The organism is Streptomyces sp. NPDC045899 (genome assembly GCF_056431485.1).
The window spans coordinates 55,086-110,265 of the sequence record NZ_JBWKKP010000004.1; the positions used below are offsets into that span (position 1 = coordinate 55,086).

56 protein-coding genes (2 of these 56 only partly in view) are annotated in these 55,180 nt (G+C 72.0%); 33 read left to right on the forward strand and 23 right to left on the reverse strand.

Annotated features, from left to right (window positions below):
- The 8 genes from AC07FT_RS07115 to AC07FT_RS07150 all read left to right on the forward strand — a co-directional run.
- Positions 1–1,115: the 3' portion of a PP2C family protein-serine/threonine phosphatase gene (locus AC07FT_RS07115; protein WP_479174636.1), read on the forward strand. 109 nt of this gene lie to the left of the window's left edge; 1,115 of the gene's 1,224 nt are visible here — the last part of the coding sequence; the start codon falls outside the window, past its left edge; the stop codon is at positions 1,113–1,115.
- A 258-nt stretch (positions 1,116–1,373) separates the two neighbouring features.
- Positions 1,374–3,302, forward strand: coding sequence for a molecular chaperone DnaK (gene dnaK, locus AC07FT_RS07120; RefSeq protein WP_479174638.1), 1,929 nt, complete (start codon positions 1,374–1,376; stop codon positions 3,300–3,302).
- A gap of 11 nt (positions 3,303–3,313) precedes the next feature.
- Positions 3,314–3,901, forward strand: coding sequence for a nucleotide exchange factor GrpE (locus AC07FT_RS07125; protein ID WP_479174640.1), 588 nt, complete (start codon positions 3,314–3,316; stop codon positions 3,899–3,901).
- Between the two features lie 6 nt (positions 3,902–3,907).
- Positions 3,908–4,870 (forward strand): DnaJ C-terminal domain-containing protein, encoded by a 963-nt coding sequence (locus AC07FT_RS07130; RefSeq protein ID WP_479174641.1) that lies wholly within the window; start codon positions 3,908–3,910, stop codon positions 4,868–4,870.
- Positions 4,867–5,238 (forward strand): chaperone modulator CbpM, encoded by a 372-nt coding sequence (locus AC07FT_RS07135; RefSeq protein WP_479174643.1) that lies wholly within the window; start codon positions 4,867–4,869, stop codon positions 5,236–5,238. Before AC07FT_RS07130 ends, AC07FT_RS07135 begins: the two co-directional genes overlap by 4 nt.
- A complete protein-coding gene (clpB, locus tag AC07FT_RS07140) occupies positions 5,229–7,868 on the forward strand; it encodes an ATP-dependent chaperone ClpB (protein ID WP_479174644.1) in 2,640 nt (879 codons plus the stop codon). The genes AC07FT_RS07135 and clpB overlap by 10 nt, the downstream gene beginning before the upstream one ends.
- Positions 7,869–7,910: 42 nt before the next feature.
- Positions 7,911–8,174 carry a UBP-type zinc finger domain-containing protein gene (locus tag AC07FT_RS07145; RefSeq protein WP_254750755.1) on the forward strand — a complete coding sequence of 88 codons (264 nt, stop codon included), beginning with the start codon at positions 7,911–7,913 and terminating at the stop codon, positions 8,172–8,174.
- A 102-nt stretch (positions 8,175–8,276) separates the two neighbouring features.
- Positions 8,277–8,432 carry a DUF6131 family protein gene (locus AC07FT_RS07150; RefSeq protein ID WP_254750753.1) on the forward strand — a complete coding sequence of 52 codons (156 nt, stop codon included), beginning with the start codon at positions 8,277–8,279 and terminating at the stop codon, positions 8,430–8,432.
- A 57-nt stretch (positions 8,433–8,489) separates the two neighbouring features.
- Here AC07FT_RS07150 and AC07FT_RS07155 read toward each other — a convergent pair whose 3' ends face one another.
- Positions 8,490–9,152, reverse strand: a complete 663-nt coding sequence (locus tag AC07FT_RS07155; RefSeq protein ID WP_479174647.1) for a GntR family transcriptional regulator — start codon at positions 9,150–9,152, stop codon at positions 8,490–8,492.
- A gap of 102 nt (positions 9,153–9,254) precedes the next feature.
- Between AC07FT_RS07155 and glyA the strand changes: the two genes are divergently transcribed.
- From glyA to AC07FT_RS07190, 7 genes are read left to right on the forward strand one after another with little or no spacing between them, the layout of a single operon-like run.
- The gene (glyA, locus tag AC07FT_RS07160; protein ID WP_479174648.1) at positions 9,255–10,571 is read left to right on the forward strand and encodes a serine hydroxymethyltransferase; all 1,317 of its coding nucleotides are present in this window, start codon (positions 9,255–9,257) and stop codon (positions 10,569–10,571) included.
- A gap of 2 nt (positions 10,572–10,573) precedes the next feature.
- A complete protein-coding gene (locus AC07FT_RS07165) occupies positions 10,574–11,815 on the forward strand; it encodes a sarcosine oxidase subunit beta family protein (RefSeq protein ID WP_479175188.1) in 1,242 nt (413 codons plus the stop codon).
- 24 nt (positions 11,816–11,839) lie between these two features.
- On the forward strand, positions 11,840–12,187 hold the full coding sequence (locus AC07FT_RS07170) for a sarcosine oxidase subunit delta (RefSeq protein ID WP_374215386.1): 348 nt from the start codon (positions 11,840–11,842) through the stop codon (positions 12,185–12,187).
- Positions 12,184–15,045, forward strand: a complete 2,862-nt coding sequence (locus tag AC07FT_RS07175) for a 2Fe-2S iron-sulfur cluster-binding protein (RefSeq protein ID WP_479174651.1) — start codon at positions 12,184–12,186, stop codon at positions 15,043–15,045. The genes AC07FT_RS07170 and AC07FT_RS07175 overlap by 4 nt, the downstream gene beginning before the upstream one ends.
- The gene (locus AC07FT_RS07180; protein ID WP_479174653.1) at positions 15,035–15,625 is read left to right on the forward strand and encodes a sarcosine oxidase subunit gamma; all 591 of its coding nucleotides are present in this window, start codon (positions 15,035–15,037) and stop codon (positions 15,623–15,625) included. Before AC07FT_RS07175 ends, AC07FT_RS07180 begins: the two co-directional genes overlap by 11 nt.
- Positions 15,622–16,476 (forward strand): formyltetrahydrofolate deformylase, encoded by an 855-nt coding sequence (gene purU, locus AC07FT_RS07185; protein ID WP_479174655.1) that lies wholly within the window; start codon positions 15,622–15,624, stop codon positions 16,474–16,476. Before AC07FT_RS07180 ends, purU begins: the two co-directional genes overlap by 4 nt.
- Positions 16,477–16,498: 22 nt before the next feature.
- Positions 16,499–16,942, forward strand: coding sequence for a contact-dependent growth inhibition system immunity protein (locus tag AC07FT_RS07190; protein ID WP_479174657.1), 444 nt, complete (start codon positions 16,499–16,501; stop codon positions 16,940–16,942).
- A 25-nt stretch (positions 16,943–16,967) separates the two neighbouring features.
- Here the strand turns inward: AC07FT_RS07190 and AC07FT_RS07195 are convergent, their stop codons facing one another.
- Entirely contained in the window at positions 16,968–17,909 is a 942-nt protein-coding gene (locus AC07FT_RS07195; protein ID WP_479174658.1) for an ADP-ribosylglycohydrolase family protein, read from the reverse strand.
- An 83-nt stretch (positions 17,910–17,992) separates the two neighbouring features.
- Here AC07FT_RS07195 and AC07FT_RS07200 point away from each other — a divergent pair, with 83 nt between their 5' ends.
- Together AC07FT_RS07200 and AC07FT_RS07205 are read left to right on the forward strand one after the other, a co-directional pair.
- Positions 17,993–18,427 (forward strand): MarR family winged helix-turn-helix transcriptional regulator, encoded by a 435-nt coding sequence (locus AC07FT_RS07200; protein WP_479174659.1) that lies wholly within the window; start codon positions 17,993–17,995, stop codon positions 18,425–18,427.
- Complete coding sequence (locus AC07FT_RS07205) at positions 18,424–18,912, forward strand: hypothetical protein (protein WP_479174661.1); 489 nt, start codon at positions 18,424–18,426, stop codon at positions 18,910–18,912. The genes AC07FT_RS07200 and AC07FT_RS07205 overlap by 4 nt, the downstream gene beginning before the upstream one ends.
- Here AC07FT_RS07205 and AC07FT_RS07210 read toward each other — a convergent pair.
- Both AC07FT_RS07210 and AC07FT_RS07215 read right to left on the reverse strand, forming a co-directional pair.
- A complete protein-coding gene (locus tag AC07FT_RS07210; protein WP_479174663.1) occupies positions 18,833–19,582 on the reverse strand; it encodes a B3/B4 domain-containing protein in 750 nt (249 codons plus the stop codon). The two genes, AC07FT_RS07205 and AC07FT_RS07210, sit on opposite strands and share 80 nt — an antisense overlap.
- A gap of 8 nt (positions 19,583–19,590) precedes the next feature.
- On the reverse strand, positions 19,591–20,202 hold the full coding sequence (locus AC07FT_RS07215) for a LysE family translocator (protein ID WP_479174665.1): 612 nt from the start codon (positions 20,200–20,202) through the stop codon (positions 19,591–19,593).
- Between the two features lie 29 nt (positions 20,203–20,231).
- Here AC07FT_RS07215 and pdxR point away from each other — a divergent pair, with 29 nt between their 5' ends.
- The 3 genes from pdxR (at position 20,232) to AC07FT_RS07230 (ending at position 22,846) form a co-directional block, all read left to right on the forward strand.
- Positions 20,232–21,731 (forward strand): MocR-like pyridoxine biosynthesis transcription factor PdxR, encoded by a 1,500-nt coding sequence (gene pdxR, locus AC07FT_RS07220; protein WP_479174667.1) that lies wholly within the window; start codon positions 20,232–20,234, stop codon positions 21,729–21,731.
- A 78-nt stretch (positions 21,732–21,809) separates the two neighbouring features.
- Positions 21,810–22,304: a protein-tyrosine phosphatase family protein gene (locus AC07FT_RS07225; RefSeq protein ID WP_479174669.1), complete on the forward strand. Its 495-nt coding sequence runs from the start codon at positions 21,810–21,812 to the stop codon at positions 22,302–22,304.
- 35 nt (positions 22,305–22,339) lie between these two features.
- A complete protein-coding gene (locus tag AC07FT_RS07230; protein WP_479174671.1) occupies positions 22,340–22,846 on the forward strand; it encodes a tetratricopeptide repeat protein in 507 nt (168 codons plus the stop codon).
- Between the two features lie 20 nt (positions 22,847–22,866).
- Here the strand turns inward: AC07FT_RS07230 and AC07FT_RS07235 are convergent, their stop codons facing one another.
- Positions 22,867–23,295 (reverse strand): nuclear transport factor 2 family protein, encoded by a 429-nt coding sequence (locus tag AC07FT_RS07235; protein ID WP_471200535.1) that lies wholly within the window; start codon positions 23,293–23,295, stop codon positions 22,867–22,869.
- A 50-nt stretch (positions 23,296–23,345) separates the two neighbouring features.
- Here AC07FT_RS07235 and AC07FT_RS07240 point away from each other — a divergent pair, with 50 nt between their 5' ends.
- Positions 23,346–23,828 (forward strand): MarR family winged helix-turn-helix transcriptional regulator, encoded by a 483-nt coding sequence (locus AC07FT_RS07240; protein WP_479174673.1) that lies wholly within the window; start codon positions 23,346–23,348, stop codon positions 23,826–23,828.
- Positions 23,829–23,893: 65 nt separating this feature from the next.
- On the opposite strand, the gene AC07FT_RS07245 is transcribed toward AC07FT_RS07240, so the two are convergent.
- A complete protein-coding gene (locus AC07FT_RS07245) occupies positions 23,894–24,955 on the reverse strand; it encodes an enoyl-CoA hydratase/isomerase family protein (RefSeq protein WP_479175189.1) in 1,062 nt (353 codons plus the stop codon).
- 172 nt (positions 24,956–25,127) lie between these two features.
- Here AC07FT_RS07245 and AC07FT_RS07250 point away from each other — a divergent pair, with 172 nt between their 5' ends.
- Positions 25,128–25,577, forward strand: a complete 450-nt coding sequence (locus AC07FT_RS07250; RefSeq protein ID WP_479174675.1) for a 2-thiouracil desulfurase family protein — start codon at positions 25,128–25,130, stop codon at positions 25,575–25,577.
- Positions 25,578–25,662: 85 nt separating this feature from the next.
- Here the strand turns inward: AC07FT_RS07250 and AC07FT_RS07255 are convergent, their stop codons facing one another.
- Entirely contained in the window at positions 25,663–25,962 is a 300-nt protein-coding gene (locus tag AC07FT_RS07255) for a cytochrome P450 (RefSeq protein WP_479174677.1), read from the reverse strand.
- A gap of 21 nt (positions 25,963–25,983) precedes the next feature.
- Here AC07FT_RS07255 and AC07FT_RS07260 point away from each other — a divergent pair, with 21 nt between their 5' ends.
- The 4 genes from AC07FT_RS07260 to AC07FT_RS07275 all read left to right on the forward strand — a co-directional run bounded on the left by AC07FT_RS07260 (position 25,984) and on the right by AC07FT_RS07275 (position 29,799).
- Positions 25,984–26,307 (forward strand): helix-turn-helix domain-containing protein, encoded by a 324-nt coding sequence (locus tag AC07FT_RS07260; RefSeq protein WP_479174679.1) that lies wholly within the window; start codon positions 25,984–25,986, stop codon positions 26,305–26,307.
- A gap of 432 nt (positions 26,308–26,739) precedes the next feature.
- On the forward strand, positions 26,740–27,180 hold the full coding sequence (gene melC1 / locus AC07FT_RS07265) for an apotyrosinase chaperone MelC1 (RefSeq protein ID WP_479174681.1): 441 nt from the start codon (positions 26,740–26,742) through the stop codon (positions 27,178–27,180).
- Between the two features lie 46 nt (positions 27,181–27,226).
- Positions 27,227–28,045 carry a tyrosinase MelC2 gene (melC2, locus tag AC07FT_RS07270; protein ID WP_479174683.1) on the forward strand — a complete coding sequence of 273 codons (819 nt, stop codon included), beginning with the start codon at positions 27,227–27,229 and terminating at the stop codon, positions 28,043–28,045.
- Between the two features lie 122 nt (positions 28,046–28,167).
- Positions 28,168–29,799: an APC family permease gene (locus tag AC07FT_RS07275; RefSeq protein WP_479174685.1), complete on the forward strand. Its 1,632-nt coding sequence runs from the start codon at positions 28,168–28,170 to the stop codon at positions 29,797–29,799.
- A 22-nt stretch (positions 29,800–29,821) separates the two neighbouring features.
- Here AC07FT_RS07275 and AC07FT_RS07280 read toward each other — a convergent pair whose 3' ends face one another.
- A complete protein-coding gene (locus tag AC07FT_RS07280; RefSeq protein ID WP_479174687.1) occupies positions 29,822–30,268 on the reverse strand; it encodes a MarR family winged helix-turn-helix transcriptional regulator in 447 nt (148 codons plus the stop codon).
- Between the two features lie 115 nt (positions 30,269–30,383).
- Here AC07FT_RS07280 and AC07FT_RS07285 point away from each other — a divergent pair, with 115 nt between their 5' ends.
- Complete coding sequence (locus AC07FT_RS07285; RefSeq protein ID WP_479174689.1) at positions 30,384–30,797, forward strand: DUF1398 family protein; 414 nt, start codon at positions 30,384–30,386, stop codon at positions 30,795–30,797.
- A 20-nt stretch (positions 30,798–30,817) separates the two neighbouring features.
- On the opposite strand, the gene AC07FT_RS07290 is transcribed toward AC07FT_RS07285, so the two are convergent.
- From AC07FT_RS07290 to AC07FT_RS07305, 4 genes are all read right to left on the reverse strand, one after another.
- Entirely contained in the window at positions 30,818–31,861 is a 1,044-nt protein-coding gene (locus AC07FT_RS07290; RefSeq protein ID WP_479174691.1) for a hypothetical protein, read from the reverse strand.
- 308 nt (positions 31,862–32,169) lie between these two features.
- Complete coding sequence (locus AC07FT_RS07295; RefSeq protein ID WP_402073245.1) at positions 32,170–32,676, reverse strand: DUF6624 domain-containing protein; 507 nt, start codon at positions 32,674–32,676, stop codon at positions 32,170–32,172.
- A gap of 120 nt (positions 32,677–32,796) precedes the next feature.
- A protein-coding gene (locus tag AC07FT_RS07300) for an IS5 family transposase (RefSeq protein ID WP_479175191.1) occupies positions 32,797–33,677 on the reverse strand; the annotation gives its coding sequence in 2 pieces (ribosomal slippage) (positions 32,797–33,317 and positions 33,317–33,677; 882 coding nt in all).
- 167 nt (positions 33,678–33,844) lie between these two features.
- On the reverse strand, positions 33,845–34,684 hold the full coding sequence (locus tag AC07FT_RS07305; RefSeq protein ID WP_479174693.1) for a hypothetical protein: 840 nt from the start codon (positions 34,682–34,684) through the stop codon (positions 33,845–33,847).
- Positions 34,685–35,340: 656 nt separating this feature from the next.
- Here AC07FT_RS07305 and AC07FT_RS07310 point away from each other — a divergent pair.
- A complete protein-coding gene (locus AC07FT_RS07310) occupies positions 35,341–36,672 on the forward strand; it encodes a phosphatase PAP2 family protein (RefSeq protein ID WP_479175193.1) in 1,332 nt (443 codons plus the stop codon).
- A gap of 77 nt (positions 36,673–36,749) precedes the next feature.
- Here AC07FT_RS07310 and AC07FT_RS07315 read toward each other — a convergent pair whose 3' ends face one another.
- From AC07FT_RS07315 to AC07FT_RS07335, 5 genes are all read right to left on the reverse strand, one after another.
- Entirely contained in the window at positions 36,750–37,364 is a 615-nt protein-coding gene (locus AC07FT_RS07315; RefSeq protein ID WP_479174695.1) for a hypothetical protein, read from the reverse strand.
- 91 nt (positions 37,365–37,455) lie between these two features.
- Positions 37,456–38,061 (reverse strand): hypothetical protein, encoded by a 606-nt coding sequence (locus AC07FT_RS07320; protein ID WP_479174697.1) that lies wholly within the window; start codon positions 38,059–38,061, stop codon positions 37,456–37,458.
- A 72-nt stretch (positions 38,062–38,133) separates the two neighbouring features.
- Complete coding sequence (locus tag AC07FT_RS07325) at positions 38,134–38,745, reverse strand: hypothetical protein (RefSeq protein ID WP_479174699.1); 612 nt, start codon at positions 38,743–38,745, stop codon at positions 38,134–38,136.
- Positions 38,746–39,044: 299 nt separating this feature from the next.
- Positions 39,045–40,004, reverse strand: a complete 960-nt coding sequence (locus tag AC07FT_RS07330; RefSeq protein WP_479174701.1) for a transketolase C-terminal domain-containing protein — start codon at positions 40,002–40,004, stop codon at positions 39,045–39,047.
- The gene (locus AC07FT_RS07335) at positions 39,998–40,984 is read right to left on the reverse strand and encodes a thiamine pyrophosphate-dependent enzyme (RefSeq protein ID WP_479174702.1); all 987 of its coding nucleotides are present in this window, start codon (positions 40,982–40,984) and stop codon (positions 39,998–40,000) included. The genes AC07FT_RS07330 and AC07FT_RS07335 overlap by 7 nt, the downstream gene beginning before the upstream one ends.
- A gap of 251 nt (positions 40,985–41,235) precedes the next feature.
- Between AC07FT_RS07335 and AC07FT_RS07340 the strand changes: the two genes are divergently transcribed.
- On the forward strand, positions 41,236–42,399 hold the full coding sequence (locus AC07FT_RS07340; protein ID WP_479174704.1) for an ROK family protein: 1,164 nt from the start codon (positions 41,236–41,238) through the stop codon (positions 42,397–42,399).
- Between the two features lie 180 nt (positions 42,400–42,579).
- Positions 42,580–43,929, forward strand: a complete 1,350-nt coding sequence (locus AC07FT_RS07345) for a diacylglycerol/lipid kinase family protein (RefSeq protein WP_479174706.1) — start codon at positions 42,580–42,582, stop codon at positions 43,927–43,929.
- A 64-nt stretch (positions 43,930–43,993) separates the two neighbouring features.
- On the opposite strand, the gene AC07FT_RS07350 is transcribed toward AC07FT_RS07345, so the two are convergent.
- Both AC07FT_RS07350 and AC07FT_RS07355 read right to left on the reverse strand, forming a co-directional pair.
- A complete protein-coding gene (locus AC07FT_RS07350; protein WP_479174708.1) occupies positions 43,994–44,974 on the reverse strand; it encodes an ADP-ribosylation family protein in 981 nt (326 codons plus the stop codon).
- Positions 44,975–45,083: 109 nt separating this feature from the next.
- Positions 45,084–46,118 (reverse strand): aldo/keto reductase, encoded by a 1,035-nt coding sequence (locus tag AC07FT_RS07355; RefSeq protein WP_479174710.1) that lies wholly within the window; start codon positions 46,116–46,118, stop codon positions 45,084–45,086.
- Between the two features lie 148 nt (positions 46,119–46,266).
- Between AC07FT_RS07355 and AC07FT_RS07360 the strand changes: the two genes are divergently transcribed.
- Together AC07FT_RS07360 and AC07FT_RS07365 are read left to right on the forward strand one after the other, a co-directional pair.
- On the forward strand, positions 46,267–47,148 hold the full coding sequence (locus AC07FT_RS07360; RefSeq protein WP_432009907.1) for a LysR family transcriptional regulator: 882 nt from the start codon (positions 46,267–46,269) through the stop codon (positions 47,146–47,148).
- 122 nt (positions 47,149–47,270) lie between these two features.
- Positions 47,271–47,750, forward strand: coding sequence for a hypothetical protein (locus AC07FT_RS07365; RefSeq protein WP_479174712.1), 480 nt, complete (start codon positions 47,271–47,273; stop codon positions 47,748–47,750).
- 33 nt (positions 47,751–47,783) lie between these two features.
- On the opposite strand, the gene AC07FT_RS07370 is transcribed toward AC07FT_RS07365, so the two are convergent.
- The 4 genes from AC07FT_RS07370 to AC07FT_RS07385 all read right to left on the reverse strand — a co-directional run bounded on the left by AC07FT_RS07370 (position 47,784) and on the right by AC07FT_RS07385 (position 53,926).
- Complete coding sequence (locus AC07FT_RS07370) at positions 47,784–50,015, reverse strand: ATP-binding SpoIIE family protein phosphatase (protein ID WP_479174714.1); 2,232 nt, start codon at positions 50,013–50,015, stop codon at positions 47,784–47,786.
- Between the two features lie 85 nt (positions 50,016–50,100).
- On the reverse strand, positions 50,101–50,640 hold the full coding sequence (locus AC07FT_RS07375) for a (2Fe-2S)-binding protein (RefSeq protein ID WP_479174716.1): 540 nt from the start codon (positions 50,638–50,640) through the stop codon (positions 50,101–50,103).
- Positions 50,637–51,536: an FAD binding domain-containing protein gene (locus AC07FT_RS07380; protein WP_479174718.1), complete on the reverse strand. Its 900-nt coding sequence runs from the start codon at positions 51,534–51,536 to the stop codon at positions 50,637–50,639. Before AC07FT_RS07380 ends, AC07FT_RS07375 begins: the two co-directional genes overlap by 4 nt.
- The gene (locus tag AC07FT_RS07385) at positions 51,533–53,926 is read right to left on the reverse strand and encodes a xanthine dehydrogenase family protein molybdopterin-binding subunit (protein WP_479174720.1); all 2,394 of its coding nucleotides are present in this window, start codon (positions 53,924–53,926) and stop codon (positions 51,533–51,535) included. The genes AC07FT_RS07380 and AC07FT_RS07385 overlap by 4 nt, the downstream gene beginning before the upstream one ends.
- Positions 53,927–54,249: 323 nt before the next feature.
- Here AC07FT_RS07385 and AC07FT_RS07390 point away from each other — a divergent pair, with 323 nt between their 5' ends.
- Positions 54,250–55,180, forward strand: partial view of a DUF6194 family protein gene (locus tag AC07FT_RS07390; RefSeq protein ID WP_479174722.1) — the 5' portion only. It continues 32 nt past the right edge of the window; only the first 931 of its 963 coding nucleotides appear in the window; it begins with the start codon at positions 54,250–54,252; its stop codon lies off the right edge, out of view.

The window sequence follows — 55,180 nt, forward strand, 5'->3', positions numbered from 1 at the left end:
CGGAGCTGCCGGAGGTCCTGGACCGCTACGCCGGGGCCATGGGCATGGGCCGCGCGGTCGTCTACCTCACCGACCTCCAGCAGCGGCGGCTGCTGCCGCTGGCCGAGGGCGAACCGGGTCTCGACGTCGACGCCTCGCTCGCGGGCTGGGCCTATCGCACCGACGCGCTGCGGGTCGAGGCCGCCGACACCGGCGGACTGCTGGTGTGGCTGCCGCTGGTGGACGGCGCCGAGCGGCTGGGCGTGCTGTGTCTGCGAATGGACACCCTGGACGGGCTGCGGCTGTGGCGCTGCCGGGCACTGGCCTCGCTGCTGGCCCCCATCGTCACGTCCAAGCGCGCCTGCATCGACACCTTCGCCCAGCGCACCCGGACCCGCCCCATGCAACTGCACACCGAGATGCTGCGGGCGTTCCTCCCGCCGCGGTCGATCGGCACCGGCCGGGTGGTGTCCACCGCGGCCCTGGAGCCCGCGTACGAGCTGGGCGGTGACGCCTACGACCACTCCTTCACCGAGGACGTGCTGCACGCCACCATCCTCGACGCCATGGGCCATGACCTGGCCTCCGGGCTCACCACCTCGGTGGCCATGGCGGGCTGCCGCAACGCCCGGCGCACCGGCGCCGATCTGGCCGAGCTCGTCGCCACCGTGGACAAGGCGCTCGCGCGATGGCTCCCGGACCAGTTCTGCACGGGCATCTTCACCCGGCTCCATATGCGCACCGGAGTGCTCCGCTGGGCCAACTGCGGTCATCCGCCACCACTGCTCATCCGCCGCCACCGGCTGCTGGACCATGCCCTGGAGCGCACCGCCGAGCCGCCGCTCGGCCTGCCCGTCGGGCTCGCGGGGGAGACCCGGCACGTGTACGAGACGAGCCTGGAACCCGGTGACCGCTTCCTGCTCTACACCGACGGGGTGGTGGAATCGCGTGACGAGACGGGGGAGCCGTTCGGCCTGGAGCGCTTCGCCGACTACATCATCCGCTCCACCGCCGCCGGGCAGAACGCCACCGAGGTGCTGCGGCTGCTCATCCACGCCGTCCTGGAGCACCAGCACGACGAACTCACCGACGACGCCACGATCCTGATGGTCGAATGGCATCCGCCCGGTGGCTGACGATCACGCCACACGTGCTCAGAGTGCCGAGTCGCACACAGTCCGTGGCCGGTGCCCGGGGTGTGGCGCCGTACCCGCCCCGCGCCCGGCCGTATGCCCCGGGAGGAGCAGCGCGGTGCCGAGATTCGACCCCGCAGGCGCAGGCGCACCGCCCCCGGACCTTGCGACGGTGAACGCGTAGGTCTTTCACCCGGCCCCGCCCGGATTTCCTCACCTGCGCCGGGGCGGGTGTCCGCCGGTGCCTCGGAAGGAGTGGCCATGGCCAAGGCAGTCGGAATCGACCTGGGCACCACCAACTCGGTGATCGCCGTGTGGGAGGGCGGTGAGGCCGCGGTCGTTCCCAACTCCGAGGGCAGCCGCACCACCCCCTCCGTCGTGGCGTTCACCGACGGTGGCGAGCGCCTGGTGGGCCAGCTGGCCCGGCGCCAGGCGATCCTCAATCCCAAGGGCACCATCTACTCGGCCAAGCGGTTCATCGGCCGGATGTACGACGAGATCCCCGACGAGGCCAGGGCGGTCGCCTATGACGTCGTCGAGGGCGAGGGCGGTGTCGCGCGCTTCAAGGTGGGCGGCAAGCTCTACGCGCCCGAGGAGATCAGCGCCCTGGTGCTGCGCAAACTGGCCGACGACGCCGGGAAGCAACTGGGCGAGCGTGTGACCGAGGCGGTCATCACCGTCCCCGCGTACTTCAACGACGCCCAGCGCACCGCCACCAAGGACGCGGGACGGATCGCCGGTCTCGAGGTGCTGCGGATCATCAACGAGCCCACCGCCGCCGCCCTCGCCTACGGCATGGACAAGAAGGAACACGAGACGGTGCTCGTCTTCGACCTCGGTGGCGGCACCTTCGACGTGTCCGTCCTCGACGTCGGGGACGGAGTGGTGGAGGTGCGCTCCACCGCGGGCGACAGCCACCTGGGCGGCGATGACTTCGACCGCCGTCTGGTGGACCACCTCGCCGACTCCTTCCAGCAGGACAACGGCATCGACCTGCGGCAGGACCCACAGGCGCTCCAGCGCCTCTTCGAAGCCGCCGAGAAGGCCAAGACCGAGCTGAGCACGGTGACGCAGACCCAGGTGAGCCTGCCGTTCATCACCGCGGACGCCGCCGGCCCGAAGCACCTGACCCAGTCGGTGATGCGGTCCACCTTCGACCAGCTCACCGCCGATCTGGTGGAACGCTGCCTCGGCCCGGTCGAACGGGCCATGGCCGACGCCAAGGTGGGCGAGAACGACATCGACGAGGTGATCCTGGTCGGCGGTTCCACCCGGATCCCCGCCGTACAGGCCCTGGTCCGCCGGCTGACCGGGGGCAAGGAACCCAATATGAGCGTCAACCCCGACGAGGTGGTGGCGCTGGGCGCCGCGATCCAGGCCGGTGTGCTCAAGGGCGAGGTCAAGGATGTCCTGCTGCTGGACGTCACCCCGCTGTCGCTGGGGGTGGAGACACGCGGCGGTGTGATGACGAAGATCATCGAGCGGAACACCACCATCCCGGTGCGCCGTACGGAGACCTTCTCCACCGCCGAGGACAACCAGCCCGCCGTCGATGTCGTGGTCCTCCAGGGCGAGCGCGAGCGCGCCGCCGACGACCGCGTCATCGGCCGCTTCCAGCTGACCGACATCCGCCCGGCCTCGCGCGGTGAACCACAGATCGAGGTGACCTTCGACATCGACGCCAACGGCATCCTCAACGTCACCGCGCGGGACCGGGACACCGGCAAGGAACAGTCCATCCAGATCACCGAGAGCTCCAACCTGGACCGCACCGAGGTGGAGCGGATGGTCTCCGAGGCCGAACGCAACCGGGGCGAGGACCACGCGCTGCGCGAGGATGTGGACGCGCGCAACGAACTGGACGCCGTCGCCTACCAGGTGGAGAAGCGCCTGGCCGAACTGGGCAGCGCGGCACCCGCCCACGAGAAGGCCCGCGCCGAGATGCTGGTCACCGACGCGCGGCAGTCCGTCAAGGACGAGGCGGGGACCGGCCGGACCCGGCCGCTGATCTCCGAACTCCAGCAGGTCCACGCCGCACTCGCCGCCCACGGCGCGGCGGCCGCGGGAGGCGGCCCCGGAAGTGGCGCACCTCCCGCCGGAGCGCGGGGCGGCGGAGGGACGGACACCGGACCGGGCGCGTCCGGCGGGGGCGACGACGACGTCATCGACGCCGACTTCGACAAGGGCTGAGGCGGCGCCCCGTGGCCACCCGCCCCCAGCCGCCCGACCCGGTGCCCGAGGGCGCCGTCACCGACCCCGCGCAGGACCTGCCCGCGCCCGCGGACGAGCGGGAGCGGCTCGCGCCGGAGCCCGGACCCGACGCCGCCACCGGTCCGGACGGCGCCGGAGGGGACGACACCGGGCGCGCCCTGGCCGAACTGGAGGACCGCTGGCGGCGCGCCCTGGCCGACCTGGACAACCTCCGCAAACGCCACGCCCGGGAACTGGAGCGGGAGCGGACCGCCGAACGCGCCCGTACCGCCGCGGTCCTGCTGCCCGTCATCGACAACCTCGACCTCGCCCTGACCCACGCCGGGGCCGACCCCGGATCGATCGTGGACGGCGTCGAGGCCGTGCGCGACCAGGCCGTGGAAGCCTTCGCAACGCTCGGCTACGCACGCCACTCCGAGACCGGGGTGCCGTTCGACCCCGCCCGGCACGAGGTGGTCGGCGTGGTGGAGGACCCCGAGGCCGAGCCGGGCACGGTCGTCGAGGTGCTCCGCCCCGGCTACGGCGACGCGGACCACCAGCTCCGGCCGGTCGCCGTGGTCGTGGCACGACGGGAGTGACCGGCCGTGGCACGGGACTTCTACGACGTCCTCGGCGTCTCGCGGGGCGCGAGCGCCGAGGAGATCCAGCAGGCGTACCGCAACCTGGCCCGCAGACACCATCCGGACGTCAACAAGGATCCGCGGGCCGAGGAGCGCTTCAAGGAGCTCAACGAGGCGTACAGCGTGCTCTCCGACCCCGGCACCCGCGCCCGCTACGACCGGTTCGGCGAGGACTTCCGCACGGTTCCCGACGACTGGGAGGAACGGGTGGGCGCCGGTGCCGGGGGCGGCTTCCGCGGCCGGACCACCGGGGGCGACGGCGGCCGCCGGGTCCGGGTGGTCCGCGGTTTCGGCGACGAAACAGGCGGAGCGGGCGTGGACTTCGAGGATCTCTTCGGTTCGTTCTTCGGCGCCGGTGGCGGCGGTGCCGGTGGCGTCCGCATGGACGTCCCCGGGGCCGACCAGGAGGCCGAACTGCCGCTCACCGTCGAGGAGGCGTACCGCGGAGGACGGCGCGGGGTCACCCTCGGCGGAGCGGAGGGGCAGCGCTCCTACGAGGTGGACGTGCCCCCCGGTGTCACCGACGGGCAGCGCATCCGGCTGGCCGGACAGGGCGGCCGGGGCAGCGGCGACGGTCCGGCGGGCGATCTGTTCCTGCGGGTGCGGATCGAGCCGCATCCGCGGTTCCGGCTGGATGGCCGGAACATCCACGTCCAGCTCCCGGTCACCCCGTGGGAGGCCGCGCTCGGCGCCAGCGTCCCGGTGCCCGTTCCCGGCGGCACCGCCAAGGTCACCGTTCCGGCCGGTTCCTCCAGCGGACGGCGGCTGCGGCTGCGCGGCGAGGGCATGCCCAACCCCCGTGGCACCCCCGGCGACCTCTACGCCGAGATCAGTGTCAAGGTGCCGCCCCACCCCGGCGACCGGGAGCGGGAGCTGTTCGGGAAGCTGGCCGCCGCCTCCTCCTTCGACCCCAGGAGGGCGTCATGAGTACCCGTGCCACCGGACGGGGGGCGACCGCGCGGGCCACCGCGCCCGTCGCCGCCACCCGCTTCCCCCTGGTGCCGGTCCGCAGACTGTCGCTGGAGACCGTGGCCCGCCGCTCCGGACTCCACCCCGATCTGGTGCGGCGCTTCGTCGCGCTCGGCCTCGTCGGCGCCGAACGCGATGCCGCGGGGCGGCTGGTGTTCGACCCCACCGCTCCGGCCACGCTCGCCCGCGTCCAGCGGCTGCGCGCCGGGCTGTGCCTGAACTACGCATCCATCGGTCTGGTGCTCGATCTGCTCGACCGCATCGACCGGCTCGAAACGGCGCTGCGCCGTGGCGGCACGAGGAGTGATCAACCACCATGGACATGAACCGCCTCACCCAGAAGTCGCAGGAAGCCCTCCAGGAAGCCCAGTCGACGGCCGTACGGTTCGGCCAGACCGAGGTGGACGGCGAACATCTGCTCCTCGCCCTGCTCGATCAGCCCGAGGGCCTGGTACCCCGGCTGGTGGACCAGGCGGGCGCCGATCCCACCGCGCTGCGCACCATGCTGGAGGCCGAGGTCGCCCGCCGACCGAAGGTCACCGGCCCCGGCGCCACCCCCGGGCAGGTCTTCGTCACCCAGCGGCTGGCCCAGCTGCTGGACACTGCCGGGAAGGAGGCCAGACGGCTCAAGGACGAGTACGTGTCGGTGGAACACCTCGTCCTCGCGCTCGCCGACGAGGGTCCGGGAACCCCCGCCGGACGGGTGCTCAAGGACCACGGCGTCACCAAGGAGGCGTTCCTCTCCGCCCTCACCCATGTCCGCGGCAGCCAGCGCGTCACCTCGGCCAACCCTGAAGTGGCCTACGAGGCGCTGGAGAAGTACGGGCGCGACCTGGTGCTCGAGGCCCGCGCCGGCAAACTCGACCCGGTCATCGGACGGGACGCCGAGATCCGCCGGGTGACGCAGATCCTCAGCCGGAAGTCCAAGAACAACCCCGTGCTCATCGGCGACCCCGGTGTCGGCAAGACCGCCATCGTCGAGGGGCTGGCCCAGCGCATCGTCCGCGGCGACGTCCCCGAAGGGCTGCGTGAGAAGACCGTGTTCGCCCTCGACATGGGCTCCCTGGTGGCCGGGGCCAAGTACCGGGGCGAGTTCGAGGAACGGCTCAAGGCCGTGCTCAGCGAGGTCAAGGCGGCCGCCGGGCGGATCCTGCTCTTCGTCGACGAACTGCACACCGTGGTCGGCGCCGGAGCCGCCGAGGGCGCCATGGACGCCGGGAACATGCTCAAACCCATGCTGGCCCGCGGCGAACTCCACATGATCGGCGCGACCACCCTCGACGAGTACCGCAGGCACATCGAGAAGGATGCCGCGTTGGAGCGCCGCTTCCAGCAGGTCCTGGTGGAGGAGCCCAGTGTGGAGGACACCATCTCGATCCTGCGCGGACTGCGCGAACGCCTCGAGGTGTTCCACGGTGTGAAGATCCAGGACACCGCCCTGGTCGCCGCCGCCACCCTCAGCCATCGCTACATCAGCGACCGGTTCCTGCCGGACAAGGCCATCGACCTGGTGGACGAGGCATGCGCCCGGCTGCGCACCGAGATCGACTCCATGCCCGCCGAACTCGACGAGATCACCCGCCGGGTCACCCGGCTGGAGATCGAGGAGGCCGCGCTCTCCAAGGAGACCGACCCCGCCAGTCGGGCCCGGCTGGAGGAACTCCGCCGAGAGCTGGCCGATCTGCGGGCCGAGGCCGACGCCGGGCACGCCCAGTGGGAAGCCGAACGGCAGTCCATCCGCCGGGTGCAGGAACTCCGCCAGGAGCTGGAACAGGTCCGGCTGGAGGCGGAGGAGGCCGAACGCGCCTACGACCTCAACCGGGCCGCCGAGCTGCGCTACGGACGGCTCCGGGAGCTGGAGCGCAGACTCGGCGCCGAGGAGGAGCAGCTCGCCGCCAAACAGGGCGAACACCGGCTGCTGCGCGAGGTCGTCACCGAGGACGAGATCGCCGAGATCGTCGCCGCGTGGACCGGTATCCCCGTCTTCCGCCTCCAGGAGGGCGAACGGGAGAAGCTGCTGCGACTGGACGAGATCCTCGGCGAGCGGGTCGTCGGCCAGGACGAGGCGGTCGAACTGGTCTCCGACGCCATCATCCGGGCCCGGTCCGGTATCCGCGACCCCCGCCGCCCGATCGGCTCGTTCATCTTCCTCGGCCCCACCGGGGTCGGTAAGACCGAGCTGGCCAAGACCCTCGCCGCGGCGCTGTTCGACTCCGAGGACAACATGATCCGGCTGGACATGAGCGAGTACCAGGAGCGGCACACCGTCAGCCGGATGCTCGGGGCGCCGCCCGGATACGTCGGCTTCGAGGAGGGCGGTCAGCTCACCGAGGCGGTGCGCCGCAAACCGTACTCCGTGGTGCTCTTCGACGAGATCGAGAAGGCGCACACCGATGTGTTCAACACGCTGTTGCAGGTGCTCGACGACGGGCGGATCACCGACTCCCAGGGACGGCTGGTCGATTTCCGCAACACCGTCATCATCATGACCTCCAACATCGGCTCCGACCACCTCCTGGACGGCGTCACCTCCCAGGGAGAGCTGAAACCGGATGCCCGCAGCCTGGTGATGGCGGAGCTGCGCGCCCACTTCCGCCCCGAGTTCCTCAACCGGGTCGATGACATCGTGCTCTTCAAGCCGCTCGGCGAACCGCAGATCGAGCGCATCGTGGAGCTCCAGTTCGACGAGTTGCGCGAGCGGCTGGCCGAGCGCCGGATCACCGTGGAGCTCACCCCGGCCGGCCGCGAGGTCATCGCCCACGAGGGCTATGACCCGGTGTACGGCGCCCGGCCGCTGCGCCGCTTCATCTCCCATGAGGTGGAAACCCTCATCGGACGCGCCCTGTTGCGCGGTGATGTCCAGGACGGTGCTGTCGTACGGGTCGACGCCCAGCACGGTGAACTGGTGGTCACCTATGAACAGCCCGAGACCGAATGGCCGGGGAAGGCCGCATGAGGACCGTGCCGCCCCGGCCGCAGGAGAAGAGGTGAACGCGTCATGACCAGCGAATCCGATCCGCATCTGAGCATGGTGCGCGAGGTCACCCCGCGCACCCCCGAGGGATGTGAGGAATGCCTGCGGATGGGCTCCCCCTGGGTCCATCTGCGGCTCTGCCTCACCTGCGGACACGTCGGCTGCTGCGACTCCTCGCCGCTGAAGCACGCCCGCGCGCACGCCTACGCCGAGCAGCACCCCATCGTCGAACCGCTGGAACCGGGGGAGGAGTGGCGGTGGTGCTTCGCCCACGAGGCCCTGGTCTGACGGGCGGCGGTCGCGTGGCGGGCGGGGAGTCCGCTGGCGGGGGGTGCCGGCCGGGACGATAGTGGAGGTGAGGAGGGATTCCCCGAAGATCGGAGGACGCACATGATTGTCCTCGGGCTCATTCTTCTCATCATCGGCGCGCTGACCGGCGTTTCCATCCTGTGGACCATCGGGATCATCCTGCTGGTCATCGGCGCGATCCTGTGGGTGCTCGGTGCCATGGGCCACGCCGTGGGCGGCCGTCGGCACTACTGGTAGCGCCCCGGCGCCGCTACCCGTCCGGGAAACGCGTCCGCGGCCGGTGCGTCCGCGGGGTCAGATGATCCCGCGGATGGCCGTTTCGAACCCTTCCACATGGCCGGCGGCGAGGGCGGCGGCCTTCTGCGGATCGCCGTCGATGACGGCGCGCAGCAGCGGGCCGTGCTCGCGTACGTGTCCGGCCAGCCCCGGCAGCCGGTCGATGAACAGGCACCAGATGCGGGTGGCCAGGTTGTCGTAGCGGATCAGGGTGTCCTGGAGGTACGGGTTGTAGGTGGTGGCGTAGAGCGCCCGGTGGACGGTCATGTCCAGCCGGATCAGATCCGCGCCGCCGTCCGTGGCGTGGCTCTCGTTCTCCAGCCGGGTCAGCAGCTCGCCCAGTCCGGCGCGGTCCCGCTCGGTGGCGCGCTCGGCCGCGAGGGCGGCGGCGAGCGGTTCGAGCTGCTGGCGGACCTCGGAGATATGGCCGAGGTCGGCGATCTGGACCTCGGTGGCGAAGGTGCCGCGGCGGGGGTAGGCGACGATCAGCCGCTCGGTCTCCAGACGCTTGAGCGCCTCCCGCACCGGGGTGCGGCCGAAGCCGAGCTCGGCGGCGATCCGCTCGTCGTTGACGGGCTCGCCGGGCCGGATGCCCAGGGTGACCAGACGCTCGGAAATCGCCTGGTAGGCGCGGTCGGCCAGGCTCTGGCCGGTCTGGCCCTCGTCGGCTGATGAAGTCACCCGGATCCCTCCCTTGACGTACCCGGAAGCGCACTCCTACGGTACCTCAACAGCCAACTGATATATCAGTCGCACTTCTCTTCGGTCACCGAGGGAGTTCTCATGACTGCCGCCACCCCCGACCGGCGAGCGGCTCGCTCCGCGGCGCTCTCCGAACCGCTCCATGACGCCGACCCCGAGGTCCACGCCGCGATCGGGGCGGAGCTGGCCCGCCAGCGCGGGACGCTGGAGATGATCGCCAGCGAGAACTTCGCCCCGCTCGCCGTGATGCAGGCACAGGGCTCGGTGCTCACCAACAAATATGCCGAGGGCTACCCCGGCCGCCGTTACTACGGCGGCTGCGAGCACGTGGACGTCATCGAACGGCTCGCGATCGAGCGGGTGAAGGAGCTGTTCGGCGCCGAGGCGGCCAATGTGCAGCCGCATTCGGGCGCGCAGGCCAACGCGGCCGTCATGGCGGCGCTGCTGGAGCCCGGCGACACCATCCTGGGACTCGACCTGGCGCACGGCGGCCATCTCACCCACGGGATGCGGATCAACTTCTCCGGGCGGCTGTACCGGGTGGCCGCCTACCAGGTGGATGAGGACGACCACCGCGTCGACATGGAGCGGGTCCGCGAGCTGGCCCGGGAACACCGGCCGAAACTGATCGTGGCCGGGTGGTCCGCGTATCCGCGCCACCTGGACTTCGCCGCCTTCCGTGCCGTCGCGGACGAGGTCGGCGCCCATCTGATGGTGGACATGGCCCACTTCGCGGGCCTGGTGGCGGCGGGACTGCACCCCTCGCCCGTGCCGCACGCCCATGTGGTGACCACCACGACCCACAAGACACTCGGCGGTCCGCGCGGCGGAGTGATCCTCTCCACCCGGGAGCTGGCCAAGAAGATCAACTCGGCGGTCTTCCCCGGTCAGCAGGGCGGTCCGCTGGAGCATGTCATCGCGGCCAAGGCGGTCGCGTTCGGGATGGCTGCCCGGCCCGAGTTCGCCGAACGCCAGCGGCGCACCCTGGAAGGCGCCTCGATCCTCGCCGCGCGGCTGCTGGCCGAGGACACCAGGGCCGCCGGGGTGAGCGTGCTGACCGGTGGCACGGATGTACATCTGGTCCTGGTGGACCTGCGCCACTCCGCACTGGACGGGCAGCAGGCCGAGGACCGGCTGCACCAGGTGGGCATCACCGTCAACCGCAACGCCGTGCCCTTCGACCCCCGTCCGCCGATGATCAGCTCCGGAGTACGGATCGGCACTCCGGCGCTCGCCGCCCGCGGCTTCGGCGCGGCGGAGTTCCACGAGGTGGCCGACATCATCGCCACCGCGTTCCTGCCCGGCTTCGACGCGCGGGTGTCCGCCGCGCTGCGCAAGCGGGTCCAGGTCCTCGCCGACCGCTTCCCGCTCTACTCCGCCCAGGAGGCCGCCGCGTGACGATGTACGCGAACACCCCGCACCCCCCCGGGGACGTGCTGCCCGACCATCCGGACTTCCTGTGGCGCAACCCCGACCCCAAACCCTCCTACGACGTGGTGGTCGTCGGGGGCGGCGGACACGGTCTGGCCACCGCCTACTACCTGGCGAAGAACCACGGCATCACCAACATCGCCGTGCTGGAGAAGGGCTGGCTGGCCGGTGGCAACATGGCCCGCAACACCACCATCATCCGTTCCAACTACCTCTGGGACGAGAGCTCCGGCATCTACGAACACTCCCTGAAGCTGTGGGAGACCCTGGAGGAGGAGCTCGACTACCCCATCCTCTTCAGCCAGCGCGGAGTGCTCAACCTCGCGCACAGCCTCCAGGACGTACGGGACAGCAGGCGCCGGGTCCACGCCAACCAGCTCAACGGCATCGACGCCGAATGGCTGGAGCCCGACGAGGTGGCCAAGGTCTGCCCGATCGTCAATGTCTCCTCCGACGTCCGCTACCCGGTGCACGGCGCCACGTACCAGCCCCGCGCCGGTATCGCCAAACACGACTACGTGGCCTGGGGGTTCGCCCGCCGCGCCAGCGACCTGGGCATCGACCTCATCCAGGACTGCGAGGTCACCGGCATCGACATCAGCGACGGCCGGGTGACGGGCGTGCGCACCACCCGCGGCCGGATCGCCGCCGGGAAGGTGGCGCTCGCCGCCGCCGGACACTCCTCGGTGCTCGGGGCCATGGCCGGGCTGCGACTGCCGTTGCAGAGCCATCCGCTGCAGGCGCTGGTCTCCGAACTCCTGGAGCCGGTGCACCCCACGGTCGTGATGTCCAACGCGGTGCACGTCTACGTCTCCCAGGCGCACAAGGGCGAACTCGTCATGGGCGCGGGCATCGACTCCTACAACGGCTACGGCCAGCGCGGTGCCTTCCACATCATCGAACGCCAGATGGCCGCGGCGCTCGAACTCTTCCCCGTGTTCGCCCGCGCCCACATGCTGCGCACCTGGGCCGGGATCGTGGACGTCACCCCGGACGCCTCACCCATCGTCGGACTGACCCCGGTCCGCGACCTCTACCTCAACTGCGGCTGGGGCACCGGAGGTTTCAAGGCCACCCCGGGGGTCGGCTGGTGTTTCGCGCACACCGTCGCCACCGGTGAACCCCACCCCTACAACGCGCCCTTCACCCTGTCCCGGTTCACCACCGGCGCCCTGATCGACGAACACGGCGCCGCCGCCGTCGCCCACTGACGACCGCCGGATCGAGGAGATTCCATGCAGCTCATCGAGTGCCCCTGGTGCGGCGCGCGCGAGGAGGCCGAGTTCCACTACGGCGGACAGGCACACGTCGCCCACCCCGAGGACCCCCACGCCCTGGACGACGAGCAGTGGGCCCGGTACGTGTTCTTCCGCGACAACCCCAAGGGCCCGTTCGCGGAGCGGTGGGCACACGCCGCCGGATGCCGCCGCTGGTTCAACGCCCTGCGTGACACGGTCACCCATGAGTTCCTCGCGGTCTACCGCGTGGGTGACCCGCCCCCGCCGGTCCCCGGCACCGCCCCCGCCACCCACCGCACCGCCCCCGGCGCACAGCCGCGGCAGGGCCAGGAGGCCACCTCATGAGCGACACGTACCGCACCACGGACCACGGCCACATCGACCGCGGCACCACCCTGTCCTTCGTCTTCGACGGTGTGAGGTACACCGGACACCCGGGGGACACTCTCGCCTCCGCGCTGCTGGCGAACGGGGTGCACCGGGTGGCCACCGGCATCAAGTACGGCCGGCCCCGCGGCATCATGGCCGCCGGGGTGGAGGAGCCCAACGCGCTGGTCCAGATCGAGGAGCCGTTCCCCGAACCGATGCTCACCGCCACCACCGTGGAGCTCTACGAGGGGCTGGTCGCGCGGGGCCTGGGCGGTCAGGGCAGGCTGAGCGACCAGCCGGACCCGGCCCGCTACGACACCCTGCACGCGCACTGCGACGTCCTGGTCGTCGGTGCCGGACCGGCCGGACTCACCGCGGCGCTCACCGCCGCCCGCTCCGGCGCCCGGGTGGTCCTGGTGGACGAACTGCCGCTCCCCGGCGGTTCGCTGCTCGGCGGGGCGGAGACCCTGGACGGAGCCCCGGCGACCGCCTGGGCCACGGCCGTCATCGACGAGCTGGCCGCCTGCCCCGACGTCACGGTGCTCAGCCGCACCACCGCGTTCGGCCACTACGACGACGGTCTGGTGCTCGCCCTGGAGAAGCGCACCGACCACCTCGGCGCCGCCGCGCCCGCGCATGTGTCGCGACAGCGGATCTGGCGGATCCGGGCCCGTCAGGTCGTCTACGCCACCGGGGCCTACGAGCGGCCCGTGGCCTTCGACGACAACGACCGCCCCGGCATCATGCTCGCCGGTTCCGCCCGCACCTACCTGGGCCGCTTCGGTGTGCTGGCCGGGCGGCGGGCCGTGGTGTTCACCACCGACGACTCCGCCTACCGCGCCGCCCTGGACCTGGCGGACGCCGGGATGCGCATCGCCGCGGTCATCGATGCGCGCGAGAGCGTGGCCGCGCATCTGCTGGCCGCCTGCGCCGAGCGCGGTATCGAGGTGCGCCCCGGCCATGTGGTGACGGGCACCAGCGGGATCGACCGGATCTCCCGCGCCCATGTCGCTCCCTTCACCGACGGCGCACTGGGCGAACGCCAGGGCGTCGACTGCGATCTGCTGCTGGTCTGCGGCGGCTGGAACCCGGCCGTCGCCCTGTTCAGCCAGGCCGGTGGCCCGTTGGTGTACGACCCGGAGCCGGGCGCGTTCGTCCCCGCGGGCGCGCTGCCGACCGTGCGGACCGCCGGTTCGGCCCGGGGCACCACCACCCTCGCCGGATGTCTGGCCGACGGGGTGGACGCCGCCGCGCTCGCGCTGGCGGCGCTGGAGCGCTCCGTGTCCCCGGCCCCGCTCCCCGCGGTGGCCGCCACCCCGGCCGCCGCGCCCGGCCGGGTGCTGTGGCGGGTGCCCGGTCCGCAGGACACACCCGACGGCTCCCACCAGTTCGTCGACCTCCAGCGCGACGCCCTGGTGACGGATGTGCTGCGGGCCACCGGTGCCGGGCTGCGGTCGGTCGAGCACGTCAAGCGCTACACCACCATCGGCACCGCCCATGACCAGGGCCGTACCTCGGGTGTGATGACCTCCGGGATCGTCGCCGAGGCCCTGGGCGTGGACATCGCCGACCTGGGCACCACCCGATTCCGCCCGCCCGCCGTGCCGGTGGCCTTCGCCGCCTTCGCCGGGCGCAACCGGGGTGAGCTGTTCGACCCCGTCCGCGTCACCGCGCTGCACCCCTGGCACATCGAGCACGGCGCGCTGTTCGAGGACGTCGGCCAGTGGAAGCGCCCCTGGTACTACCCCCGTGAGGGGGAGACGATGGACGAGGCCGTACTGCGCGAATGCCGGGCGGCGCGCGAGGGCGTGGCCATGATGGACGGTTCGACCCTCGGGAAGATCAATGTCCAGGGTCCGGACGCCGGGATGCTGCTGGACCGGCTCTACACCAACCTGATGAGCACCCTCAAGCCCGGCCGGATCCGCTACGGCGTGATGTGCGGGGTCGACGGTATGGCCATGGACGACGGCACCGTGATCCGGGTGGCGGAGGAGGAGTTCCTCCTGACCACCACCACCGGGAACGCCGCCAGGGTGCTGGAGTGGATGGAGGAGTGGCTCCAGACCGAGTGGCCGGAGCTGCGGGTGCACCTCACCTCCGTCACCGAACACTGGGTGACCATCCCCCTGGTCGGGCCGCGCTCCCGGGACGTCCTGGCCTCGGTCGCCCCCGGACTCGACGCCGGCAACGACGCCTTCCCGTTCATGTCCTGGCGCGACACCACCGTGGCCGGCGCCGCGGCCCGCGTCTGCCGGATCAGCTTCTCCGGTGAACTCGCCTACGAGATCAACGTGCCCGCGTGGGACGGCCTCGCGGTGTGGCGGGCGCTGTACGCGGCGGGCGCCCCGTTCGGCCTGACCACCTACGGCACCGAGACCATGCACGTGCTGCGCGCCGAGAAGGCGTACCCCATCATCGGTCAGGACACCGACGGCACCGTCACCCCGCAGGACCTCGGTATGTCCTGGGTGGTGTCCAGGAAGAAGGCCGACTTCGTGGGCAAGCGCTCCTTCGCCCGGCCGGAGAATCAGCGCACCGACCGCAAGGAGCTGGTGGCACTGCTGCCCGCCGACGAGCGGCGGCTGCTGCCGGAAGGCGCCCAGATCATCGCCACCAGCACCGTCCCCGCACCACCGGTGCCCATGCTCGGACACATCACCTCCAGCTACCGCAGCGACGCCCTGGGCCGGACCTTCGCCCTGGCGCTGGTGCGCTCGGGCACCCGGCGGATCGGCGAGACCCTCTACGTCCCGCTGGACGGCGAGACCGTACCGGTGACCGTGTCCGAGCCCGTGCTCTTCGACCAGGAGGGAGCTCGCCGTGACGGTTGAGACGCCCGTACGCTCCAGCCCGCTGGACGGGTGGCAGAACACCTTCGACCGGCTGCCCGAGGGCCTGGCCATCAGGGAGATCCCCTTCCTGACGCAGCTCTCGCTGCGGGTGGAACCCGGCAGCCCGGCCGCCCGCGCCGTCGAGGACGCCCTGGGGACCGCCCTGCCCGGTCCCTCGCGCGCGGATATGTCCGGGGAGGTGAAGGCCCTGTGGCTGGGCCCCGGCGAATGGCTGCTGGTGGCACCGCCCGACCGGAGCGACGACCTGGTGGCACGGCTGCGCGCGGCGATCGGTGACGCGTTCGCCACCGTCACCGATGTCTCCGCCCAGCGCACCACCCTCGCCCTCTCCGGCCGGCTCACCCGGGAGGTGCTGGCCCGCGGCTGCGCCCTCGACCTGGACCCGCGGGTGACCCCGGTCGGCTCCTGTCTCACCACCCTGCTCGCCCAGGCCGGGGTGACACTCGTGGTCAGGGGAGTGGCGGCGTCCAGCGCCTGGCTGCTGGTCCGTTCGTCCTTCGCCGGTTACCTGGCGAGCTGGCTGGTCGACGCCTGCACGGAATACCGGGGGGACCTATGAGCGGCCGCTATCTGCTCACCCTCACCTGCTCCGAACGCCCCGGCGTCGTCCACGCCGTGACCTCGTTCCTGGTGCGGCACGGCTGTGACATCACCGAACACCAGCAGTACGACGACACCGGGCACGGAACCGTCTTCCTGCGCACCGCGTTCACCGCGCAGGACGCGGACCTCACCCTGGACCGGCTGCACACCGCCTTCGCCCCGGTGGCGGCGTCCTTCGGCATGGAGTGGCAGCTGTGGGACGCCGGGGCCAGGCCCCGGGTGCTGGTGATGGTGTCCCGGTTCGACCACTGTCTGGCGGATCTGCTCTACCGCTGGCGCAGTGGTGCCCTGGACGCGGAACTGGTACTGGTGGTGTCCAACCATCCGGACCTCGCGGGGACCGCGGAGGCCGCCGGTGTGCCCTACGCACATGTGCCGGTCACCCCCGACACCAAGCCGCGGGCCGAGGCCCGGCTGCTGGAGCTGATCGAGGAACACCGGGCCGACCTGGTGGTCCTGGCCCGCTATATGCAGGTGCTCTCGGACGATCTGTGCAAGCGGCTGGAGGGACGCGCGATCAACATCCACCACTCCTTCCTGCCGAGCTTCGCCGGTGCCAAGCCCTACCACCAGGCGTACCGGCGCGGGGTGAAGTTCGTGGGCGCCACCGCCCACTACGTCACGGCCGACCTCGACGAAGGGCCGATCATCGAGCAGGAGGTGATCCGGGTGGACCACCGTGCCACCCCGGACGACCTGGTCACGGTGGGCCGCGACGCCGAACGGCTGGCCCTGGCCCGCGCCGTCAACTGGCACTGCCAGGGGCGGGTGCTGCTGCACGGCAACCGCACCGTCATCTTCGACTGACACCGGGCGGTACCCTGCCACGATGAGCCGACTCCTCCACCGTGACCGCACCCTGGAAGAGCTGGACGGCGTCCGCTGGCCGGACGCCCCGGACGACGCCACGGGCCTGGTGCGGACCGTGCACGCGCTGCGCCACCGCAAGCTGGGCGCGCTCACCGTCGAGGACCTGCGCACCCTGATCGCCCAGAACGTCGGTCTGCCCTTCCTGCTGCCCCTGGCGCTCGAGGTGCTGCGGGACGAGCCGCTGGCCGAGGCCCGCTACTACGCGGGCGACCTGCTCTCCGTCGTGCTGCGCTGCGACCCCGGTGTCTGGGCCGTGCTCCCCGACCTCGCCGGCGAACTGGTGGCGATCGTGTCCGCTCTGCCCGAGGTGGAGGACCATCTGACGGACGATGCCCAGCACTTCCTCGCCACCCGGGGCGCGGCCGGCACCCCCGAGGAGGCGGCCGCACACCGGCGCCCCTGACTCCGGCACCGTCCGACTCCGCTCCTCACCCACCCCCGGTGGCCACGAGGCGGTGTGTGAGGTCGAGGAGGTCCGGCAGCCGGAGCACCCGGCCCCCGGACCCCGGCAGCGGTACGTGCAGCGGCCCGGTCCAGCGCACCGGAATCGCGTCCATGCCGTAGCGGGCACCGGCGAGTCCTCCGGTGACGGCCGCGACGGTGTCGGTGTCCCCGCCGAGGTCGATCGCGGCACGTACCGCCTCCTCGTAGCCACCGGTGGTGCGCAGCGCCCAGACGGCCGAGCCGAGGCAGGGCCAGACGGCTCCGTTGAACTCGGTGGCCAGGCCGGGATGCCAATCGGGGGCGAGCACGGTGGCGTAGCGCTCCCGGTGCCCGGGATGCACCAGGTCCAGGACGCCCGGAAGGGCGGCGAGCGGATCGCCGCCGTGCAGCGCCCGCCGCACCAGCTCGTGGAAGACGGCGGTGCCTTCCCAGGCGGCACGGTCGCCATGGGTGAGGGCCGTGATTCGGCGTGCCGTGTCCATGGTGGCCCGCCGGCCGTCACGTGCGAAGCGGACCGCGGACGTGGCCGCCCGCATCAGCGCGCCGTTGCCCGCCGCCCGCGTGTTGACCCGGAAGTGTTCGGTGGCGGCCGCGTCCCATGGCAACCCGTTGGTCAGCACGTCCTCCGTCTGGAGGCCGATGTCCTTCGGCTCGGACACCGCCCACCGCTGGAAGCGGGCGAACACGTCCGGCAGGTCCAGCCCGCCGTGCTCGACCAGTGACTCCCCGACCAACACCGCCATCTGTGTGTCGTCCGTGGCCTCACCGGGATCCCAGCCGCCCCCTCCGCACATCTCGCCACCGGCCCCGTATCCGGGGAACCGCGCCGAGAACACTCCGGCCGGACCGAATTCGAACGGGGCGCCCAGTGCGTCGCCCACCGCGGATCCGACCACCGCGCCCGCCGCGCGATCGTGCCATGTCATCCGTGCAGGCTACTGACGAGCGGAAGGAGAGGCGGTGGTAAACGGCTTGCGGGCAGTACTACGAAATCGTAATATCCGAAATCGTGAAGTCGGAATCCGTACCCATGGAACCCTCGGCGCTGCTCGCCCTGCAGCGCGCCACCCATGCCACGCTCCAGGTGCTCGCCGCGGAGCTGGCCGACCTCGACCTGACCGCTTCGGAGATCAACGCGCTGGCGAACCTCGCCGACGGGCGGGGGCGCACGGTGTCGCAGCTGGGCGCCGCCGTGGGCAGCCGTCCCACCACGCTGACCAGCGTGCTGGACCGGCTCGAACGCCGTGGGCACATCACCCGGGGCCCGCGTGCCGGGGACCGCCGGTCCGTGGTCGTCGAGCTCACCGACTCCGGCCGCCTCGCGGCCGCCACCATCCGGCGGACCCTGGCCGAGCTGGAGGAGCGCGCGCTCGGTGCGCTGCCGCCCGAGGCGGTCACCGGCTTCCACACCGTCCTGCGGGCCCTCACCGAGGAGTCGTCATGACCACCGACCGATCCGCCTCCGCCTCCGCCTCCGCCTCCGCCTCCGCGTTCGACGCGTTGATGGGCGAGGTGATGGCCGGTGCCGAACACTTCGGCCATCGCCAGCACATCCACCTCACCTGGCTCGCCGTCCGGCGCCACGGGGTGGTGGCCGCGGTGGACCTGGTCAGCGACGGCATCCGGCGCACCGCCCGTTACGCCGGTGCGCCGCAGAAGTACCACGCCACCGTCAGCCGGGCCTGGGTCGAGCTGGTGGGCCACCACACGGCCACCACCCCGACCGAGGACTTCGACACCTTCGCCGAGCGCAATCCGGCACTGCTCGACAAGCGGCTGCTCACCCGGTTCTACCGGTCCGCCACGCTCGCGGCCCCGAGCGCCCGCACCGGCTGGGTCGAACCGGATCTCACCCCGTTTCCCCGGCGGTCCGAGGGGCGGGGCGCGCCACTCGGTCCGGCAGATCGGCCGGGCCACCGGACGGGGTGAGGATCACCGACGTGGGTGTCACCCGCCAGAGGTCCGCCAGTTCGGCGGTCACCGTGGCGATGAGCTTGCCGACATCCGCGGGAGCGCTGTCGTGCAGCGCCTCGGCGACGATCAGGGCCGAAGCCGTGGTGTCACGGACGACGGAGTGACCGCTCTGCCGGTGGGTCCAGCGCCGCGCATGGGCGCGGCCCGAGCCATCGACGAAGATCACCTCCCCGGGGTCCGGATGTTCCGTACGGCCGGAGAACGACAGGAACAGCTCATCGCCCACGGCGTGCCGGACCTCCAACGGGCCGGTGACGCACCCCAGATCGAACACCCCGACCGGGATGGCGTACGCGACCGAGACGGCGTTGCACAGATCCACCAGCGGATGGACCGACGGCAGCGACCCCTCCTTGCGGTAGCGCCGCAGCAGCGCCTCCGCCGCGTTCCGGTACTGCGTGGGTTTCACCCCCATCCGGGTGAACGCCCGCCGCCACGCCTGGATTTCGGCGAACTCACCCTCCGTTCCGTCCAGGAGCCGCGTCCGCGCGACGGCGGTGTGCCGCGCGACCGCCGTGGCGAGCGCGCCGGGGTCGGCATCGGCCGTGATCCCGGTGACGTGGACGGCCCCGGAGACCAGCTCGGGATGCTCGGTCCACAGCGCGGGGGAGTACAGGAAACGCATGGATGTCCTTAGGGGTTGACCAGGGCCAGCTTGAGACTCAGACCGACGAACGACCCGGCGAACAGCCGCCGGATCCAGGCCAGCACCTTCGGGCGGGCGATCACCTGATCGCGGACCGCCGCGGCGAAGGCGCCGTACCCGGCGAAGACCATGAACGTGGCCAGCATGAAAACACCACTGAGCATCGCCATCCGGGGCAGCGCCCGAGGGTCGTCGGCGGCCACGAACTGGGGGAGGAAGGCGACGAAGAACATGGTCAGCTTGGGGTTGAGCAGGTTGATCAGAACCGCGGAGGAGATCACCCGGCCACTGGACCGCGGCCCGGATCCCTCCGGCACGGCGGCCGACTGACGATCCCTCAGCGTGGCCCACGCCATGTACAGCAGATAGGCCACGCCGAGGTACTTCAGCACCTGGAACGCCACCGCGTTCGTGTGCAGCGTGGCCGCCAGGCCCAGCAGGGTGGCCACCGCGTGCGGAACGGTGCCGAGCGTGCAGCCGAACGCGGCCGCGACACTGGCCCGCCGTCCGTGCGAGAGCCCGGCCGACAGGGTGTAGACGACCCCCGTGCCCGGAGTGGCCACCACGATGAGGGTGGTGAGGAGGAAGGCGATGCTCATACGGCCACCCTGCCTGAGACAATGGTCCGGTGAGGAGAGCCAAAGAAGGCCCGGACAACAGGTCCAAAGAGCCGGGTGCCGACTTCCTGCAACTCGACATCGGCGACGCCCCCGCCCGGGGCCGGACCCAGTGGCTGGCCGGACGGCTGCGCCTGGCCATCGCGGACGGCCGCCTCCCGGTGGGCAGCACCCTGCCCGCGAGCCGGCGGCTGGCCGCCGACCTCGGTGTCTCCCGCGGGGTCGTCACCGACGCCTATCAGCGGCTGGCCGAAGCGGGCCATGTCACCGGCAACGGCCGCGGCGGCACCACCGTGGTCTCCGCCCCGGCGCTGCCCCGCCCCGAACCGCCGCCGGCCGGTCCACCGTCCTCGTCGGCGCTGTTCGGCCACGCCCCGCCCGGCGCGGACATCTTCGACCGCCTGCGCACCACACCCGCGCGCATCGACCTCTCACCCGGTCTGCCGGACCTGGCCGCCTTTCCTCGCGCGGCCTGGCTCCGCGCCGAACGCGCCGTGCTGAACACCCTGGAGCCGTCCGCGTTCGGCTACAGCGATCCGAGCGGCGCGCCGGCCGTCCGCCGGTCCATCGCCCGGTGGCTGGCGCTCAACCGGGGGATCCGCGTCGACGCGGACGACGTGATGATCGTGGCCGGCGTCTCCCAGGCGCTGTCCCTGATCGCCCATGTGCTGCGCCAGGACGGCATCACCGGTATCGCCGTCGAGGACCCCTGCTCGCTGGGCATCCGCCAGCACCTGGGCTACTGGGGCATGGACACACCCCCGGTCCGGGTGGACGGCGACGGCGTATGTGTCGAGGAGTTGCGCGCCACCGGGGCGAAGGCGGTCGTGCTCACCCCCGCGCACCAGTTCCCCACCGGGGTGGTGCTCCACGGCGAGCGGCGCCGACAGCTGTCACGGTGGGCCGAGGACGGTGGGCTCATCATCGAGGACGACTACGACGCCGAGCACCGGTACGACCGCCCTCCCGTCTCGGCGCTGCGCGCCGCCCTCCCGGAACACGTCTTCTACACCGGATCCATCTCCAAGCTCCTCGCCCCCGCCCTGCGGCTGGGCTGGCTGCTCGCCCCCACGCGCTACCGCGACGACCTCGCCCTGGCCAAACGCAACAGCGACCTCGGCAACGCGGTACTGCCCCAGCTCGTCCTGGCCGAACTGCTGGACTCCGGAGAGCTGGAGCGCCAATTGCGGCTGCTGCGCCGCCGCCATGTACAGCGCAGGGACGTGATGATCAAGGCCATCGCCGATCAGCTGCCCGGCACGGTGGTCCACGGGGCGGCGGCCGGACTGCACCTCACCGTCACCCTCGCGCCCGGGGTGGACGATGTCGCCCTCGCCGCGGCGGCGTTCGCGCGGGGGGTCAAGGCGCATCCGCTGTCCTGGTACGGCCAGCGGCCCGGGCGACCCGGGATCGTCCTCGGCTACGCGGCGTCCCCGCCGGGCGACATCGTGGAGGGCATCGCGGCACTCGGCGCCGCGCTGCGCGGCCGGACGGGCCGGAACCAGGGGTGACGCGGCGGGTCTTCGGATACGTTGCACACCACAGCACACAGCCCATCGAAGAGCACACGAGCGCGTCAGGGGGACACGATGCCGTCGAGCGGGTCCGACCACGGACACCCGGGCCACGGGCAGGAGGAGGCGGACGCGCCGTGGGACCCCGGAGCCCCCGGGATCCTCCGGCTGCCCTCCGGCCGTCAGGTGCGCGGGCGGGGGCTGCGCAACCCCCTGCCGGACGGGCCGCGGCCCGCCTACGCGGTGTATCTGCTGGGCGCGCAACCCCCGGAAGTGGCCTGGGAGTCCGACTGGCTCCGCTGGCCGGACTTCCGGCTCCCCCGCGACCGGGACCGCGCCGGGGCCCTGTTCAGGGAGGTGTGGCGGCGTGCGGAGCATGAACGGGTCGAGGTCGCCTGCGGAGGCGGCCGGGGCCGTACGGGCACCGCCCTGGCCTGCGTCGCCGTACTCGACGGTGTTCCGCCCGCCGAGGCGGTGGCTTTCGTACGGCGGCACTACGACCGGCACGCCGTCGAGACACCGTGGCAGCGACGCTATGTGCGCCGCTTCACCGCCGACGCCCCCGGCTGAGCGCCAGGCCGGCGGGGGCTGCGAGGATGTCCGCCATGAGCGCGAACAAGGGGAACCGGGACGAACTGCTGGCCGAGGCCGTCCGGTTGCGTACGCGGGGCGAACACGAACGGGCGCGGCGGGAGCTGGTGGCGCTGGCCGCCGCGTACCCCGATGACGCCGAGATCGCGTACCAGACGGCCTGGGCCCACGACCTGCTCGGTCTGGAGGCCGAGGCCGTTCCCTTCTACGAGCGCGGCCTCAGCGGGCCGGGTCTGTCGGACGAGGACCGACGTGGCGCGCTGCTCGGGCTCGGCAGCACCTTCCGGGTGCTCGGCCGGTACGCCGAGGCGGTGGACACCCTGCGCCGGGGCGCGGCGGAGTACCCGGACGACGGCGCGTTCCGGACCTTCCTGGCGATGGTCCTGTACAACACCGGCGACCACCACGACGCCATGCGGCTGTTGCTCACCCTGCTCGCCGAGACCAGCGACGACCCGTCGGTGCAGAGGTACCGGAGGGCCATCGCCCACTACGCCCAGGACCTCGACGAAACCGTCTGAGGGCCGGGGCGGGGCCGGGGTCAGGCGGCGGGTGCGGGGGCCAGCGGCTCGTAGCAGTCGTAGTTGCGCTGGCCTGCGATCTTTCCGTCGCGGAAGTCGATGAAGGTGGCGATGTGGGCCCGCAGGACGTGGCCCGCCGGGAGGTCGCCGCGGGACACCGCGAGGGTTCCGGTCCAGCGGACCTCCAGGGCTACCTGGTCGTCCGAGGCGACCGCGCCGATCACCTCGAAGCTCTGCTCGCGGAGCACGCGGCGGCCTGCCTCGGCCGCCGCGTCCATGCCTGCCACATCGCGTACCGCACCCTCGGGGAACAGGGCGTTCGGCAGTTCGTGGTGAACCATGTCCGGGTGGAGGAACGCGGCGAGCTCCTCGCCGCCGGCGAAGCGGGACACCGCCTCGTGGTAGCGCAAGGCGATGTCGACATTGGGGTGCTGCGGTATTCCGGTCATATCGACAACCATAGTTGCACAACCGAGGTTGTCAAATAGAGAATATCGGTATGCCGCAGCCCGTGGAACCCCAGCAGCTCGACACCGCCTCCCTCGCGCTCTTCGTGGGCCTCGCCGCCTCCGATCTGATCCAGGAGCGGATGGCCGCCGAGGGCTTCGGTGATGCGCGGTTCTCCCACGGCTACGTCTTCCAGCACCTCATCGACGACCGGCCGACCGTCGGCGAACTCGCCACCGCGTTGGACATGACCCAGCAGGGGGCCTCGAAGGCCGTCGCCGAGCTCGAGCGCCTCGGCTACGCGGAGCGCGTCCCCGACGACCGTGACGCCCGGGTCCGCCGGGTCCGGTTGACCGACCGCGGTCACGCCGCGGTGAATGCCGCCCGCACGGCGCGGGCGGCACTCGACGAACAGCTGGCCGCCCGCTTCGGCGACCGGCGGCTCGCCGAGCACCGGGCACTGCTGGCCGAGGTACTGGACGAGCTGGGCGGCGGAGACGCCGTCCGCCGCCGGGACATCCGCCCACCGCGGTGAGGGCCGGCCCGCCGTGCGCGAGGCCGGCGTCCGCGCGCACGGCGGATGCCGCCGCGCCGGGTCCGCTACCGCGAGCCGGTGGCCGTGAGCCCCAGCTCGCGGTCGCCCAGCGGTGCGAAGAACGCGGCCACGTCCTCGTCCGTCACCTCGGCGAGGGTGGCGGGGGACCACCGCGGCCTGCGGTCCTTGTCGACCAGCTGGGCGCGGATCCCCTCCACCAGGTCCGGACTGGACAGCGCGGCACACGAGACGCGGTACTCCTGCTCCAGCACCCGTTCCAGCGAACCCAGGGACCGGGCCCGGCGGAGCGCCGCCAGCGTCACCTTCAGCGCGGTGGGGGACCGGGACAGCAGGGTTTCGGCGGCCTCCTTCGCCGCGGCCCCGGGCAGGGCGTGCAGCCGGTCCACGATCTCCTCCACGGTGCCGCCCGCGTACGCGTCGTCGATCCACCCGCGCTGGGCGGCCAGTTCACCGGGCGGCGCCTGCCGCGCGTAACGCGGCAGCACCTCGGCCACCGAGGATCGGGCGAGGTCCGCCAGCAGTGCGGGCACCCGCTCCGACGGTACGAAGTGGTCGGCGAGCCCGCACAGCAGCGCGTCGCCCGCGCCCACCGCCCGGCCCGTCAGCGCCAGATGCGTACCGAGCTCACCGGGGGCGCGGCCGAGCAGATGGGTGCCGCCGACATCGGGGACGAAGCCGATACCGGTCTCGGGCATGGCGACCCGGGAGCGCTCGGTGACGATCCGCACGCTTCCGTGCGCCGAGATCCCCACCCCGCCGCCCATCACGATGCCGTCCATGACCGCCACATACGGCTTGGGGAAACGGGCGATCCGGGCATTGAGCCGGTACTCGTCGGCCCAGAAGTCCGCCGACGCCGTTCCCCCGGCACGGGCGTCCGCGTGGACGGCCACCACATCCCCGCCCGCGCACAGTCCGCGCTCGCCCGCACCGGTGATGACCACCGTCTCCACCGCCGGATCCCGTTCCCAGGCGGTCAGCGCCCCGTCGATCCGACGCACCATGGAGTGGGTCAGGGCGTTGAGGGCGCTCGGGCGGTTGAGGATCAGATGGGCCGTGTGTCCTTCGGTGCGCAGGAGCACCTGCGCGTCATCGGCCGCGGTCATCGGGTCGCCCCGGCCGGAGCGGTCCGTGCGCGGGGCGGGGTGAAGCACATGATCTCGTCGATTCCTTCCACGGTGCGGCGCGGCCGCTCCACGCGCGGACGACCGCGCTGGTGGCCGCGTTTTCCGGGGCCATACTGCCCAGGTCCGGCCGGTCCCGGCTAGCCTTGGCGGAATGACGGCAATCCTGGTCAGCGCGTGTCTGCGCGGAGTGCCCTGCCGGTACGACGGGGGCCACAAGGCGGTGTCCGCCCTGGACGAGGCGGTGGCCGGCCACGAGGTGGTGTCCTTCTGCCCGGAGGTGGCGGGCGGGCTCGCCACCCCGCGGCGCCCCGCCGAGCTGGTGGGCGGCGACGGCCACGCCGTCCTGGACGGTACGGCACGGGTCGTCGAGGACACCGGCCGCGATGTCACCGCCGCGTTCGTGGACGGCGCGCACCGCGCCCTCGAGGCGGCCCGGCGGAGCGGCTGCGCCGAGGCCCTGCTGATGCCGCGCAGCCCGTCGTGCGGCCGGGGCGCGGTTCACGACGGCTCGTTCACCGGGGAGCTGACGCCGGGCGACGGGGTCACCGCGGCGCTCCTGGAGCGCAACGGCATCGCCGTGCGCCCCGCGCCCGGGGTGTGAGGACGCCGCGTTCTCCCATCTCCGTGGCACCTCCGAGACCGTGTCCGAGCCGATGGATCGACGCCCGCCGGTCACGCCCCGGCGGCTACCAGGACACCGGGAGGGCCGTCGGACCGCGGACGATGGCTTCCGGGGGCCGCCAGCGCAGGGCGGCCGGGTCCGCGTCCGGGGACAGTCCGGGACACGCCGCCACCAGCTCCTCCAGGGCTGTCCGCAGCTGGAGCCGGGCGAGTTGGGCACCGAGGCAGATATGCGGACCGTGCCCGAAGCCGAGGTGGCGGGCGGAACGCCGTGTCACGTCCAGCGCCCCGGGGTGCCCGTCGGCGGGAAGGTCGAAGGTGGCGTGCAGGAGGGAGACCCCGTCCCGTGGGCCGAGCTGGCCCACGCCGAGCTCCGGGCGGCGGGGGTGCGAGGGACGGGGATCCGGGCCGCCCGGCCCGCCTCGGTGGTGTCCGGGGAGGTGGCACCGCCGTCCTCTCCGTCCGGGTCGCCCGCACCGGACATGCTGCTCACCGCGCGCGAGCTCCGGGTCGCGCGGCTGGCCGCCCCGGGGATGACCAACGGGGAGATCGCGGCCCGGCTCTGCCTCAGCCCACGGACCGTCGGCTACCACCTGTACAAGGTGTTCCCGAAGCTGGGTATCACTTCGCGCAATCAGCTGTCGCTGTGTTTCGGCGACCCCCTGCTGCCGCCCGGTCAGCACCTGGGTGACCGGGCTTCCGGCCAGTGACGGTGGCCCGTCGGACAGGGTGTCCATGTGTTTGAGGACGCGCGCCACCGCCGTGGCACGGCCGGGTGCGGGTGTCGTCCCCGTGAGGAACCCTTGCCGGGGTGTGCGGGGGCAAACCCACTGGTGTCCGAAAGCCCCTGTGATTGCGCCGAGTTATGGCCGTGGGCTGATTCACGGTTACCACGGCGCAGCAAAAGGATCAGCGGTCGGGAACGATCCCAGAACGCGGAATATCCTGTTCCGTAACGGCGGGTGACGAGGGCCGCTGTGATCATCCGCCGTTGAACACTGCACCTTCCGAGGGCGGTTGTCTCGTTCGTTGCTCCGAGAACCACCTCGACTTGATGATCCGTTCGGCCCTGCCAGCATGTGGCGGCGCGGGCCTGATCACGGCCCCGACCCCCAACGAAGCCGAAAGACAGGAGTCGACCCATGTCGCGTCCCTCCCGGCGCCTGGTACTGCACCGCGGTGCGGCGGGCCTGGCCGGAGCGGTGCTCGCCGGACCGGCGGCCGTGGCCGCCGCCCCGGCCGCCCACGCCCGTCCCGCCGCCGACAAGGACCACACGAGGGCACATGAACCCGCGGGCCACGAGATGCCCGAGCCCTTCGACGAGATGTACGAGGGCCGCCATATCGAGGGCTGGCCGGAGGAGGGCGGCCACGGCGGTCACGGCGGCCATGACGATCCGCACGAGGGCATGGGGTTCGTCGTCCGGATCGACAACGACGACCTGCACGTCATGGAGAACGCGAACGGCAGCTGGGTGAGTGTGGTGAACCACTACGAGACGTTCACCTCGCCGCGGGGCGTGGCCCGCGCGGCCGTACGCGAACTCAACGGCGCCGACCTGGTCCCCGTGGTGACCGGCTGAGGTCCACCGGCCGGTATCCCCCCACCTCCCGAGGAGTCCCCGACCCATGGCAGTCCGGAAGAACCAGGCGAACCTCACCGCCACCGAGAAGCGCGACTTCGTCGACGCCGTGCTGGAGCTCAAGCGCACCGGCCGCTACGACGAGTTCATCAGCACCCACAACGCCTTCATCATCTCCGACACCGACAACGGGGAGCGGACCGGCCACCGTTCGCCGTCCTTCCTGCCCTGGCACCGCAAGTTCCTGCTGCAGTTCGAGGAGGCGCTGCAGAGCATCACCCCGTCGGTCACGCTGCCCTACTGGGACTGGACCGTGGACCGTTCGCCCCGCAGCTCGCTGTGGGCCGAGGACTTCCTCGGCGGCGACGGACGCAGCGGTGACGGCCGGGTGACCAGCGGGCAGTTCGCCTTCGGCAGCGGCAAGTGGCCGATGAACATACGCGTGGACGGCCGGACCTTCCTGCGCCGTGCGCTCGGCGCCGGGGTCCGCGATCTGCCCACCCGCGCCGATGTGGACCGGGTGCTCGCCATGACCACCTACGACGCCGCTCCCTGGAACAGCTCCTCCGACAGTTTCCGCAACAACGTGGAGGGCTGGCGCGGCCCCAATCTGCACAACCGGGTGCACGTCTGGGTCGGCGGCCAGATGACCACCGGGGCGTCCCCCAACGATCCGGTGTTCTGGCTGCACCACTGTTTCATCGACAAGCTGTGGGCCGACTGGCAGCGGCTGCACCCCCGGTCGGGATATCTGCCGACCACCGGCACCACGAACGTCGTCGCCCTGAACGACACCATGAAGCCGTGGAACGACGTCACCCCGGCCGACATGCTGGACCACACCCGGTTCTACACCTACGTATGACAGGTGCATGACTGGCAGGTCGGCCGACGGCGGTGTGACACCGGGGACCGGGCCCGTGCGGCCCGGCCCCGGGCGGTGGCGTGGCACGCTGGGCACGCGCAAGTTCCGCACCACCCGAGGAGATGTACCACGTGCCGCAGCACCAGCCGGCGGAGGAGTCCCTCGACGCCCCGGCGGTCCTCGCCGAGGAGCGCAGACTCCAGAAGGACCTCGGCTTCTGGGGACTGACCGCGATCGGCTTCTCCAACATCCTCGGCTCCGGCTGGCTGTTCGCGGCCATGTACGCGGCCCAGGAGGCCGGGCCCGCCGCCCTGCTGTCCTGGGTGGCGGCGGGTGTGCTGTGCGCACTGATCGCTCTGGTCATGGTGGAGCTGGGGGCCACCCGCCCGGAGGGCGGCGGTACCGTGCGCTGGCCGCTGTACGCGAGCGGACGGCTGGTCGGCACGATGATCGGCTGGTCCGTGGTGCTGTCGGTGGGCGGCACGGCGGCCGAGATCAGCGCCATCATGCAGTACGCCGCCCATTACGTACCGGGCCTGTACGACCATGGCAGGCTCACCGCCTCGGGCCTCGGCGTGGCCGTCGCGCTGAGCGTGCTGCTGACGGCGCTCAACTGGTTCGCGGTGCGGATATTCGCCCGGATGAACAACCTGGTGTCGGTGTTCAAGGTGGTCGTGCCCGTCGTCACCATCGTCGCGCTGTTCCTCTCCGGCACCCACGGCGGACGCCTGACCGACCACGGCGGCTTCGCGCCCTACGGCTACGCGGCGTGTCTGACCGCGCTCGCCGGTGGCGGCATCGTGTACTCCGTCAACGGCTTCCAGGCCCCGCTGGACTTCTCCGGCGAGGCCCGCAACCCGCGGCGCACCGTACCGGCCGCGGTGCTCACCGGGATCGGCCTCGCCGTCCTGGTCTACCTCGGGCTCCAGTTGGCGTTCCTCTACGCGGTGCCGGAGTCCCTGCTGGCCCACGGCTGGCAGGGCGTCAACTTCGAGTCGCCCTTCGGGCAGCTCGCGCTGGTGCTCAACCTGCACTGGCTGGCCACCCTGCTCTACGCGGACGCGGTGGTCTCACCCGGCGGTTCGGCCTATGTGGGAGTGGCCATCGACGCGCGGCACACCTACGCCCTGGCCAAGAACGGGCTGCTGCCGCGCTTCTTCATGCGGATCGACCCCCGGTCCGGGATGGCTCACCGGGCCCTGGTGCTCAACCTCGTGGTCATCGTGGTCTTCATGCTGCCGTTCGGTGGCTGGCAGGACATCGTGAGCGTGATGGGGGACATGTATCTGCTCATCTACGCGGCCTCGGCGGTGGCCGTGGCCGCGTTCCGGGCACACGACCGGGAGCGGGGCGTACCGCGGGCCGAGGGGCAGGTGCCCGGTGTGCGCTGGATCGCTCCCGTCGGCTTCGTGGTGGCCACCGAGTTCGTCTACTGGTCGGGCTGGCACGATCTGCGGCTCGCACTGCCCCTGGTGCTGGCCGGTGTTCCGCTGTTCCTGCTGCAGCGCCGTGGCGCGGACGGGGCGCCGGTCCGGGAGGAACTGCGCCACGGCGCCTGGCTGGTGCTGCATCTGGCCGTACTGACGCTGCTGTCGTGGCTCGGGACGTTCGGCGGCTCCGGGCGGCTCCCCGCGCCGTACGACTCCCTGGCGGTGGCCGCCCTCGCGGGCGCCGTGTTCTTCTGGGCGGTGCGTTCGGGCGCCGACCACCTCAGGACGGCGCCGCCCGCGATGTCCTCGGGACCGGCGGTGTGACACCGCGCGGCTCGCGCTCCGGTCAGCTGCCCTCCCGCCCCTCCTCGTGGCTGCGCACCCGGTCGATGACACGGCGCAGCAGTTCCCGGGCCGCGCCGATCTCGTCCGGCCGGATATCCCCGGCCAGCTCCTCGTGGATCGCGGTGGCCCGCGCCGTGATCCTCTCCAGGGTGTGCCGTCCGGCGGGGGTGAGGACCAGCAGCGGTGAGCCCTTGTGGTCCGGATTGGCCTCGAAGGCCGCCAGCTCCTCGCGGACCAGGTCATGGGCGACCCGCTGCACCCCCTGGCGGGCGATCCCCAGACGGCGGGCGGCCTGGGGCACGGTCAGCGGTTCTCCGGAGGCCACGCTGAGCAGCTGCCAGCGCGCCTGGGTCTGCCCCTCGGTCGCGGCGATCGCCTCGCCGCTCCTCCGCAGCAGCCCCGCGGCCTCGTAGACGTCCGCGACCAGCAGGGCCATCTCGTCGGACATGCCGTCCTCCTCGAGTCTCTCATTGACAACACGTTGTCTGTATGTAAAGCTGTTGTCATTCTAGCCGGGGCGTATCCGCCCCGCATCCACCCCCACATCACAGGAGAGAAGAGCGATGAGCACGGCCATCAGCACCCTCCACGCCGCCCTGGAGCGCGGCGCCGCCCTCCGTCCCCGCGTCGGCGGCTTCCCCTACCTCGCCGAATCCCTGCGCCGGGCCGGGGTGTCCCGGTGCCGGATGGCGGTGCCCTCCAACGCGATGCTGTACCTCGCCGATGCCGGAAACGTGGTCGTCCAGGGCGAGCCGCTGCTCACCGGCACCGCCGAAGTGGTCCCCTTCGACCGCGAGGCGCTGATCGCCGCCCTCCGCGCCGACCAGGCGGGGGAGACCACGTTCCCCGAGTTCGTCCAGGGGTGCTGGCGCGCCGGTGTGGTCTGGTACGACGTGGATCTGCCCGGGCGGAGCTGTGTCTACTACGGCGCCGACGGCGACTCGTACACCGAGGACTACCCGGCCGTCGAGATCTGACCGCCGCCGGCGCCCGGTCCCTACTGGATGCTCCAGCGGTGCGGATGGCCGGGATCGCCGGGACAGGCGAAGATGTTCAGCTCACCCCACCGGCCCACGGTCACCTCGGTCGGCGTCGCCGAGCGCGACCCCCCGGGGAGCCCGTGCTCCTCCAGCGGGATCCAGCTCCGGCTGCCGCCGTCCCACTCCGAACTGTCGACGGTCAGCAGCAGCTCCATCGGTGCCGCACAGGACGCGCAGTCCATCCGGGCGGGGTCCGTCAGATGCCATGACGCGAACCCTCCGGCGCGCCAGCCGGGCGGTATGGACAGGTCGTACTGGTACCCGGGCTCGTCGACCGGTTCCTCCCCGGTCTCCTCGTACGCCGCCTCCGCCTCCTCCTCCAGGGCCTCCTCGGCGGCGTCTATCCGGGCGCACAGCTCCTCGGGCAGCGTTCCGGCGAACGGGTAGGTGACCACCTGCTCGGGATGCAGGACGCACGGCTCCGCCACATACCCCTCGTACCCCACCACCTCCGGCCGGGGCGGTGTGCCCAGTACCTCGGTGACCTCCCACGACCGGCGCCACACCAGCCGCACCGACATGCCGTACCCGGTGCGGCCGTGACGGTCGAACGGGCACCAGAACACCTGGAGGAGATCGTGGTCCTCCGGCCCCGGGCGCAGATCGGGGACATCCCGCCGGTAGAGCTGTGCCACGCCCAGCATCGGCAGCGGATCGGTGTCGGCGAGGTCCGCGACGTGGTGCTCACGCCCGAGCTCCGTCAGCAACTCCCGTTCCCCGCCCGTCGGTCCGGAAGCGGGGTCGCGCGCCCACGCGTCCTTGAGGATCCGCCGTGCGCGGTGGATGTCCGCCGGGCGCCTGCCGTGCGCCCGGGGGTGCGGTTCGGTGCACACCGGCCATGGCTCGTCCACCGGCCACAGCAGCGGCCCGCCCACGGAACTGTCCGCCACCCCCGGTGCGCCGGGCCGTGGGTGCAGCCGGGTGGTCGTACCGCGATGGGCGGCCAGCCCGGGGTGCAGCTTCTCGACATCGAGCGGGCGTGGCGGGGTGGTTCTCGTCATGGGGGAACCCTAGGCGGGCCGGTCCCGCCCCGGGCCGATCCGGCCCCGGGACGACTAGGGACAGTCACCGATGTCCGGAATGTTCGGATTGGACATGCTGGTGAGAGCGCGGGACGGCTATCCGGGAGAAAGGGTGGTGAGCCGTGATGCTGCGCCTCGGGCTGATCGCCGGGCTCATCGCCGAACTGGTTCTCTTCGGTGTGTTCGTCGCGATCCATCTGTGGAACGACTAGGGCCTGTCCGGCGGATCAATGTCTGCCACATACGAGCCAGGCAGTGATCCACCGGACCCGGCCGGGAAGGGGGCGTCAAGCCATGGAGAACTGGGCGACGTACTCGTCGAAGGGCTCGATGCCGACTTCCGCACGGAGTTCGTCCATACGCTCGGGCTCTTCGCAGGGCCACGGGACCGGCGCCCCGTCCTTCACGCCGGCGATCTGAGTTCCGTAGACCTGCTTGCGACCCTCATTGACCAGCGTGCGGTCGCGCAGGAAGGCCAGCTCGCGCGGGCGGGCCGAGCCTGCCGACACCGCCTGCTGCATCAGCTGGAGCGCGCGACGCTGAACGTCCAGCTGCCGGTCGGCGTGCTGAGCGATGAGCCATGCCGCGCGTGCGGCCTCCTCGCCGACCAGTTCCGCCGTCGGCCAGCCGTACTCGTCCATGATCTCGCCCAGGCGGTCACCGTGCCGGGCAGTCAGTCGCCGCCAGGCCAGCTGCTCGGCGGGGTCGTCGCTGTTCGCGCGGACTGCCAACTGGTGATCGGCCGCAGCCATGTCCGTGAGTTCCGCTGTCAGTGCGGCAACGTCGTGCGCCACTCTCAACTCCCAGGTCAGGTAAGTGCTTTGCGTCCGCCCGCAAGCGTAGAGGTGCAAATCGGGTGTAAAGATCATTCCGGAGAACGGTGACAGGCGCCTCGCCGCACCGGGATAATGGACCTATCCCCGAAGCCAGAGCCGGATTGCTGCGACGGTCACGGTGCCCTGGAAGACGTAGACACGCTTGTCGAACCTCGTGGCAACGGCCCGGGAGGTCTTGAGGGCGTTGATCGTGCGCTCGACTTCGTTTCTGCGCTTGTAGATCGTCTTGTCGAAGCCGGTGGGTCGTCCGCCCTTGCTGCCGCGACGTTGGCGGTTGGCCCGCTGGTTCTTCGGCTCGGGGATGGTGTGCTTGATCTGCCGTCTGCGCAGGTAGCGGCGGTTACGCCGGGAGGAGTAGGCCTTGTCGCCGCCGAGGTGGTCAGGCCGGGTGCGAGGGCGTCCGCCGCTCAGCCGACCGACGCGGATGCGTTCCATGACGGGGATGAGCTGCGGGGCGTCGCCCCACTGGCCCGGGGTGATCAGCAAGGCAAGAGGGCGGCGTCCGCCTTCTCCGGCAAGGTGAATCTTGCAGGTGAGTCCGCCCCGGGAGCGTCCGAGTCCCTCGTCGGGGCGGTGCTGCCGGGGCGTGCGTCTTTTCCCGGCACCCGCGGCGGCTTCTTACGTGCTCCGGCGGCGTGCTGGTGGGCCCGGCAGGTGGTGGAGTCCACGCTCACCATGGACCAGTCGATGCGGCCCTGGGCATCCGCGTCAGCCAGGACGGCCGCATAGATCTTGTCCCACGTGCCGTCCGCCGACCAGCGTCTGTGCCGCTCGTACACGGTCTTCCACTTGCCGAACCTCGCAGGCAGATCCCGCCACGGCACCCCAGTCCGGTTCCGGTACAGGACCCCGTTGATGATCCTGCGGTGGCTTGCCCAACGCCCACCGCGCTGCCCGGACTTGGGTAGATGCGGCTTCAGCCGGGCCCATTCCTCGTTCGCGAGATCTCCACGCCCCATGGACATGCCAACGCGCCCGCAGCGCGAGAAGTCACATGATCCGCCGGACAGGCCCTAGGAGTCCCGGCGGCACGAAGGCGCCTCACCGGCCCGTACCGGCGAGGCGCCCCGCGCACGCCCGGATGCCGTCGCGCATCGGGGCGGGCTCCGGTGGGCTGTCCGGCGCCTCAGCCGGTGGAGGAGTAGCTGCCCTCGACCTTGGAGACATCGATCGACTCCGCCGCCGAGGGGGGCTTCACGGTGAAGTGCACGCCGAAGCCCGACAGTTCCAGGCGGCCCTGGAGGCCGTTCTTGTCGGTCAGGCTCACCGGGTAGGGCTTGCCCTCGGTGGCGATGTGAACCGTGGACGGCTTCTCGCCGGACATGGCGAACGTGATCGGCACGACCTTCTTCCCGCCGACAGTGGTCGGTGCCCCCTTGGTCACCTGCTTCGCGGAGAGCAGGCTCTTGGACATCGTGTCCGGCTGGGCCTGGCAGAGCGCGGCCGTCAGCCCCAGGGTGAGGGAGGACTTGAGCTCGCCCTGGAAGTACTTGCCCTTGGCCCGCGGTTCCTTGGCGAGCACCCGCTTTCCCTCCTGGTCGGTCCAGTAGGCGTCCCCGGGCTTCACCCAGACCTGCTCGCCCTTCTTGATGATGCGGAAATCGAGGCCCTTGAGGCTGCTCGTGCCCAGGCAGTTGCCCGAGGTGTCCGTCATCAGGTCGGTCGAGCCCTGCTCCTCGGCGCCGACGGTCTTGAGACGCATCGACCTCACCGACGAGAGGGCCTCACCGCTCTTCCGTGCGATCTCCGGTCCGCTCAGCTTCTCGATGCCGTTGGGGGAGCCGGTGCCGCCGCTCCCGTCCTCCTTGTCGCCGCCGCCACTGCCCTTGTCGTCGGCGGATGTCTTGTCGGACGCGACCTTGTCGTCCTTCTTGCTGTCGTCACCGCTGTCACTGCTGCAGGCGGAGAGGCCCATCGCGGCCACCGCGATCACCACGGCCGTTCCGATGCCGAATTTCCGTGCCATGAGTCACTACCGCCTATTCGTTGAAAACATTTCAGGTGAAACCGAGAAGGTGTCCGTGCCGTATCGGTGCCATGCCATGAAAGGCTTCCGGGAAGCGGATTCACATCACGTCGGGAATGCACACACTGACATGGCCCACGGAGTCGCGGGTGAGAGCAACCCTGCCACAGAGAAAGGACGGGTGTCGATGCAAGGGTTCGCTAGGGATTTCCCCTAGCGCAGAAAAGCGTGGACCAGCGGAGCGCGAAGAGAAATGACCGTCCCGGGGTTTTTCGCCGGTTCCGTTTTCGCCAGGTCCGCGTCAAGGGGGCAGGGGGCGGGGTGATCGTGCGCACCGGCGACGGATGCCGGGGCGCACGCCAACCCCCGTAAGGGTGAGTGGTATAGCTCACATGGGCAACTCGCCCGTGCTGCTGTGCGTCCTCATATACGCACGCCGGGCTTCGGTGGGCCGGTAACACATGCCCGCCGGGCGTCGAGACTCCCGCATCACTCGGATAGCATGATCGAAGCTACGACGAGCGCCCTCATCGACGCCCTTCACCGGAAAACCGCACTATCCGGCACGAAGAGTGACCTATTTAGACATCCCTAACAAATCGGCCAAACAATTGATATCTAGAGCATCGCGGGTGTTTTCGCGAATTAATGGCAGAATGACTTTCGCCGCATGGCGCCGACCACGGGTCATACTGTGGGCCGCGGCGAGTGTGGTGTTCCTCGGGTTCCTCATCGCGCTGGAGATCACCGCGCGCCACCTCGGTGAGACGGGGCCGCTCGTCAGCCAGGTGCGAGAGGTGATATTCCCGCCCAAGTCGGGCTTCCTGCTGTACGGCGGGATGGCGTTGATGATGGTGGTGCTCACCTGGCGGCAACGGCTCATCGGTGCGGGTGTCGCGGTCGGGATCGATGCCGTCATCCTGCTGGTGCGGTGGGTGCTCGACGCGCCGGCGACCGGCGGGCACCCCTTCGGAACCGGTGCGCTGTGGGTGATGCTGGGCTGTGCGGTCATCGCCGTCACCCGTCGCACGGGTGCGGAACGCGCCCTGCTGCTCAAGGGCGTCGGGCTGGGCCTGGCGCTGGTGGCCGGCCGCAAGATCGGCGACATCTGGCTGTTCATCACCGCGAAGACCCGTCCCATGGTGCTCGATCAGTACGTGGCGACAGCCGATCACGCGCTGGGCAACCCGTCGTGGGTGATGGGCCGGATCGTCAGGGCCTCGGGTCCGGTCGGTCATCATGTGCTCGACGTCATCTACGCCCAGCTCGCGGTGGCCGCGGTGGCCGTCGCGATGTACCAGCTGCGCCGTGTGGCGACCGAGCGCCGCTTCCCGGTCCACCATCTGGTGCGCACGTTCCTGGTGATCGGTCTCCTGGGGCCGGCCATCTACATGATCTTCCCGGTGGTCGGACCGGTCTTCGCCTACGGTCCGGGCGCCTCCGGCACCGGCGGCCCGGAGTGGGCGCTGCTCAATCTGTGGCCGAACACACCGCCGCCGGTGAATGTCCCGCACTCGATGATCTACGACGGGATCACCCCTCGTAACTGCATGCCCAGCCTGCACACGGCATGGGCCACCGCGATTTTCATCCATTCCCGCAAGGGCCCGCGGGTGCTGCGCATCGCGGGGACGTTCTGGCTGATCGCGACGCTCACCGCGACGCTGGGATTCGGGTACCACTACGGTGTCGATCTTGTCGCGGGAGTGGTGTTCACCCTCACGATCGAGGCGGGGCTGCGTGCGTTCGACCGCGGCTGGGACCGGTCGGCAATCCAGCTGGTCGTCCACGGTACGGCGGTTTTCGCCGGGCTCCTGGTGTCCTATCGCTATCTGCCGATGGAGATGGCCAAGCATCCGTGGGTGTTCGGGCCGCTTCTCATTCTGGCGATGCTGTCCGTGATCCACGGCTATATACGGACCACCAGACAATGGGAACCGAAGACCGCGCCGGCGCTGCAACCGGAACCGCAGCCCGAAATGGTCTGAGCACATACGAGGTCCTGCCCGTCATCCGGTGACGGGCAGGACCATCGTCATTTCGGAACCCTCTTCATTTCAGGGTGCTACCCGCAGTTCTCGGCCTTTTCCCGCGCCGTCATCCTGCGGGTGTGCTGCGTCCTGGAGCTTGGCATGTCCGCTACGGGGCCGGTGGCCTCGAAGGGGACGTACCAGTAGTAGTGGCCCCTGTACCGCTTCTTGAAGACCAGCTCGTAGGTCCCCTTCACCCGCTGCATCTGAGGTTCACGGGTGACCCAGCCGACCTCACCGGGCGGGACGTCCACCATCGTGGTCGCCGTCTCGGAGTGCTCACTGGTCCAGGTGTGCTTGAAGGAAGTCTCCACACTGCCCGTGAAGACCTCCGCGAACTTGTACTCCGCACGGATGGCGACCCCGACGGAGTTGCTCGACCCCGTGGTGTCCGTCCAAGTGATGCTGGACAGCTGGGGGTCCTTGGTGCAGTTGTAGGCGAAGTCGCCCACATGCTGTCTGTCCCCGGGGAAGATGTCGGGCCGGCCGCCGGGGTGGAACACACAGGACCTCGTGCCGTTGTTGCACTGGTCGAGCAGTTCCTTGTCGCTCGGCCGGTCATCGGCCCGCGCGGTGGGCATGGCCGTCAGGCTGCCCACGGCGGCTGCCACCGCCAGGAAACCGGCCCCGCGGGCCCGGTTGCGGAACATGGTTGGTGTTCTCCTTCATGGGTGCGGAGTCGATCGGTGCGGCCTCGGGGCCGCCGCGCTGGCCTTCGCCCGTCCGGGCGGTCCGCCCGCGTCACCCGTCGCAGTACCTGGCCTTCTCCTTGGCCGTCATGGGTCGGGTGAGCTGCGACTTGTTGCTGACCCCCGTGGGGCCGGTGGCCGTGAACGGCACGTACCAGTAGTAGTGGCCCTTGTACCGCTTCTTGAAGACCAGCTCGTAGGTGCCCTCGACCGATTGCATCCTGGGCGCGCGGGTGATCCAGCCCACCTCACCGGGGCGGACGTCCACGTTGGTGGTCTGGGTCTCGGTGTGCGAGCTCATCCAGGCGTGTTCGAAGGACGTGGTCACCGTCGTCTTGAAGATGACGCCGAACGTCGCGCTCATGGAGAGCCCGACGCTGTTGCTCTCCCCGGTGGTGTCGGACCAGGCCAGGCTCGACCGCTGTTTGCGGCTGGTGCAGTTGTAGGCGAAGTCACCCACCTGGTGCCGTTTCCCGGTGAACTCGTCCGGCTGTCCGCCGGGGTGGAAGACACAGGTCCTGGTGCCGTTGCCGCACTTCTCCAGGAGTTCCTGGTCGGACGGCCGTTCATCGGCCTGCGCGGTCGGCATACCGGTCAGGCTGCCCACCACGGCCGCCGCCGCCAGGAATCCGGCGGCGCGGGCACGGTTGCGGAACATCGTGCGTTGATCTCCTATCCGGGAGCGCCGGGGCGATCCCGCGGACCCCGGCCGGGGTCCGCGGACATCCGGCTACCTGAAGCTGACCGACTGGGCCCGGTTGTCGGCCGAGGCGCCCACGTCGATGGTGTTCTCCGTGTACGGTCCCTCGACCCCACCGGCGAGATCGGGTTGCGGGTGGAGCTGGATTTGGCAGTTGGCCCAGGGCTGTACGGAGGAGATCTTGTTCTTCCACTTGTCGTCGAGGTTCCAGTAGAAGACCTCCTTGTCGTGGTCCCCGCACGGACGGGCGCCCCAGAGGGTGAGCGAGGCACCTCCGTAGCGCTTCTGCGTGAAGAACGTCCCGATGACGACATCACTGGGCTGGACGACCCGGTTGGTGGCCGCCTCGGGCAGCTCCTCCCCGTCGGCGTTCACCTTCTTCTGGAAGGCCGCGGAGCGTACGGCGGCCGCCGGATCGGCGGGCGCGTCGGTGACGCGGCCCCCCGTGGCGTGCTCCATCACCTCGGCGAAGGTGGCGAAGCACCGCAACCGGCCGTCGTCCGCGCCCGCCAGGCAGTGCCGGCCGGCGGAACCGGAGGACTCACCGGCCATGGCGGCCGGAGCCCCCGCGGTGCACATCACCCCGGCTATCCCGGCCGCCGCGGCCACCGCGATCCGGCCACGTCGTGCTCGTGCGGTCATAGGAACCTCTCCTGTACGAGGGCAACTTCGGTGCTCGCTCCCGGCGCTCCGGGCGGCGCTCCTCCGTACGGTCGGGCCGAGGAAACGCACGGCTGCGACGGAAGCGGGGGGAATAATGATGCACCCCAGTGGAACTGGACACCAGTGACGGCTGGGGCGCGCTCTCCCGGCCGTTGTGAGTGGCACCGTCGGACACGCCCTGATTGCCCTGGCTCGCGGCACCTATTCACCGTGAGTTTTTGTGATTCGGCGGGGGCGTCACGGTGGTGGGGAGTGCCTGCCCGGGAGGTGAAAGGCCCTCAACCGGCGTGCAGCGTCAGCCGGATGGCCGCCCGGACGTCCCCCTCCGTCACCGCGTCGTTCCCCTCGCCGTCGTCCCCCAGGGGCTCCCCGCGGGTGAGCCGCAGCGGTGGCGCCTTCAGCGCGGAGTGCACCACGGTGGCGGCGGCGACGATCTCACCGGCCACCGAGCCCGGTGCGGGGGCGTCGTCGCACACCACCAGACGGCCGGTACGGACGGCCGAACCCAGCACGGTGTCCAGGTCGAGCGGCACCACGGTGCGCGGATCGACCACCTCCACCGAGACGCCCTCCTCGGCCAGACGGGCCGCCGCCCGCAGCGCCACCGGGACGAGCGGACCGACCGCCACCACGGACACGTCCGTCCCCGCGCGCCGTACCGCGGCGACCCCCAGCGGAATCTCCGCCGCGGGGCCCGCCCGTGACGGCACGTGGTCCGCGGCCGCGCTCCGCGCCACCACCACCGGCCCCGGGGACCGCACGGCAGCGAGCGTCAGCCCCGCCGCGTCATGACCGTCCGAGGGCAGGACCGTGGTGAGTCCGGTCATCGGGGCGAGCAGTGAGTGCAGCGGCTGCGACCCGGGCGGTCCGCCCCAGTCGTCCACCACGAACACCACCGGCGGCGCGGCGGCGGAGGCGGCGCTCACCGCCGCGGTGTGGGCCAGCGGCCCCAGGACCGCGGTGGATTCGTGGCCGGTGAGGTCCAGCACCGGGCGCAGCCCGGCCGCCGCGGCGGCGGCGCACACCGCGGCCACCGTCCCGGCCGGGCCCGGCAGGACCCGGACCCGCCGCGCCCCGACCACCTCGGCCAGGGCCCGCAGCTCCGGGTCCCCGGTGGCACCCGGCGAGAGGGCCGCCGGGCGGACGGCCACGACGGAGGGGTCGTCGGCCATCGCGGCGCGCAGCCCCTCCCACACCCCCGCAGGGGGCGGGAACACCTCTCCGGCCGCTCTCACCACGCTCGTCCGACATCCCCCGACGGGGCGGCGGAACCGGAGACCGGGATGCCGGGGCGGGACCCGGCGTCGTTCCCGCCCAGCCAGCCGTCCACGGTGGCCGCCTCCTCGCCCCGCAGCCGTTCGACGTCGGAGCGGGTCAGCACTCCTTCGCCGATCAACTGCCGGGCCAGTCCGGCGATCGGATCCTGGACGAGAGGGTCATCGGCGGCCGGTGCGTGATCGCCGCTCACGGCCGGCCCGCCGTCCGACGAGCGGTCCGCGGACGGGAGGCGGACTTCCAGCAGCCCGGGCCCCTCGCCACCGCGCACCCGCCGCACCGCGCTCTCGGCCGCCCGGTGCACCTCCAGGACGTCGCCCGCGTCCACCGGCCCGTCCCGCATCGCCCGCAGCCCGCCGTACGACGCCGGTCCGGAGGTGTCCGGCGCGCCCGCACCGCCGGGCCGGTGCTGCCGGACGAAGAGGACCGGCAGCCGCATCTCCTGGGCCATCAGGGTCGCCTCGTACCAGCCGGGGGAGAGATGGGTGTCGCACAGGACCACGGTGATGTGGTCGCGGTCCGCCTCCTGGTCGGCCCAGGCGGTGCCGACCGCCGTCACCAGCGCCTGTTCGGCGAGTCCGTTGGCGCCCACCAGGCCGTGGCTGGTGTCGAAGAAGTGGGCCAGCAGCCCGTGTCCCCGCGCGCAGCCCGCCGGGCGGCCCAGGACTCCGGCCCACAGCCGGTCCGGGCGTGTGTTCTTGGCGATCAGCGCGGCGTGGCCGGAGGACACCGAGGTCACCCTGTCCTCGTCGCGCATCGCCGCGATGACCCCCACCACCACCGACTCCCCGCAGTGGGGGAGGGGTTCGAGCGCGGGGGCCAGCCCCCGGTCCCGCAGTGCCGCGGCCTTCGCCTCGTACAGCCGGACCCGCATCATCAGGCGCAGCAGGGGGAGTCGTCGCTCGAGGGCGCGGCTCGGGCCGCGGCCGGAAGCTGTCTGCACGTGGTTGCCACTCTCTTCGCCTGGCGGACGGTCTCCCTGGCGGACGGTCGGGTGGACCTGCCGTGAACGCGCCCGCCGGAACGGGGCGCGGCCACGGATCGCGTTGAGCATTCCAGAAGATCGGGGGGTGAGCCCCGATGGATTTCCCTAGTTGTCGGCGGGGGCCGCTCCGTGCTCCGCGGGCGGTCGCGGCTCTGCGGGCCGTCGCGCTCGACTACTATCGATCTCTCGATACCGACCGGTAGGGGAACATGGCCGAGGAAGCGCGCGGGGGTGATCTGTCCCGGCTCCGTCAGCTGAACGCGCGTGCCGTCGTACGCGTACTGCGCGGCGAACCGCCGCTGACCCTGACGGAGATCTCCCGCCGCACCGGCCTCTCCCGCGCCTCCACCGACGACGTCGTACGGCAACTGACCGAACAGGGCTGGGTGGCCGAGGCCGAGCGCACCGCGGGGACGGTCGGCCGTCCGGCCCGCCGCTACCGCTTCCGCGCCGACGCCGGACGGGTACTGGGTGTGGAGGTGGGCGAACGCCACGTGGCCGCTATGGTGGCCGACCTCGACGGCACCGTGGCGCACAGCGCGCGGGTCGTGGTCGACGCCGCAGCGGACCGCACCGCCCGGCTGGCCGCCGTCGACGAGGTGACGCGGCAGGCGAGGGCCGTGGCCACCACGGAGCTGGGGCCCGGTGCCATCTGGGCCACCGGGGTGGCCACCCCGGGACTCGTCGCCACCGACGGACAGGTGTCCGTCTGCGATGAACTGCCGGACTGGACGGGCGTCGATCTGCGCGCCCACCTCGAACGCACGGTTCCCGGCACCGTCCTGGTGGACACCCTGGGCAATCTGGCCGCGCTGGCCGAGAGCTGGCGCGGCGCGGCACACCACGCGCAGCACGCCGTCTGTCTGTACGCGGGATCCACCACCGGGGCGGGGCTGATCATCGGCGGTGCGGTGCACCGTGGGTTCGGCAACGCGGCCGGACAGATCGGCGCGCTGCCCGCCGCGGGCTGGGAGCGGGCGCGACGCCGGGTGCGGGAGTGGCGCCCCGCGGCGGACACCACCGCGGGTGAGCCGGTGGACGTGTTCACCGCCGCCCGCGCAGGGGACCGTTCCGCGGTGGACACGGTGCGCGCCTACGCACGGCACCTGGGCATCGGCACCGCGGCCCTGGTGCTCACCCTCGATCCGCAGCTCCTCGTCCTGACCGGTGGCTTCGCCGGCCAGCCGGAGACGGTGACCGCCCCGCTGCGGCGGGAGCTCGTCCGGCGCTGTCTGCGCGCCCCGGAGATCCTGGTCTCGCCACTGGGCGAGCGGGCGGTGGTGCTGGGCGCGGTCCGCCTCGCCCTGGACCACGTCCGCGACCTCGGGGTCGGCGGGCCGCTGGCCTCACGGCCACCCTCCGCACCGGGCTGACCGCGCGGATGTCCTCGCGCCGCCGGAACGGGCCGGGCACCCGGAAATGATGCGCGTCCCCGGCACCGGGTGTGTGCTGGGAGGAGCGGCACCTCGGCTTCCCGGCGCATGCCGTACGGGCGTACCTCGCCCGGGGCGCCGGACCGGGACGTGCCGGGGGCGGGCCGCCCGGGAGGTCCGATGGGCATGGCTGTGGGCGCGGGAGGTCCCGTGGCCCCGCGCTGGAGCGCGCGGTTCGCGGTGGTGGCGGGCACGGCGGCGGTGCTGGTCCTCCTGCTCTTCGCCGGACTCAGCAGTGTGCTCCTGGTCGCGGTGGGCGTGGCCGGGATGGTGCTCACCGCCGCCGGTGTGTGGTGGGCGCTGGTGCACCGCGCGCTGCTGCGGATGCTCGCCCTCGCGCTGGCCGTCGCCGCCCCCGTGACGGTCGTCGTCCTCTACGCGCTCGCCGGACTGCTGTGGGTGGTGCTCGTCTCGCTCGCGCTGTGGGCGCTGGCCGTGTCCACCGGCCGGGCCGCGCTGGCCGCGGACAGCGGGCCGGACCGCGGCGCGGAACGCCCGGCCGCTCCGCCGGTGCGGCCCTTCCTCATCATGAACCCGCGTTCGGGCGGCGGGAAGGTGGCCGCCTTCCACCTGGTGGAGAAGGCGGAGGCGCTGGGCGCCGACGTCGTGGTCCTGGACCCGGACCATCCGAGCGATGTGGCCGTACTCGCGCGGCGGGCCGCCGACGCGGGCGCCGATCTGCTCGGAGTGGCGGCAGGGGACGGCACCCAGGCACTGGTGGCAGGGGTGGCGGTGGAGCGCGGACTCCCTTTCGTGGTGATCTCCGCCGGGACCCGCAACCACTTCGCCATGGACCTCGGACTGGACCGGGACGACCCGGCCGCCTGTCTGGACGCGCTCACCGACGGGGTGGAACTCCGCGCGGACCTGGGCTTCATCGGGGACCGCCCGTTCGTGAACAACGCTTCCTTCGGCGCCTACGCCTCCGTCGTCCAGAGCCCCGCCTACCGTGACGACAAGCTCCGCACCACCCTCGACCTGCTGCCGGACCTGCTCACCCATGACACCGGGCCGCGGCTGACCGTCCGGGTGCGGGACCGGTCCGTCGAGGGGCCACAGGCCGTGCTGGTGAGCAACAACCCGTACCGGATGGGCGATCCGGCGGGACTCGGGCGCCGGGAGCGGCTGGACTCCGGTGTGCTGGGGGTGCTGGCCGTCACCGTGGACACCGCGGCACAGGCGGCCGGGATGCTGCGCGGCCGCCACGCCCCCGGGCTGACCTCGCTGACCGCCCATGAGGTGGTCGTGGACGCCGATGCCCCCACCGTCCAGGTCGGGGTGGACGGTGAGGCGCTGACGCTGCCGACGCCGGTGCGGTGCCGTGTCGCACCGCGCGCGCTGCGCCTGCGGCTGCCCCGCCACCGCCCCGGCACCCCGTCCGGCAAGCCGCCGATGGACTGGCGGCGGGTGCGGCATCTGGCGCTGACCATGGGGCGGACCGCGGCCCCGCACGGCGGCGCCCACCGCTGAACCGGTTGCCGGACCGTAGGTGGTGGCCGTGTCCGCGCCGACCGCACCCGGCGACGCCGTGCCCTCACGCCCCGCCGGTGTCCAGCACGTCCACGCGCGGCAGGTCCCGGTGGCGGTGGTGTGCTTCGGCGATCTCCAGCAGTGAGGTACGGCCCAGTGCGCGGTACGCGGCCACCAGGAGGGTGTTCGCCTGTGCCTCCCGGACCCGGTCCCCGGCCGAGGCCCAGTGCAGGTCCCGGCCCAGCACCAGGGCCTCCGCCGGATCGCCGTCCGCGCACCACCGCAGCGCGTCCGCCACGCAGTTCTCCACCGCCGCGGCGTCGTCGAACAGCCCGTACACATAGCGTGCGAACCGGTACTCGTCGGCGCCCCCGTGGGGCGGCCGGTCCAGTGCGGTCCGGCCCGCCACCAGCGCGCCCCCGGAGTCCAGGGTGGTGATCCGGTCCGGATCCTCCGGCGGCAGACCGCTGTCGTGGGCGTCGCTGTACGCCAGACCCACCTCGCGGCGGTCCCCGGTCTCCAGGGCGGTCAGCGCGTCCCGCAGCCGCTCCAGCCCCGTCCTCCGCGCGGCCAGGTACTCCGGCTCCGCGTCGTCGTCCTCCAGGTCCCGCCAGTGGCGTTCCAGCCGGGCGCGCAGCGCCTCCAGCGGGGTCCGCCACATGCGGTCGATCCCGCCGCCGTCGTGGGTGTAGTAGGAGGCGACGCCGTCGCAGGCGCGGCCGTCGTCGAACCACAGCCCGTAGTGGAGTCCGTCCGAGCCGCCGTGCAGGAAGGTGAGGAACTCCGGAGGGTCGCGGTAGTAGCGCCCGTGCACCCGCACATCCACGCCGTCGCGCGGCGGGAGCCCCGGATCGGCGCACAGGTCGGTCACCCCCGCCACCGCCAGATCCAGGTCCGCGAACGCCCGCCGCTCGACGGGTCCGAGCCCCTCCAGGAACGTCCAGAACCGGAAGAAGGACTCGGGCAGGGTGAGTCCCCACTCCCGCAGCACCCGGTCGGCGACGGCCGTCCGCCGCCGCTCGTACGGCATCCGCTCCCCGGACATCGTCCAACCCCCGCATCGGCAACCGGCGCCGCCGACGGGCGCCGGCGACGCCGGACGAGGCTAGCGGACCGGTCCCGCGGGCCGGTCCGCAGGCCCGGTCCCGCGGGTGTCAACGGGTGCCCGCCACCGCGCGGCTGCGCTGCTCCAGCCCCGGGGCGCCATACGGATAGTCCGCCGCGCCCGGGTCGCTGACCTCGTCGAGACGTGCCAACTCGCCCTCGGAGAGCCGGAGTCCGGCGGCGCCGAGGTTGTCCTCGAGCTGCTCCAGGGTGCGTGCGCCCAGGATCACCGAGCTCACCCCGGGACGGGCCAGCACCCAGGCCAGGGCCACCTGCGCCATCGAGACGTCCCGCTCCTCGGCCACCGCCCGCACCGTGTGCACCACGTCCCAGGTGCGGTCGACCCGGCTGCGCCGGTCGTACGCCTCGGTGCCCCGCTCGGGGTTCTCGCCCAGCCGGGTGGCCCCGCTGGGGCGGGTGTCGCGGCGGTACTTGCCGGTCAGCCAGCCGCCGCCGAGCGGACTCCACGGCAGCAGGCCCAGCCCCTCGGACGCACAGGCCGGGGTGATCTCCCATTCGATCTCCCGGGAGAGCAGGCTGTACTGCGGCTGGAGGGTCACCGGCCGGGTCAGCCCCCGGAAGTCGGCCACGTCCACGGCCTTCTGGAGCTGCCAGCCGGTGAAGTTGGACAGCCCCACATAGTGGATCCGGCCCTGCCGCACGGCGTCGTCCAGGAAGCGCAGCGTCTCCTCGACCGGCGTCAGCGGGTCCCAGGAGTGCACCTGGTACAGATCGACGGTCTCGACGCCGAGGCGGCGCAGCGAGGCGTTGAGGGCGCGGTCCAGATGGCTGCGGGACAGCCCCGCGTCATTGGGGCCGGTGCCCATCGGGAAACGCCCCTTGGTGGCGATGGTGACCCGGTCGCGGATATCGGCGGGACGGGCGGCCAGCCAGCGGCCGATGATCTCCTCGGCCGCGCCCGCGGTGTAGACGTCGGCGGTGTCGATGAGCGTGCCGCCGGCTTCCACGAAACGGTCGAGCTGGGCGAAGGCGCAGGACTCGTCGGACTCGGCGCCGAAGGTCATGGTGCCGAGCGCGAGCGCCGAGACACTGCAACCACTGCGGCCGAGGGTGCGGTACTCCACGGTCGGTACTCCTTGGATGAGAGATGAGCTGAGATGGACTGAGCGGGGGCGCGGCCGGGCCCGGTGGCCGGACTCCATGCTGGGCCGTACCCCACCCATCTGTCCAAGAGAAGAAAGCGGATGGATTAAGCGACTACACTTCTCAATCATGGAACTCCGACAGCTCGAGTACTTCGTGGCCGTCGCCGAGGAGCGGCACTTCACCAAGGCGGCCCACCGGATGATGGTCTCCCAGTCGGGGCTCTCGGCATCGGTGCGCGCGCTGGAGCGGGAGCTCGGCGCTCCGCTGTTCGTCCGCACCACCCGCAGCGTGGAGCTCACCGGAGCCGGGCGCGCCCTGCTGGTGGAGGCCACCCGCACGCTGGCCGGGGCACGGGCCGCCCGGGAGGCGGTGGCCGAGGTGCAGGGGCTGCTGCGGGGCAGTCTGGCGGTCGGTGTCGAGCAGTGCGTCACGGTCGACGTCGGAGCGCTGCTGGCGCGCTTCCGCGCCCAGCACGCCGATGTGGAGGTGCGGCTGCGCCAGGCGGGCTCGGCCCTGCTGATGGACGACGTGGTCGACGGACGGCTGGACATGGCCTTCGTGACCCTTCCCGGCCCGCCCCCGGACGGCGCCTGTCTGCTGCCGCTGGACAGTGAGCCGATGGTGCTGCTCTGCGGTCCCGGCCACCGGCTGGCAGGCGCCTCCCGGGTGAAGTGGGACGAGCTGGCGGACGAGACCTTCGTGGACTTCCACCCCGACTGGGGCGCCCGGCGGCTGACCGACCGGGCCTTCGCCGACTGCCGCACACCGCGCCGGGTCGCCCTGGAGGTGTACGACGTGCACACCCTCATCGAGCTGGTGGGCCACGGGCTCGGGATCGCGGTCGTCCCCCGGCCGATCGCCCGCAAGGAACAGGCGGCGGAGCTGTGTGCGGTGCCGGTGGACGAGGGGCCCGACGCGGCATGGCGCTGGCAGGTGTCCGTGGCCGTCCCCGCCGGTGACCGGCCGAGCCCGGCCGCGCGCGAGCTGCTGACCTACCTGGGCCGCTGACCGCACCCCTCCAGGGGAGGACCGCGCGTCACGTGCGGTCCGCCCGGTGGACGGCGCCGGATTGATGGACAGTCAGGAGATCCGCTCGCACACTGTCCACAACTCCCCTTCCAGGAGGCGTCGTGGCCGTGCGGATCTGTTCGCTGATCGTCGATGCGCCGCAGCTCGTTCCCGCCGACGGCAGGTACCACATGGTGCGGTTCCCCTACGGCCGCGAGGAGTCCCACGACCCGGACAATATGCACCCGGCCCGGCAGCCCGACGGGTACACCGTGAGCAAGTGGCGCTCCGACGACCGCTCGGGGCTCATCTGGCCGTCGGCGGACGGCTGGGGTGCGCTGACCGCCATGATCCAGTGGGAGAAGGGGAAGTACGGCGAGCTGCGGGACCGTTTCGTCCGCGATCCGCTGAACCTGTCGACGGGCGCCGATTCGACGGCCACCGACCACCGGCCGCCGAGCCCCGGGATGCAGTGCTTCACCAAACACCACGAGATCTTCGTCCATCCGGGGGTCCCGCTCGCCCTGATGGTCGGGCACGACGACCGCACCGCGCGCAGGCTGGTGTTCGCCGAGTTCAAACTCGCCCTGCACACCACCTGACACCCCATCCGACGGGCGACCGCGGCGCCGGGCTCATACACCGGCGGGCGGCCGGGGCCCGCCGGGGAGGGGCAGTTCGAACCACACCGACTTGCCGCGGCCACTGGGGCTGTTGCCCCACGCGGCGGCCAGGGCCTCCACGATCACCAGACCGCGCCCGTGCTCGGAGTTGTCCTGCACGGAGTCCGAGACGGTGATCGGCGCGGGCATCGGCGGCCGGGGGTCGGAGTCCAGCACCTCCACCCGCAGCCGGTCGGAGTACTCGCGCAGCCGTACGTCCACCTCGCTGTCCGCGTGCATCAGGGCGTTGGTGACCACCTCGGTGGCGATCAGCTCCAGATCCGCCGTGATCTCGTCCCAGCCCCTGCTGCGGGCGTAGTGGCGCAGGAACTCCCGGACGTTGCCCACCGAGCGGAGGTCGTGCCGCTGGACGAAGACCCGGCTGACGTGCTGGCGCGAACCGGGCAGCACCCCCGCGTAACGGGCCAGCAGCAGTGCCGCGTCGTCCCCGCGCGCCCGCTGGGCCTCGGTGCTCTCGATGACGCGGGTGGCCAGGTCCTCCAGCCGCTCGTCCCCGGTGGCCGCCAGGGCCTCGCCGAGCACCTCACCGGCGTTGCCGAGGTCCACGCTCTGGGAGTGCACCAGTCCGTCGGTGTACAGCGCCAGCAGTGTGCCGTCCGGCAGCGGTTGTTCCATCGACTGGTAGACGGTGTCGGGCGCGACCCCCAGCGGCAGCCCGACCGACATCTCGGGCACCACCACGCGGTGGTCCGGCCGGCACAGCAGCGGCGCCGGATGGCCCGCGCTGGAGATCTCGGCCGTGCCCACGTCCAGGTCGAGCCAGACGCAGCAGCAGGTGGCGAACAGCTCGGTGTCCAGCTCGGTGAGGATCCGGTTGGTGCGCTCCAGCAGGGCCGCGGGACGGTGGCCCTCGGCCGCGTACGCGCGCACCGCGCTGCGCAACTGGCCCATGCACGCCGCCGCGTTGGGGTTGTGGCCCTCGACGTCCCCCATGACCAGCCCCACGTTGCCGTCGGGGAGGGTCAGCACGTCGTACCAGTCGCCGCCCACCGCGGTGCCCGCGGTGGCCGTCACGTACCGGGTGGCGATGTCCAGGTCCTCGCGGTGGGGGAGCCGGGCGGGCAGCAGCCCCTGTTGCAGTTCGCGGGCCAGCCGGTGCTCGTTCTCGAAGTGGACCGCGCGCTCCACGGCCTGGGCCACCAGATCCGCCATGGTGACCAGTGTCGACCGCTCCTCGGCCGAGAAGCGGCGGGGGCCGTCGAAGCCCAGTGCCAGGGTGCCCGCGCGCAGACCACCGCTGATCAGGGGGAGCAGGGCGCACGCCCGGACGTCCTGGGAGGCACCGTCGAACCGGGCCGCCGCCAGGGCCCGTTCGGACTCCAGGAAGGTCGGGGCCGTCACGGACAGCGGGTTCATCCCGGGGGTGTGGTCATCGGGCGAGGGTGGCGGGGCTCCCGCCAGCGCGTGCGCGACGGTCCGCGGATAGCCGCTGTAGCCCAGCAGGGTGGCCTGGCCGTCCTGTTCGACCGAGACGGCCATGCCACGGGCGCCGAAGGGCTCCATGATCCGGGACGCCACGACATCCAGCACCTGCTGGCCGCGCACCGCGCGGTTGAGCCAGGACGCCAGCTTGTAGATCTGGTACAGGAAGGTGATGTTGGCGGACTCCGGCGCCCACTCCTGGCCCACCCGGTCCGGCAGGGCCTGGAGGAACTGGGGCATCGGCAGGGCGGTGCGCGGCGGGGAGGCGGACCCGGACTGCGCCAGCTCCCGCGCCAGATCATCGGCGATCTTCTCGCAGCGGTCCAGTTCATCGGGTTGCAGCGTCCGCGGCCCGAGCGGGGGAGCCCAGATGATGGTCAGCACCCCGTACCCGACGTCCGGGGACCGGATCGGGGTGGAGGCCACCGTGTACGGGAACGGCATCGTGACGTCGAAACGGGACGGGGCCGCGCTGTCGAACTCGGTGAACGTGGATACGTACTGGCGGCCGGTGCGGTGTGCGGTGGCGGACGCCAGGCGCGCCGTCACCGGCATCCGCTCGATGGTGGTGAAGATCGACAGGGGGCGGCCCACCACCACCGCCGAGGCCAGACTGCGGCCGTCGTCGACGGGGAGCACCACGATCGCCGCGGTGGCCCTCAGCTCGCGGGCCGCCTGCTGGAGCGCCTGGGCGAACACCGACGTGACGCGACCGGTGTCGGACCCGGTCGCCTCTGGTCGGCTGTGGCGGCGCTCCTGCATCGTGGCACTCGACGATTCCTGGCGGTCTCCCGGCGCATACTGCCCGCTGTGGCGAATACTGTCCTCTTTACAGGTATACAGCGGGTCACGCGCGGTCGCGGGGGCGGGACTCCCCGGCTCGCGTCCCCGGCTCCGCACCGCCCCGCGTCCCCGGCTCCCCGGCGCCCTCTCCCGCGGCCGAGGCGATGGCGCGCACGAGGGCCCGGTAACCGGTGCAGCGGCACAGATTGCCGCTGAGGCCGGCGCGGATCTCCTCCGGGGAGCCCGCCGCCCGGCGGCACACCAGGTCGTACGCCGTGATCAGCATCCCCGGTGTGCAGAAACCGCACTGAAGGGCCCCTTCGCGGGAGAACGCGGCCCGCAGCCGGTCGGCGTCCGCCCCGGTCAGACCCTCGACGGTGACCACCTCCGCCCCGTCGCAGGTCGCCGCCAGGGTCAGACAGCCCCGTACGGGCAGCCCGTCGACCAGTACGGTGCACGCCCCGCAGACCCCCTCCTCGCAGCCGAGGTGGGTGCCGGTCAGTCCCAGGCGGTCGCGCAGCAGATCGGCGAGGCTGGTCCGCGCGGGAACGGTCACGGTGTGCTCGGCACCGTTGACCCTCAGCCGCGGCGACACCTCGTTCACGGCGCACCCGCCCCCTCGCCGACGGCCGCGCGGCCCACCGGCGCGGCGCGGGCCAGCGCCCGGCACACCGTGGCCGCGTGGACGCGCAAGCCGTGGCGGGCGGCGTCGTCCGGCGCCGCCTCGACGGTGCCGAGGTCCTGGGCGACGCCGGGCAGGACCGCCGCCACGTCCAGCCCCGCCGCGGACCGTCCGGTGAGCAGCAGCTCGGTGGCGGGCAGCCGGACGGGTGTCTCCCGCGCCGCGCCGAGCCAGAGCGTCACCTGCTCCAGCCTCCCGCGCGCGTCGGTGCCGAACAGGACCACCGCGAGCGAGGAGGCGTAGGCACCTCCCGTACCGGCCGTCTTGTGCAGCCCCCACCAGCGCCCCGGCGGCAAGCCGCGCACCTCGACGGCCACGATGATCTCGTCGGTCGCCAGACCGCTGTGGAACGCGCCCCGCGGCAGCTCACGGGCGGGAAGCGAGCGGACACCCTGTGCTCCGCACACCTCCACGGTGGCGTCCAGCGCGGCGAACACCGCGGGCCACTCGGCCGCCGGATCCGCGTACGCGAGGCTGCCGCCCAGGGTGCCGCGGGTGCGGACGGCCCGGTGGCCGATACCCGCGGCGGCCCGGGCGAGCAGCCCGCCGCCCGCGTCGGGGACCAGTCCGTCCTCGACCATCCGATGCGTGGTGGCCGCCCCGTAGCGCACACCCCCGGCAACCCGCCGGGCGCCGCGCAGGGAGCCGATACCGGTGATGTCCACCAGGTGCTCCGGGGTGATCCGCCGGGCGTTCAGTTCCGGCACCAGGCTCTGCCCGCCGCCCAGCACCCGGGCGCCGTCGCCCAGACCGGCCAGCAGTGCCACCGCCTCGGACACCTCATGCGGCCGGTGATAGCCGAACTCCGCCGGTTTCATCGGGGTACCGCCCCGCCACCGGGAGCGTCCGCCCGGACCCCGGCGACGGCCCGTGCGCGCGGCGGCCCGGACGCCGCCGCCCGGTCGAGGGCGGCCCACACCCGGGCGGCCGTCATCGGGGTCCGGTCCATCCGCGCGCCGAACTCCCGCAGCGCGTCGGTGATCGCGTTGCCGATCGTGGCGGGGGGCGGGATCGCCCCGCTCTCGCCCACGCCCTTCATCCCGAGGACGGTGTGCGGCGACGGGGTGTGCAGCTGCTCGATCCGGATCGGGGGCACATCGGCCGCCCGGGGCACCCGATAGGCGCCCAGCGTGGTCACGGCGGGCCGGCCGCCGCTGTCGCGGGGGAGTTCCTCCATGAGCGCGGTGCCGATCCCCTGCACGGTGCCACCGATGGTCTGCCCCTCGACGACCAGTGGATTGACCACCGTGCCGCAGTCCTCCACGACCGCGTAGTCGAGCAGTTCCACCTCACCGGTGTCCAGGTCCACCCGCACCACGGCGGCGTGCGTACCGTAGGTGAACGCGCCGGTCTGCACCTCGGGGCGGTAGGTGAAGGTGACATCGAGGCCGCCCTCGGCACCCGGGACGTGGTCGGGCGTCAGAGAGAACTCCCGGGCCAGTGCCGTCAGGGTGCGACCGCCGCGGTCCCCCACGATCGAGCCGCGCTCGAAGCGCAGCCGGTCCGGCGGTTCGTCCAGCAGCACCGCCGCGACGCTCCGGAGCCGCTCCGCCAGCAGATTCGCGGCCCCGTAAGCCGCCCCGCCCGCCATCACCATCGTGCGCGAGGCGAAGGTGCCGTCCCCGCGCGGGAGGTACGCGGTGTCGCCCTGGCGCACCGCGACCCGCTCCGGTGCGATGTCCAGCACCTCGGCCACCACCTGCGCCAGGGTGGTCTCATGCCCCTGGCCCTGGGACTGCACCCCGACGCCCAGGGTCAGACTGCCCGTGGCGTCCATGACCAGCCGGGCGCTCTCGACGCCGAAGGTGACCGCGAGACCGCGGGAGGCCCACTCCAGACAGCCGTGCGCGGTCTGCTCGGTGAACGAGCCGTACCCCACACCGATCCGGGTGCGTGAGCCGGGATCGGCGGCCCGCTGCCGGGCCCGCACCTCCTCGTGGCCGATGAGCCGGCTCACCCGGCGCACCGCCTCGGGGTAGTCGCCGCTGTCGTACACCTTGTGGGCGACCGACGTGTACGGCATGGACCGCGGGCCCACCATGGCGCGGGTCCGCATCACATACGGCTCGATCCCCAGCGCATGGGCCAGATCGTCGATCAGGCGCTCGATGGCGAAGCAGGCGGCCGGACGGGCCACTCCGCGGCACGGCCCCAGCGGGGTGGAGTGGGTGGCCACGCTGCGCGCGGTACAGCGGTAGTCGCGCACCCGGTACGGCCCGGGGATCATCGCCGAGGCCATCGAGGCGTCCATGGTGGCCGTCCACGGGTGCACCGAGTACGCCCCGGCGTCGACCACGATGTCGGCCTCGAGCGCGAGCAGTTCGCCGTCGGCCGCCGCGTGTCCGGTGAGCCGGTAGTGGTGGTCCCGGCCCTGGGTGGTGGCCACCATCGCCTCTGCGCGGTCCTCGATCCAGCGGACCGGGTGGTCCAGCCGGGTCGCCACGGCCGCGAGCGCGATCTCCTCCGGGTAGACCGTGCACTTGGCCCCGAACCCGCCGCCGACGTCCGGCACGATGACCCGTACCCGGTTGCCCGGCAGACCGAGCAGCTCGGCGATGGCGTCCCGGATCAGATCCGGTGTCTGGGTGGACGTCCACACCACCAACTGGTCGTCCGCGCGGTCGTGGTGGGCGAGCACCCCCCGGGTCTCCAGTGGCAGCGGCGACTGACGGCCCACGGTGTACTCGCGGGTGAGCGAGACCGCCGCCCGCCGCGCCGCGGCGTCCACATCACCCGCGGTGACGGAGGTGGTGGCATAGATGTTGTCCGGCCACTCCCGGTGCACCCGTGGAGCGCCCTCGGCCAGCGCGGCCCGATGGCCGACCACCGGGGGCAACTCCTCGATGTCCACGGTGATCCGCCGGGCGAGGTCCTCCGCCTCGGCCCGGGTGTCGCCGAGCGCCAGCGCGATCGGCTCACCGACATAGCGCACGGTGTCCACGGCGAGGAGCGGCAGGGGAGCGGTCCGGAAACCGGGCAGCGCGGCGGTGGCCACCAGTGGTCGCGCCAGTGGGGCCAGATCGGCGGCGGTCCACACATCGGTGCCGGACACCCCGTCCGGCGCGCGCACCGAGCGCAGCGTGCCGTGCGGCACCGGGCTGCGCACCACCGCCACGTTCCGCGTCCCGGGGAGGGCCACATCGGCGAGGAAGCGCCCGTGTCCCGCGAGGTGGCGGGCATCCTCCCGCCGCGGGCGACCGGCACCCACGCCGCACCCGGTGTCCCGGTGGGGAGGCTTCGCCTTCATCTCGTACCGCCTGCACCTCTGGAATCCCAGGCTATGACACTCCACGGCGCCGTGGCGCCCGGAGAAATAGTGTGCCAAGCGATGATGGCTCCGGGTGCGCCACGGATCACCGAGCGTCGCGCCGGGTGCGGGCGACGGCTCCGAGGGCTGAAACCGGCTACTTGAGACCAGCGGCGGACCTTCGGCCCGCGGACCGGCCCATGATGCGCCGGATGGTGTCAGAACTCTCAACTCACCACTTCAATGAGACGCTTGAAGAGTTGTTTTTCCTGACGGGAGGGGCCATGGCCATGGACATCGGTGATGTGGAGCGCTATCTGCGTGACACCTTCGTGGGGATCAACGCCGTGGAGAACTCAGGGGACACGTTCGTCATGTACGACCCGGACGCCGACCTCCCGGCCCATCGCCAGTTCCCCTTCGCCACCCTCGTCACGGGCGACACCTACGACCAGGTGTCCGACCTGAACCGCACGGGCGCCTACCGGCTCAACATCGGGCTGCCGAAGGCCGCGTACACCGCGCGGTTCGGCGCCGCCCCCACCCGGCGTGACGAGAACGGCGTCCTGGACACCGGATACGACTACGCGCGGCGGGACGCGCTCATGCCGCACCCGGTCTACGCGGCGCAGTACTGGATGTGCGTGGTGGAGCCGGGCGCGGCCGCCTTCGAGGAGGTGAAACCGCTGCTGGCCGAGGCGCACGCGTTCGCCGTCCGCAAGTACCGCAACGAGCGGGCCCGCTCGTTGCGGTCACTCGTGGAGGAACACTTCCGGGCCTTCGTGGGCGAGGCCCACGGGCAGGAGCTGGAGGCGGCGCGTCTGCTCGCCCAGGACCGTGCGTACGAGGACGGCCGGTCCCGGGAGGAGCGGCTGCGATGGGCCGCGGTGTCGTTGGAGGCCAGCCGGCGGCAGGGGACCGGCGGGCCCTCGGACCGGGCGCGGTCCCGCAGCCAGGAGTTCCTGCTCCGGATGTGGATCATCGACCGGCTCGGTTCCGATGACCGTGGTGGCGACTGGGACCCCGAGACCCTGGCGGGCGACACGCTCGACGCGCTCGAGCTGAGTCCGGCCGACGCCCGCGCGCTGGCCGCTCACGGACCGGACCTCGGGATCGAGCGGATGAGGGAGCTGCGCCGGCACAAGAACATGACGGCCCATCTGGAGGAGCTGATCGGCCATATGCGGCCGGGGCCGGTCCGGGACCGGCTCCGCG

What these genes read in the sequence shown, in the direction of transcription:
- dnaK (WP_479174638.1), top strand. Translation starts at nt 1,374, where the DNA reads ATGGCCAAGGCAGTCGGAATCGACCTGGGCACCACCAACTCGGTGATC.
- AC07FT_RS07135 (WP_479174643.1), top strand. Translation starts at nt 4,867, where the DNA reads ATGAGTACCCGTGCCACCGGACGGGGGGCGACCGCGCGGGCCACCGCG.
- clpB (WP_479174644.1), top strand. Translation starts at nt 5,229, where the DNA reads ATGGACATGAACCGCCTCACCCAGAAGTCGCAGGAAGCCCTCCAGGAA.
- AC07FT_RS07145 (WP_254750755.1), top strand. Translation starts at nt 7,911, where the DNA reads ATGACCAGCGAATCCGATCCGCATCTGAGCATGGTGCGCGAGGTCACC.
- AC07FT_RS07150 (WP_254750753.1), top strand. Translation starts at nt 8,277, where the DNA reads ATGATTGTCCTCGGGCTCATTCTTCTCATCATCGGCGCGCTGACCGGC.
- glyA (WP_479174648.1), top strand. Translation starts at nt 9,255, where the DNA reads ATGACTGCCGCCACCCCCGACCGGCGAGCGGCTCGCTCCGCGGCGCTC.
- AC07FT_RS07165 (WP_479175188.1), top strand. Translation starts at nt 10,574, where the DNA reads ATGTACGCGAACACCCCGCACCCCCCCGGGGACGTGCTGCCCGACCAT.
- AC07FT_RS07170 (WP_374215386.1), top strand. Translation starts at nt 11,840, where the DNA reads ATGCAGCTCATCGAGTGCCCCTGGTGCGGCGCGCGCGAGGAGGCCGAG.
- AC07FT_RS07175 (WP_479174651.1), top strand. Translation starts at nt 12,184, where the DNA reads ATGAGCGACACGTACCGCACCACGGACCACGGCCACATCGACCGCGGC.
- purU (WP_479174655.1), top strand. Translation starts at nt 15,622, where the DNA reads ATGAGCGGCCGCTATCTGCTCACCCTCACCTGCTCCGAACGCCCCGGC.
- AC07FT_RS07190 (WP_479174657.1), top strand. Translation starts at nt 16,499, where the DNA reads ATGAGCCGACTCCTCCACCGTGACCGCACCCTGGAAGAGCTGGACGGC.
- AC07FT_RS07195 (WP_479174658.1), bottom strand. Translation starts at nt 17,909, where the DNA reads ATGACATGGCACGATCGCGCGGCGGGCGCGGTGGTCGGATCCGCGGTG.
- AC07FT_RS07205 (WP_479174661.1), top strand. Translation starts at nt 18,424, where the DNA reads ATGACCACCGACCGATCCGCCTCCGCCTCCGCCTCCGCCTCCGCCTCC.
- AC07FT_RS07210 (WP_479174663.1), bottom strand. Translation starts at nt 19,582, where the DNA reads ATGCGTTTCCTGTACTCCCCCGCGCTGTGGACCGAGCATCCCGAGCTG.
- AC07FT_RS07215 (WP_479174665.1), bottom strand. Translation starts at nt 20,202, where the DNA reads ATGAGCATCGCCTTCCTCCTCACCACCCTCATCGTGGTGGCCACTCCG.
- AC07FT_RS07225 (WP_479174669.1), top strand. Translation starts at nt 21,810, where the DNA reads ATGCCGTCGAGCGGGTCCGACCACGGACACCCGGGCCACGGGCAGGAG.
- AC07FT_RS07230 (WP_479174671.1), top strand. Translation starts at nt 22,340, where the DNA reads ATGAGCGCGAACAAGGGGAACCGGGACGAACTGCTGGCCGAGGCCGTC.
- AC07FT_RS07235 (WP_471200535.1), bottom strand. Translation starts at nt 23,295, where the DNA reads ATGACCGGAATACCGCAGCACCCCAATGTCGACATCGCCTTGCGCTAC.
- AC07FT_RS07240 (WP_479174673.1), top strand. Translation starts at nt 23,346, where the DNA reads ATGCCGCAGCCCGTGGAACCCCAGCAGCTCGACACCGCCTCCCTCGCG.
- AC07FT_RS07245 (WP_479175189.1), bottom strand. Translation starts at nt 24,955, where the DNA reads ATGACCGCGGCCGATGACGCGCAGGTGCTCCTGCGCACCGAAGGACAC.
- AC07FT_RS07250 (WP_479174675.1), top strand. Translation starts at nt 25,128, where the DNA reads ATGACGGCAATCCTGGTCAGCGCGTGTCTGCGCGGAGTGCCCTGCCGG.
- melC1 (WP_479174681.1), top strand. Translation starts at nt 26,740, where the DNA reads ATGTCGCGTCCCTCCCGGCGCCTGGTACTGCACCGCGGTGCGGCGGGC.
- melC2 (WP_479174683.1), top strand. Translation starts at nt 27,227, where the DNA reads ATGGCAGTCCGGAAGAACCAGGCGAACCTCACCGCCACCGAGAAGCGC.
- AC07FT_RS07275 (WP_479174685.1), top strand. Translation starts at nt 28,168, where the DNA reads ATGTACCACGTGCCGCAGCACCAGCCGGCGGAGGAGTCCCTCGACGCC.
- AC07FT_RS07280 (WP_479174687.1), bottom strand. Translation starts at nt 30,268, where the DNA reads ATGTCCGACGAGATGGCCCTGCTGGTCGCGGACGTCTACGAGGCCGCG.
- AC07FT_RS07285 (WP_479174689.1), top strand. Translation starts at nt 30,384, where the DNA reads ATGAGCACGGCCATCAGCACCCTCCACGCCGCCCTGGAGCGCGGCGCC.
- AC07FT_RS07290 (WP_479174691.1), bottom strand. Translation starts at nt 31,861, where the DNA reads ATGACGAGAACCACCCCGCCACGCCCGCTCGATGTCGAGAAGCTGCAC.
- AC07FT_RS07305 (WP_479174693.1), bottom strand. Translation starts at nt 34,684, where the DNA reads ATGGCACGGAAATTCGGCATCGGAACGGCCGTGGTGATCGCGGTGGCC.
- AC07FT_RS07310 (WP_479175193.1), top strand. Translation starts at nt 35,341, where the DNA reads ATGACTTTCGCCGCATGGCGCCGACCACGGGTCATACTGTGGGCCGCG.
- AC07FT_RS07315 (WP_479174695.1), bottom strand. Translation starts at nt 37,364, where the DNA reads ATGTTCCGCAACCGGGCCCGCGGGGCCGGTTTCCTGGCGGTGGCAGCC.
- AC07FT_RS07320 (WP_479174697.1), bottom strand. Translation starts at nt 38,061, where the DNA reads ATGTTCCGCAACCGTGCCCGCGCCGCCGGATTCCTGGCGGCGGCGGCC.
- AC07FT_RS07325 (WP_479174699.1), bottom strand. Translation starts at nt 38,745, where the DNA reads ATGACCGCACGAGCACGACGTGGCCGGATCGCGGTGGCCGCGGCGGCC.
- AC07FT_RS07340 (WP_479174704.1), top strand. Translation starts at nt 41,236, where the DNA reads ATGGCCGAGGAAGCGCGCGGGGGTGATCTGTCCCGGCTCCGTCAGCTG.
- AC07FT_RS07345 (WP_479174706.1), top strand. Translation starts at nt 42,580, where the DNA reads ATGGGCATGGCTGTGGGCGCGGGAGGTCCCGTGGCCCCGCGCTGGAGC.
- AC07FT_RS07350 (WP_479174708.1), bottom strand. Translation starts at nt 44,974, where the DNA reads ATGTCCGGGGAGCGGATGCCGTACGAGCGGCGGCGGACGGCCGTCGCC.
- AC07FT_RS07360 (WP_432009907.1), top strand. Translation starts at nt 46,267, where the DNA reads ATGGAACTCCGACAGCTCGAGTACTTCGTGGCCGTCGCCGAGGAGCGG.
- AC07FT_RS07370 (WP_479174714.1), bottom strand. Translation starts at nt 50,015, where the DNA reads ATGCAGGAGCGCCGCCACAGCCGACCAGAGGCGACCGGGTCCGACACC.
- AC07FT_RS07380 (WP_479174718.1), bottom strand. Translation starts at nt 51,536, where the DNA reads ATGAAACCGGCGGAGTTCGGCTATCACCGGCCGCATGAGGTGTCCGAG.